Here is a 56892-nt window from a genome sequence, read left to right as displayed (position 1 = left end):
TACCCTCAACCAAATCGTTGCTCTTTCCCTCAACCTTCTTTTGAATCGTATGACCTCCCGCACTTCCCTCCTCTCTCTCCTGATGGCCTTCGTGCTGTTCATGAGCTCCTGCGCTACTTCCCAGCCGCGCAACCCCAATATTCCCGAAGCCGATACCAATGGCACGGGCCCCCGTAAAACGGGCATGAGCAAAACGGCCAAGGGCGGCGTTATCGGTGCCGGCGGTGGCGCTGTAGTAGGTGGCGTACTGGGCCGCGTAATCGGGGGTAAAAACGGCACGGCTGCCGGGGCCATTATCGGGGCCGCAGTAGGCGGTACCGGTGGCGCCCTGATTGGCCGCAAAATGGACAAGCAGGCCGAAGAACTGCAGCGCGACATGCAGAACGCCAAAGTGGAACGCGTGGGTGAAGGCATTAAAATCACCTTCGACTCCGGCATCCTGTTCGATACCAACAAGAGCGACCTGCGGGCTGCTTCCATGTCGGAAATCCAGAAAATGGCCGAGGTGCTGAAGAAGTACCCCGATACCAACGTGCTGGTAGAAGGCCACACCGATGCTTCCGGCTCGGATGCCATCAACAACCCGCTTTCGGAGCGCCGGGCCCAGGCCGTGGCCAACTACACCATCTCGCAGGGGGTTGATGCCGCCCGCGTAACCACCAAAGGCCTCGGCTCGTCGGACCCCATTGCCGACAACACCACCGAAGCTGGCAAGCAGGCCAACCGCCGTGTAGAAATTGCCATCTTCGCCAACGAGAAAATGAAGAAGGCCGCCGAAAACGGCACGCTGTAATACAGCCTTGCTTCTACCAAGAAAAGCTCCCTCCGCTGAGGGAGCTTTTTTTATGTTCTTTTGCCGTGTGTAGTGCGCAGGAAAAGTTGAGGCGGATGAAGCTGAAAAAGAACTTTTCTTAGCTCAGGCGCCGGTTCGGGGCGACGGAATGTGGCTTGTAATCATCATGTTGGCCTCATGATAACTCCCTGGTAACTCGTCTCAAATGTTGGTGAATTGTATAATAACAGGTCTTTTTCGTCCAAGTCGGGGTTTCTGGCAAGGAGGTTGCAAATTGTCGTTCCAACTCCGGGTTGTTGAGGACGAATTGTAGTCAGCCCTGCTACCAAAGCATACTTTCCTGCCATCTTTTTCTTCTGCTCCATGACAAATTCTCGTTCCTTCTTCGTTTTGCTGCTGGCTGTGCTGCTGTTGGGCGGCACCTTTGCCGAGGCGCAAACCACCACTACTACCAGGAAACCCTGGAGCAAAACGGCCAAGGGGGCTGTACTCGGCGGCCTGGGTGGCGCGGCCGGCGGTGCCGTACTGGGCCGCGTAGTCGGCGGCAAATCGGGCACCGCCAAAGGGGCCATCATCGGGGCCGCCGTGGGTGGTGCCGGGGGTGCCCTCATTGGCCGCCGCATGGACAAGCAGGCGGCCGAGCTCCGGCGTGAAATGGCCGGTGCTACCGTGGAGCGCGTGGGCGAAGGCATCAAAATCACCTTCGATTCGGGCCTGCTGTTTGCCAAAAATTCCTCGGCCCTGACGGCCGCCGCCCGCAACAACATTCAGGAGCTGGCCAAAACCCTCATCAAGTACGGCGATACCAACGTGATTGTGGAAGGCCACACCGATACCAGCGGCTCGGATGCCATCAACAACCCCCTCTCGCAGCGCCGGGCCCAAGCGGTGGCCAACTACACCCAGCAGCAGGGCGTAGACGCCTCGCGCTTCACGGTAACCGGCTACGGCTCGAAGCAGCCCATTGCGGATAACTCCACCGAGGCTGGCCGCGTGGCCAACCGCCGGGTGGAAGTGGCCATCTTCGCCAACGAAAAGCTCAAGAAGGCCGCCGAGAAAGGCACCATCTAGGTCTGAAACCCGCTTTGCGGGCGCAAACGGGGGCTCCTGGGCGGGAACCCCCGTTTTTTTGTGGCTCCGTCGGCGCAACCTGGCTCCGGGGACGGCGGTACAACCGGCTATGCCCATCTCCTACGACGCCCCGGCCGCCGCGAAAACGCAGCGCAACTACGAGCTTCTGCAGCAATTCTACCCGCCTCTTACTCTGGAAAAGCCCCGTCGCTCGCCCATGCGGGAGCTGATTTCCACCGTGCTGTCGCACCGCACCACCCACGCCGACGAGGAGCTCGCCTACGACCGGATGCTGGCAGCATTCGGCGACTGGGCCGGGGTACTGGCCGCGCCTACCGCCGCGCTGGCCCACGCCATCCGCACCACCCGCTGGCCCGATACCCAGGCCCCGCGCATTCAGGAAATTCTGCGCCGAATCCGGGCCGAGCGCGGGGCGTTTGAGCTGGATTTTCTGCACGACTGGCCCACGGAAAAGGGTATGGCCTGGCTAAACGACATGCCGGGTATCGGGCTGAAAACGGCGTCGCTGGTGCTGCTGTTCAACTTCCATAAGCCCGTTCTGCCCGTGGATACGCACGTGCACCGCATTGCGCAGCGCGTGGGCCTGATTGGTCCCAAGGCCTCCGCCGATAAGGCGCATCAGGTGCTGCTGGAACAGCTGCCCAAGGATGCCCTGACGCTGCTCAACTTCCACAAGCACAACTACTGGCACGGCCAGAAAATCTGCCTTTTTGCCAAGCCTGACTGTGCCCGGTGCCCGCTCAAAGGCTTCTGCAACTATTACCGGGAGCATTTCGGCCCGGCCACGCCGGAGGCCCTGGCCGCCACGCCCACGCACTGGGAAGCCGCCTGGGGTGCCCTGCCTCATTAACTCGGGCTGCTGGCGCTTGGCTATTAGCTGTTAGCTTTGGAGTAGAATTGTGTCGGCTGGGAGCAGCCGCTTATTTCGGTTGAAAGGCTATTAGCTAACAGCCAACAGCTAACGGCTACGAAAATGCGCCTTGTTCATCACCCGGTTCTGTGCAATTACTACGTCACCTACCGGTGTAACGCGAAATGCTCGTTCTGCGACATCTGGGAGAAACCCTCGCCCTACATTACGCTGGCCGATGTGGAGCAAAACCTGCGCGACCTGAAGCGGCTGGGCGTGTCGGTGGTGGACTTTACGGGCGGCGAGCCACTGCTGCACCGCCAGATTCATGAGTTTGTGGGTCTGGCCCACGACATGGGCTTTATCACCACGCTCACCACCAACTGCCTGCTGTACCCGAAGTACGCCGAACGGCTGCGCGGCAAGGTGGACATGCTGCACTTCTCGCTTGATTCCTCGGAGAAGGAAGTCCACGACAAGGGCCGGGGCGTGGCCTGCTTCGATTTCGTGCTGGAAAGCATTCGGGTGGCGCGGGAGCTGGGCGAGCGGCCCGACGTGCTGTTCACGGTATTCCGCGAAAACCTGGCCGATCTGGAGCGCGTGTACCAGCAAATCACCCGGCCCAACAAGCTGGTGCTCATCCTCAATCCGGCCTTTGAGTACAACGGCGTGGATGCCGGCGAACAGCTCACGCCCGCCGAGCTGGATTACCTCTCGGACTTTGGTAAGCGGCCCGGCGTGTACCTGAACGAAGCGTTTATTCAACTCCGCCGCGACGGAGGCAACCACGTGGCCGCGCCCGTGTGCCGGGCGGCCAGCACTACGCTGGTTATTTCGCCCAGCAACGAGCTGGTGCTGCCCTGTTACCACCTGGGCGAGCAGAAATTCCCCATCGACGGCCAGCTCTTCAACCTCTACAACTCCGCCGAAGTCAGGCGCCTGGCCGCCCTGGAGGGCCGCTTGCCCCAGTGCGAGGGCTGCACCATCAACTGCTACATGCAGCCCAGCTTCGCCGTGGAAACCAGCAAGTACTTCTGGCAGGCGTTGCCCAGCACCCTCAAATATAACTGGGAAAAAGGCACCTGGAAGCGGATGCTCACAAGATGACGTGGGGAGGTGCGGAAAGGGGAAATTTGAGGTTCTCCTTACCTTGCCTGCCTAACCGGTGCGCCCGGCCCGCCTGAACCCAAAACTCGTCACTTCACCATCTCATTGCTTCGCCGCATGCCGCTCATTCTGCCCGTTCAGGGCAAACACCCCCAGATTCCGGCCGACTGCTACCTGGCCGAGAATGCCACCATCGTCGGTGACGTGACGCTTGGTGCCCAGTGCACCGTGTGGTTTAATGCCGTCATCCGGGGCGACGTGAATGCCATCCGCATCGGCGACAAAACCAACGTGCAGGACGGGGCCGTGATTCACTGCACCTATCAGAAGGCGGCTACTACCATCGGGGCGCGGGTGAGCATCGGCCACAAAGCCATTGTGCACGGCTGCACCGTGGAAGACGATGTGCTCATCGGCATGGGCGCCATCGTGATGGACCACGCTGTGGTGGGGGCCGGCTGTATCGTGGCCGCCGGTGCCGTGGTACTCGAAAACACGCAGTGCGAGCCCGGCTACCTCTACGCCGGCGTGCCCGCCCGCCGCATTAAGCCCGTAACCGAGGAGCAGCGCGCCAACCTGCGCCGTACCGCTGACAACTATGTACTGTACGCCAGCTGGTTTCAGCAGTAGGCACGTAATTGTCTGTTCGGTAAGCGGAAAGGCACAAGCCAAGGGAATAGTAATAAAGAAAGGCTCCGACCGTGCAAACGGGCGGAGCCTTTCTGTTTTTCGCAAGCGGAATTTACTGGTTCCGGCCTGAAGTTATTTAGCGGGGGTTGCCGTCGGTTGGGGTTTGTAAATGGCACCAGTAGCGAAGTCGATAACCGTACCAATGGCGCCGGTCAGCAGCAAGTCGGCCACCAGGGCACCCACCCGCACCTCGCGTTGGGGCTCACCAGCCGCAGGCTTGGTTTTCTGGTATGTCGTAATCGGGCCACCGAAAACGGTTGCACAGCTGGAAAGAGTTGCACTGGCCAGCGCAACGAGGGCGAGGTGACGAAGTTTTTGCATGAGTAACTGAAATAAGAGAATACTGAGGCAAAGTAAAAGAAATAAAAGGAGATTAATAGCTGATGAAAACGACTTTTGTGCGGGAAAGCGTATCGTGCCAAGTGCTGTTCCGGCTGAACAAGAGGCTCAAAGGCTCTAGGGGAATAAAGCGGCAGAGCGTGCGCAACAGGATGGCGCCCAGCGTAGGACGTTCGTCGTGCTGGTTGACCACGAGGGTATGGGTAAGTACTTTTCCCAGGCTGCGCTGAAAATAAAACTCAGTCAACACGTAGTATCCGAATAGCAAGCTCATGGAGGTGAGCCGGAGTTGTAGCTGCGTTGCGTTGGCGCCGAGTGTTAGCCGTGTGAGCATCGCCAGCAAGGCCAGCACAAGTACGTTATCAATCAACCAATTGATGAGGCGACGCCATTTGGACGCTTCCATAGAGAAAAGAAGTCGGAATCAGGTAGGAAGAAGGAAGTGCGCTGGCGCTTAAGCCGGCAGCTCGCCGATTTCGGCGTCCTGCTCCTCACCGTCGGTAAGGCGGATCTGGACCAGCTCCACGGCGCGGCGGGAGCGTTTGAGCACCCGGAACTCGTAGTTGTCGAGCACGGCCACGTCGCCGACTTCCGGAATGTTGCCGTAGAGCACGTTGAGCAGGCCGCCCACGGTTTCGTAATCGTCGCCCTCGGGCAGGGGGTGGGGCAGGTGCTCGTTGGCGTCGGGGATGGGCGTGGCAGTATTGACGCGGTATTCGGTTTCCGATACCTTTTCCACCACCGGCACCTCGTTATCGTACTCGTCCTGGATTTCACCCACCAGCTCTTCCATGATGTCCTCGATGGTCACGATGCCCGACACGCCGCCGAACTCATCCGACACGATGGCCATGTGCATGTGCTTGCGCTGAAACTGGCGCAGCAGGCGGTTAATCTTCTTGGTTTCGGGCACGAAGTAAGCCGGCCGCATGATTTTGGCCAATTCCAGCGGTTCGTGCCGCCGGATAATCTGGAGCAGATCCTTCACGTAGAGCACGCCCACAATGTTGTCGATGTTGACCTCGTAGACCGGAATGCGCGAATAGCCCTCGTTGTAGACCATTTCCAGAATCACTTCCTCGGGCGTGTTCACTTCCAGGGCCACCAGCTTGGTGCGGGGCACCATGATCTGCTTCACCATCCGGTCGTTGAACTCGAACACGTTCTCCAGCAGCTCGTGCTCCGATTCCTGGATTTCGCCGCTTTGTTTGCTCTGATCGAGGAGCATGCGCAGTTCCTCACTGGTGTGTACTTCGGCTCCGTGCAGGGAAACCACCCCAAACAGGCGCAACACCACATTCGACATGCGGTCCAGCACCCAGATAAAGGGGAAGGTAATAAAGGCAAAAGCCCGCAGGGGCAGGGCAATGGCCAGGCTCATGGTTTCGGGTTTCTGGATGGCCAGCACCTTGGGCGCCTGCTCCCCCAGCACGATGTGCAGGATGGTAATAAGGGAGAAGGAGGTAGCCAGCGCAATCTGGTGCACGGCCGTAGGGGAAACTTCCAGGCCCAGCCGGTGAATTACGGCCAGCACCACCTCGGCCACTACACTTTCGCCGATCCAGCCCAGGGCCAGCGAAGCCAGCGTGATGCCGAGCTGACAGGCGGAGAGGTAGTGGTTCATGTCGTGGAGCATGCCCTGCAACAACTGCGCAATGCGGTTGCCACTCTGAGCTTTCAGCTCAATCTGCGACAGACGGACCTTGACGAAGGCAAACTCGGCGGCCACGAAGAATCCGTTGGCGGCTACCAGCAGAATAGTCAGTAATATTTTTAAGCCCATAGGTACGGAAGCCAGGCTCAACCGGCGCGGCCTTCCTTTATAGAGCAAAAGTACGACATTCGGCGCAAGGGGTTGGAATTAAAGCAGGGCCTGCCGCCCCCAAAGCCGGCCCCGGCCTGCCGGGGGAGGGGCCGGCCGCCAGCCCTAAACCAGTTTCGCCGTGCGGCTGTTGCGGTTTCTGCCGACCTTTGCGTCGTTGTCTGGGTTTTCGTTGTTTTTCACTTCCTACATGATTCGTCGTCTTTTTCTTGTGCCGGTGTTGCTGGCCCTGCTGATTTCCCTGGCTGGCACGGCCCAGGTGCTCACGCCCACCAAGCTGAGTGCCTCCCTCAGCCAGCCCTCCGCCCGCGTGGGCGAGGAGCTGGACCTGATTGTAACGGCGCGCATCGATGACAAGTGGCACCTCTACGCTACCAACTTCGACCCCGACCTCGGACCCACCGTGTTCACTTTCACCTTCGTGAAAAGCCCCGCCTATCAACTGGTGGGCGCGCCCAAGTCGATAGGAGCCCAGAAACATTACGACGACGTGTTCAAGGGTGACGTGACCTACTTCGAGAAAACCGGTCAGATTCGGCAACGCATCCGCGTGCTGCAGCCCGGCGCCCTTACCATTCAGGCCGAAGCAGAATTCCAGAGCTGCACCGATGTGGATGGTCGCTGCATTCCCGGTGAGGAAACCCTGCGCTTCGGTCCCCTGGAGGTAACAGGCCCGGCCCCGGCCCCGGCTGCAACTCCTGCCGCCCCGGCCACCGGGAGCACCACCACGCCCACCACGGCGGCCCCCGTTGCCGTTGGCCCCACTGCCGGCCCCACGGGGGCGCGCGATACCGTCGCGGCCCCGGCAGCCCTGCCCAGCGCGGCGCCCGCAGCCGGGGCTTCGGAGGGTGCGGCCGGTTCCGCGGCCGTAGTATCCGCTGCCGCTACTGCCCCCGCCGCTGCCGCCACGGCCGATTCGGGGCTGCTGTCCCTGGCTATTGTGGCGTTTTTGTCGGGGCTGAGCGGGCTGCTCACGCCCTGCGTCTTCCCGCTCATCCCCATGACGGTTTCTATTTTCACCAAAGGCTCGGCCAACCGCCGCCAGGGCATCCTGAAGGCCTTGTTCTACGGTTTCAGCATCATCTTTATCTACGTGGTGCTGGGCCTGCTGACCACCGTGCTGCTGGGGGCCGACGGCCTGAATCTGATCAGCACGCACTGGCTGCCCAACCTGATTTTCTTCGCCGTTTTCGTGGTGTTCGGCCTGTCCTTCCTGGGGTTGTTCGAAATCACGCTGCCTAACGGCATGGTCAATAAGATTGACGCGCAGGCCGACAAGGGCGGCTGGGCCGGGGTGTTTTTCATGGCTCTCACGCTAGTGGTGGTGTCGTTCAGCTGCACCGGCCCCATCGTGGGCACCATTCTGGCCATGGCCGCCCACGGGGGTGGCATCCAGCCGGTAGTGGGCATGTTCGGCTTCTCGCTGGCGTTTGCCCTGCCGTTTATGCTGTTTGCCCTGTTTCCGGCCTGGCTGAAAAGCTTGCCCAGCTCCGGCGGCTGGCTGAACACGGTGAAGGTGACGCTGGGCTTCGTGGAGCTGATGCTGGCCCTCAAGTTTCTGAGCATGGCCGACCTGGCCTACCACTGGAACCTGCTCCCGCGCGATATTTACCTAGTGCTCTGGATTGCCCTCTCGGGCCTGCTGGGTCTTTACCTGCTGGGTCGTTTCCGGCTCTCCCACGATTCGGAGCTGACCCACCTGAGCGTGGGTCGGCTGCTGATGGCCGTGCTCTCCTTCAGCTTCATGACCTACCTGGTGCCGGGCCTGTTTGGGGCGCCGCTGCCGCTGCTGGCCGGCTACCTGCCTCCCCAGAGCCGCGCCGACTTCTCGGTGGCCACCGCCACTGCCCCGGCCGTGGCTACGGCTACCGAGCCCAACGCCGCCTGCGAGACGCCCCGCTACGGCGACTTTCTGGAACTGCCCCACGGCCTGCCGGGCTTCTTTGACCTGGAGCAGGCCCAGCGCTGTGCCCGGGCCCAGAACAAGCCGCTGTTCATCGATTTTACCGGCCACGCCTGCGTGAACTGCCGCAAGATGGAAGCCAGCGTCTGGAGCGACCCGCAGGTGCTGCGCCGCCTCCGGGATGAGTTTGTGGTGGTGGCCCTCTACGTGGACGATAAAACCGACCTGCCCGCCAACGAGGTGTACGTATCTAAGTCCGACGGCAAGGAAAAAGCCACGCTGGGCAAGAAAAACGCTGACCTGCAGCTGACCGGCTTCAACGTGAACGCCCAGCCCTACTACGTGCTGCTCGACCCCAACGCCCCCGCCGACCTGGCCCACGTGCTGGCGCCGCCCCTGGGCTACGAGCCCAACGCGGCCGAGTTCGTCCGTTTCCTTGACGCCGGACTGGCCCGCTATCGCCAGCAGGTAGCTGCCCGCTAGCTCGCGGGGGGCCAACACCGGCTTCGCGGCTGTGCACTCAAAACGCCGGCCCTGGCTTCAAATCCGGGGCCGGCGTTTTATCTTTCTGGTCAGACCCACTCTTGCTCCACTCTCATCCTTTCTCCCGACCCCGTATGATCCAACCGCTCCGCCTGCTGCTGTGCGCGCTTTTGCTGGCTGGGCCCGCTCTCAGCCAGGCCCAATCAACTACCTCCTCGTCCGCTGCTGCCGCCTCGGCCGCTACTGCGCCCGATCCGTCGCGCATCACCCTCGTGATTCATGGCGGGGCCGGTACCATCACCCGGGCTCTGATGACGCCCGAAAAGGAAAAAGCCTACCAGGACGCGCTCAACCAGGCCCTGGATGCGGGCTACGCCGTGCTCAAGGGTGGGGGTACCTCCGTTGACGCGGTGGAGGCCGCCATCCGGGTGATGGAGGATTCGCCCCTGTTCAACGCGGGCAAGGGCGCCGTATTCACCCACGACGGCCGCAACGAGATGGATGCAGCCATCATGGATGGCCGCACGCTGGCGGCCGGCTCGGTGGCGGGCGTCACGGTGGTGCGCAACCCCGTTCGGGCGGCCCGGGCCGTGATGGAGCAGTCGGAGCACGTGCTGCTGACGGGGGCTGGCGCCGAGCAGTTCGCCCGCGAAAAGCAGCTCGACATAGTGTCCCCGAGCTATTTTTATACCGAAGCCCGCCACCAGCAGCTGGAAGCTGCCCTGGCCGGGGAGCGTAAGGCCGGCACGCCCGATCAGCTGAACGCCCCCTCCGCTACCCCCGGCAAGAGCAAAGGGAAGCGCAAGGGCGGTAAGGCCCAGGGCGGTAAGGCCCAGGGCGGTAAGGCGCAGGGCGCCGTGCTGCCCGAGGAGCAGATCTTTACCGAAGGCAAAAAATACGGCACCGTGGGGGCCGTGGCCCTCGACCAGTTCGGCAACCTGGCCGCCGCCACCAGCACCGGCGGCATGACCAACAAGCGCTACGGCCGCGTCGGCGACGCGCCTATCATCGGGGCTGGCACCTACGCCGATAACCAGTCGTGTGCCGTTTCGTGCACGGGTTGGGGCGAGTACTTCCTGCGGGCCACGGTGGCCCGCGATGTGGCCGCCCGCGTGGAATTCGCCAGCCAGCCCCTGCCCCAGGCCGCCCAGGCCACCATCGATAAGGTAGCCAAGCTGGGGGGCGACGGGGGCCTTATTGCGGTGGACCGCCAGGGCAATATCGCCATGCCCTTTAACTCGGAAGGTATGTACCGCGCTTACATTCGGGCTACCGGGGAGCGGAAAGTACAGATCTATAAGGCCGATTAAGCGCCGGCCAGTGCAGCCATGGCGGCACCACCGGCCAGGTGGCCAAGCGGCCATAAAAATAGCCCGACAAAATAAAGGCTCCGCGCAACCGCGCGGAGCCTTTATTTTGTCGGGCTGTCTGGTTTTTCCCGGGGGAAAACACGAACTTTGCGCCCGGATTGTGAAACCGGTGCCAGAGTTGCAAAAAAGCCGGTGAATGAGGGAGTTAATGGCAAAAAAATAGCGAAAAAAGAAAAGGCGGCACCCACCCAGATGCCGCCTCTCAATTCAGAACGTACCCACCCAGATACGTTCCGTTTTCCTCCTCACTTGTCCCACCCAAAGTCGTTTGTGCTGTAGAAGAAGGATTCGAACCTCCACGGAGTAGTTAGCCGGCCGCCGGACCAGTTTTTCCCGAATCTCCACCCCCGAGAGAGGAGGGCATGTCTGCCAGTTTCATCATTCTACAGTATCAAAAACAATCCCCTGCCGTTTGCGTTGGATTATGACAAATGTAGCAGGTTGATTGTTCTTATAAAATAAATTCAGACATTTGCACTGAAATTTACATACTTTTTAAAAAACGAACTGCTTCGTTAAAATATAGATAATCAACACCCCTCAAAATGGCTCGCAATTACGAACTTGACGACACCGACCGGAAGATTCTGGCCCTGTTGATTGAAGACGCCAAGATGCCTTACACCGAAATTGCCCGGAAGGTGCATGTTTCGGGTGGTACGGTGCATGTGCGCATGGCTCGCCTCGAGGAACTGGGTATCGTGCTGGGGGCTACGCTCAAGATTGATTACCAGAAACTGGGCTATGGCGTCCGGGCTTTTCTGGGAATTTATCTGCAGAAAAGCTCCGTGTATGAAGGGGTGGTGAAGCAGCTCTACGAGATTCCGGAAGTAGTCAGCATCGACTTCACGACTGGTACCTACGGGATCTTCGCCCGCCTCATTTGTCGAGACACCAATCATCTGCGCGAGGTGCTGCACGAGCAGATCCAGCTCATCGAGGGCATTGAGCGCACCGAAACCCTGATTTCGCTGGAGGAGGCGTTTAATCGCCCTATTCAGTTACAGGAAGTGCAGGAGCAGCCCAGCTAGGTTTTTCTTGGTGCCAACGCGCCCGTTGTGCCGCTTCCTTTCGTGAAAGGGAGCGGCCGTGGCCATTTAAGGCAGTATGAGCTTTCCCGCCAACTGTTGAGTGCTGAAAGAGTAGAAAAAATAGGCTCACAAATAGCTTAAGTAGCACTTTAGAATGGAACTTAGGGTCGGGCTTGGGCATTGAGCATCTGCTGGTTATATTTCGTTGAGGCCAGGGTCAGTGCTTTAATCAGGTTGCTTATGAGAATTCGGTACGTTGTTCTCGCACTCTTGCTGTTGATGGCCGGGGCTGGTTACGGCCAGAGTCTACCAGCCGTCTACCTCAACGACCAGGACCAGGCCACTGTACCCGACAGTGCCACGCACTACCGCCTGATTGACCGCAAAAATGAGCTGCTGGGTACGTACGCCATGCGGGAGTATGCGCTGTCGGGCACGCTGCTGCTGAAAGGCACTCTCTCTTCCATTGATCCGCCCGTCCGCAACGGCCTGCTCACCTGGTATCATCCTGATGGCAGCAAAGCCGCCCAGGTCCACTACCGTAACGATGAGGCCGACGGCCTCTACCTGGGTTGGTACGAAGATGGCCGGGTACACCAGCGGGGTGAGTATTCAAACGGGCAGCGCGTAGGCCGCTGGATTTCGGTGCACCGCAACGGGCAGAAACGCTCCGAGGGCCGCTACAACGCCGGCCGACCAGTGGGTGAGTGGCACTATTACTTTGATACCGGGGAGCTGAGCGCCATTGAAATGCCCGACCGCCAGGGCAAGCCCCTAGCTCTGGCTTTCTTCAACAAGGATGGCTCGCCCTACATGGGCCGGGTGCGGACCCGGGAACTGCCCCGTTTCCCCGGCGGCGACGCCGCTTTGCTGAATTTTGTGGCCCGTAACACAAATTATCCGCGTAACGTGCGCCGCAAGGGCATTACGGGAAGCGTAAATGTGAGCTACACCGTGGGGGAAGACGGGCGCGTGAGTCAGGTGCGGGTGGTGCAGGGCCTGGCCCCGGAGGCCGATCAGGAGGCCCGCCGCGTGGTGGCCAGTCTGCCGGCCTTCGAGCCCGGCCGCGAGTACAACCTGCCCACGGCCATGACGTTCACTATCCCCATTTACTTCGCTCCCAATTTTTCGCTGGCTTCCGGCCTCAAGCCCCCGCAGGTGCCGCCCTCCGAGGCCCGCGCCGCCGCCCCCGAGCCCAACGACTGATGACCGATAGTGCACTACCGAAAAGCGCCCCGTTTCTGCCTGAGCAGAAACGGGGCGCTTTTCGGTAGTGCAAAAAGCAACCGGAGTTTAGGCGGTTACCTGGGCATCGAGCTTCTGGGCCAGTACATGCTTGGGTACGGCACCCACTTGCTTGTCTACAATCTGGCCATTCTTGAACACCAGCAGCGTCGGGATGCTGCGGATACCAAACTTGGCCGAGGTCTGCGGATTGGCATCCACGTCCACTTTGCCAATGATGACTTTGCCTTCGTATTCGCCGGCCAGTTCCTCCACTACCGGACCTACCATGCGGCAGGGCCCGCACCACTCGGCCCAGAAGTCCACGAGTACAGGTTTATCGGAGTTGATGATCTGGTCGAAGTTAGCATCGGTGATTTCGATGGCTTTATGTCCCATAACAGTCGGGTTTGGTTGAAAGGTGATGTGCTCCTATACGGGTAAGCGGGCCGCAAGGTAGCAGATTGCGATTCAACAAGCAGCCGCCGGGAAAGTTCACTCGGTCAGACTAGCCATTCCACCGCCCAATATGCCCGGGACCCCGGCGACCATGCCCCGGGCGGGGTGCGGCTACCGGGGCCGGAATTCACCACAAAGAATAGCGCCTACTTATCGGGGCTCAGGAGTGGTAGGCCTTGGCGTACTGCTGAGCGCGGTTGCGTAGCTTATAGAACACATAGAGGTTAAAGAAGTGCATGCCGCCCAGAATCAGGATAATGGTGCCCACCTTCACGCTGAGCATTTCCACGCTTTCCTGGTAGCTGCTGATGGGGGCAGTGCTGCGGAGCGTGAGCATGGCGTACCCGATATTGATAAGGTAAAAGCCCGTGAGCAGGAGCTTATTCACCGAATCGGCCAGGGCCTCGTTGCCGTGAAAAATATCGACCAGAAAGGTGCGGCCATTGGTAAAAAGCGTCCGCGCCACCCAGATCGTGAGCACAACTGTAGCGGGCAGATACACTCCGTAAACCAGAAGGTGAAAGTTCATAACGTTGGGGGTTAAAAGATGAAGAAGTGAAGGGTGATGAAGTGACAAAGGAGGAGCTAGCAGGCCAGCCGGGGCAGTAAATCGGCCAAAGCCGCCTCGCAGGCCGGAAAACGAAATTGAAAACCGGCTTCCAGCAGCCGCTGCGGCACCACTTTGCGGCTTTTCAGGAGCAGCTCGGTTTCGGTGCGGAGCACGAAGGCCCCGATTTCGAGCAGCCAGCGGGGCTGTGGCAGGTGCCAGCGGGGGCGGTAGTGGCTGTCCAGCAGTTGCATCAGGGCGGCGTTGGGCAGGGGCTCGGGGGCGCACAGGTTGAAGGCCCCCGCCAGGGCCGGATGCACCACTAGAAACTCCACGGCCCGGCAGAAATCCTCGATGTGCAGCCAGCTGACCCACTGCTGCCCGTGGCCGTGCGGCGTGCTGAGGCCCCGACGCGCCAGCCGGGCCAGGGTGGGCAGTGCGCCGCCATCGGCCCCCAGCACAATGGCCGTGCGCAAAGCCACGCGGCGGGTACGGGGCAAAGCGCCCAGGTTGAACTCGGCTTCCCACTGCTGGGCCACCATTTCCGAAAACCCGCGCCCGATCCGGCCGGCGGCTTCCGTGTTGGCCGGCGCCGCGCCGGCTGTATCCTCATAAATGGTAGCCGTGGAAGAGCTCAGCCACAAAGCCGGCGGGTTGCGGCAGGCCGCTATGGCGTCGCCCAGCACCCGGGTGCTGTCGGTGCGGCTGCGCACGATGGCGTAGCGGTTGACGGCGTGGTAGCGGCAGTCGACGGAGCGGCCGGCCAGGTTGAGCACTACCGCGGCGCCTTCCAGGGCCGTGGCCCAGGGCCCGAGGGTGCGGCCGTCCCAGGCGAGGTCGTCGGGGTGGCGGGGGCGGCGGCTAAGCGTCCGGACCCGGTAGCCGGCCCGCGCGAAGTAACGCCGCAGGTGCTGGCCCAGAAAGCCCGTGCCGCCGGCCATTATTAAAAGTGGAGGTTCCATAAAACACGCTGAAAAGGGAAGAAGAGAGAAACTTCGCCGGCGAATAAGGAATCGTGCATATCAAACTTTCAATAATTATTGAAATATAGGAGGCAAAAAAAAGGCCAGCCGAGACGCTACGGCCCCGGCCGCATCAGCTTCATAAACGTGCTCAGAAACCAGTTCTCATCGGCTTTGATGAGGGTGGAGGCGGCGCGGTCGGCGAAGTTGGCGAAGCTCTGGATGCTGCCAATCATCTGGGTGAAGGCGGCGGTTTCCTCGGGCGTGGCCGTGGGGGAGGGCTCTACCTCGCTGATTTCGCCCAGCACGCGCATGATGGGCTGCAGCTCGCGCTTGCGGCGTTCCTGCAGAATGAGCGTGGCCACGCGGTGGATGTCTTTTTCGCCCGAGAAGAACTCGCGCCGCTCGCCGGGGCGCAGTTCCTTGCGCACGATGCCCCAGTCCATGAGGGCGCGCACGTTCAGACTCACGTTGCCCCGCGAAATCTGCAGCTGCTCCATAATGTCCTCGGTGCTCAGCGCGCCCGGCGACACCAGCAGCAGCGCGTGCACCTGCGCCATGGTGCGGCTCACGCCCCAGGCCGAGCCCAGGGTGCCCCAGCCTTCAATGAACCTGCGCTTGGCTTCGTCGAGTTGCATGGTTCAAATGTAGTGGAGTATTTCAAACTTTCAATAAAAATTGAAAGTTTATTTTCGGGGGTAATAACTAGACCTAAAAAAGAACGTCATGCTGAGCTTGCCGAAGCATCTCTACCGCAGTGCTAACTTCAGTGATTAGCGCCGGTAGAGCTGCTTCAGAAAGATTTTATTTCTGCTTCTTCAGTCTATTCTCCCGGAAACGAGCTAATTGTTTAGGAGTCGGTGCCTTGCGATAAGCTAGGTCTCCCAATAGCTTTTCAAGCTCATCTAAGTCCTTTCCTTCAGATAATTCCCTATTGTACTTGGTGAATAGCATGCTGCGCACCTGAGAAGCTTCTTTCCATAATTTGGGCGTAAACATATACAATAGTGCCCAAGCAGAGTCATCATCATTATTTGGGTAATGCCTTCCAATATCGGCTAAGCCCACAACGAGTTTCTCCATAAAGGCCACCGTTTGATGTGCTTCTTCTTCGGTTAGCTCTCTCATGAAAAATGAGTTCTAGGGAGTGTTAATGGCAGAATTCCAGCAAAGCGGTAGAGATGCTTCGGCAAGCTCAGCATGACGGTTACTTTGGCAACATAAGCACGCGAGATTCCTCGCTCTGCTCGGAATGACGCGCTGAAGACTTGGGCCAATTAAATCAGCTGGCAGGCGTCGATTTCCATTTCGCGCATTTTGCGGATGAACTCCTTGGGCTCGATGCGGTAGCGGCGGGAGTAAGTGTCGACGGCCAGGTGCTCGTGGGGCTCGGCGAACTTGATTTCGAGCTTTTTGGAGCCCGCGCAGCCTTCCACGGCTTCCATGAAGCGGTCCATGAAGGGCTCCGTGATGGTGCGTAGGTCCAGCTGCACGCGCACGCCGTTGGCGAGCTTCTCGGCCACGTTGAACAGCGGCTCCATGGTCATGATCTTGAACTCGAACTGGTCGGAGTCGCGGAAGCGCTGGGCGTATTTGCCCCGGATGAACATGGGCGGCACCTGCTCCTTGTCGTAGTTGCGCGGGTTGATGAGGGCCGAGAACTTGGAGTAGTCGTCGCGGAACAAGGCCAGGTTGAGGCTGCTTTCGTAGTCTTCCACGTTGAAGCTCACGAAGGGCTGGCCTGTTTTGGTGGTTTTGAACTGCACGTTGGAAATCAGCCCGGCCACCGTCACGTCGCGGTTTTTGTAGCTCTCAATCTTATCCAGGCCGCAGGTGCAGTAGGAGTCGATTTCGAGCTTGAAGTCATCGAGAGGGTGGCCGGAGAGGTAGAAGCCCACGATTTCCTTTTCGCGGCGCAGCTTCTCGGTGGGGCTCCAGGGCTCCAGATCCTGGATTTTAGGCATCGGGATGGCCATTTCGCCGCCGCCGCCGCCAAACAGACTCTGCTGGGCCGATTCCTTGGCGGCCTGGTGCTGCTGGCCCACCTTCATGGCCTTCTCGATGAGGTTCTGGTCGTTGCCGGGGGCCTCCAGGAACTGGCGGCGGTGGTAGCGCTCAAACGAGTCGAAGGCGCCGGCCTGGGCCATGCTCTCGAAGGTTTTCTTGTTCACGGCCCGCAGGTTTACGCGGCGCGCAAAGTCGAAAATGTCCTGGTAGGGACCGTTTTTGTCGCGCTCCTGCACAATGTCCTCCACGGCGGCCTCACCCGCGCCCTTCATGGCGGCCATGCCGAAGCGGATCTGGCCCTGGGCGTTTACGTTGAACTTCAGGATGGATTCGTTCACGTCGGGGCCGAGCACGGCCACGCCCTGCTTGCGGGCTTCCTCGATGAAGAACGTCACCTTCTTGATGTCGCCCATGTTGTTGGTGAGCACGGCGGCCATGTACTCGGCCGGGTAGTGGGCCTTGAGGTAGCCGGTCTGGTAGGCCACCACCGAGTAGGCGGCGGAGTGGGAGCGGTTGAAGCCGTAGGCCGCAAACTTCTCCATCACGTCGAACACCTCGTTGGCCTTTTTGGCCTTGATGCCGTGCAGCTTCTCGGCGCCCTCGCAGAACTTCTCCCGCTCCAGGGCCATCTTCTTCATGTCCTTTTTGCCCATGGCCCGGCGCAGCAAATCGGCGCCGCCGAGGGAGTAGCCGGCCAGAATCTGGGCCGTCTGCATGATCTGCTCCTGGTACACCATGATGCCCTGGGAGTAGTTCAGGATGGGTTCCAGCAGCTCGTGCGGGTAGTCCACCACTTCGCGGCCGTGCTTGCGGTTGATGAAGTTCGGGATGAACTGCATCGGGCCGGGCCGGTACAGGGCGTTCATGGCAATCAGGTCCTCGATGTTGGTGGGCTTGAGGTCCTTGAGGTACATGCGCATGCCCTCGGACTCGAACTGGAACGTGCCGATGGTGTCGCCGCGCTGGTAGAGCTCGTAGGTTTTGGGGTCGTCAATCGGGATTTCGTCGATGTCGATTTTGACGCCGTGGTTTTTTTCGATCAGGTTGATGGCATCGACAATGATGGTCAGGGTTTTGAGGCCCAGAAAGTCCATCTTCAGCATGCCGGCACTCTCAATCACCTTGCCGTCGAACTGCGTAATCAGCAGGTCCGAGTCCTTGGACGTGGAGACGGGAATGTACTTGGTGATGTCGTCGGGGGCGATGATGACGCCGGCGGCGTGGATGCCGGTGTTGCGCACCGAGCCCTCCAGCTTGTGGGCCAGGCGCAGAATCTGGCCGCGCAGGTTGTCGGGGGCGTCGTCGCGCAGGATGTAGTCCAGCTCGGGGTTTTCGGCGAAGGCCTTGGCCAGGGTGGTGCCCACCTGGTCGGGCACCATCTTCACCAGGTCGTTGGCCACCGGCAGCGGCAGCTCCATGGCCCGGGAAACGTCTTTGATGCTGGATTTGGCGGCCATCGTACCGAAGGTGATGATCTGGGCCACCTGGGTTTTGCCGTATTTATCCACCACGTAGTCAATCACGCGCTGGCGGTTCACGTCGTCGAAGTCGATGTCGATATCGGGCATCGACACGCGCTCCGGGTTCAGGAAACGCTCGAACAGCAGCGAGTACTTAATCGGGTCGATGTTGGTGATGCCGATGCAGTAGGCCACCGCCGAGCCCGCCGCCGAGCCCCGGCCCGGCCCGATGGCCACGCCATTGTTGCGGCCGTGGTTGATGAAGTCCTGGGTGATGAGGAAGTAACCCGCAAAGCCCATCGTCTCAATCACGCGCAGCTCGTAGTCGAGGCGCTCCTCGATTTCGGGGAGGCGCTCGGAGTAGCGGGCTTTCGGACCCTCGAAGGCGCCCTTGAAGGTGAGGTGGCGCAGGAAGGCGTCGGCCGTCGGATGCTCGGGGGGCAACGGGAAATTGGGGAGCAGAATGTCGCGCTGCAGCTTGGGCGGCGTGATTTTGTCCACGATTTCGTTGGTGTTGTCCACGCTTTCGGGCACGTCGGCAAACAGCGCGTTCATCTCGGCCTGGTTCTTAAAGTAGAACTGGTCGTTGGCGAAGCCGAAACGGGCCCGGGGCCGGGGACTCTGCGCCTCCTCATCGATGCGCTGGAGCTGGCGGCGGATGTGGGCATCCTGGCCGGCGAGGGGGCGCAGGTTGTCGAGGTGGTCGTAGTGAACCTTGTTGTCCTGGGAAATCAGGCGGAAATACTGGGTCTGGAAGTCGCCGACCGGAATGCTGTGCTCCTCGCCGGTGTTCACGCACAGCAGAATGTCGTGGGGCGCAAAGTCGGTCTGCTCCACGTAGTGCGAGTCGTTGGTGCAGATGACCTTCACGTTGTACTTCTTGGCCAAACCCAGCAGCACCTGGTTCACGTCTTCCTGGCTTTTGCCGGTGCCGTCGAAGTTCATCAGCCCGTGGCGCTGAATCTCGATGTAGTAGTCGTCCTCGAACACGTCAAGCCACCACTTGAGCAGCTCCTCGGCCTTGGCCTCGCTCTGGAACAGGATGGCCTGGGGAATCTCGGCCCCGATGCAGCAGCTGGTGGCAATCAGGCCCTTGTGGTACTTGAGCAGCAGCTCCTTGTCAATCCGCGGAAACTTGCTGTACACACCCTCGATGAAGCTCATGGAGCAGAGCTTGCTCAGGTTGTGGTAGCCGGCTTGGTCCTTGGCCAGCAGCAGCTGGTGGTAGCGCTTGTCCCGCTCGCCCTTTTCGCGGCTGAAAGTTTTCTTGTGGCGGTCCTCCACCATGTAGAACTCGCAGCCCACAATTGGCTTCACGTTGTACTTGTTGGCCTCGGCCACGAAGTTGAACGCCCCGAACATGTTGCCGTGGTCGGTGAGGGCCACGGCCGGCATGCCGTCGGCCTGGGCCTTCTTCATCAGGGCCGAAATGCTGGCCTGACCGTCGAGCAGGGAATATTGGGTGTGCGAGTGGAGGTGCGAGAAAACGGGCATTCTTCTTTGGATTAAGAATTAAGAATTAAGAATTATGAATGACCCGTCGGGAGGCTCACAACACTTAATCTAGCTTCAGCCAGAGTAAAGTTACCCACGAATCAGCGGCCGGGAAAGGTTGCGCGGCAACGGATTTTGGCAGGGCTGCGCAAATAAAAAAAGGACGGCCCCGTAGGACCGTCCTGCCTGCCGGGGAGCCGGGGCGCCGCTAGCGGGCGGCCTGCACCACCAGCACTTCCCCGATTTTCACGCCGTCGTCGGTTTTGTTGTTCCACTCCCGGAGTTGGCTGGCCGAAACGTGGTATTGGCGCGCAATGCCGTAGAGCGTGTCGCCCTTCTGCACGGTGTGGCGGCCCGCCGCCGGGGTGGCAGCCGGCTTGGGAGCCGGGCCGGAGCCGGCTGCTGGAGCTGCTGCCGTTGCGGTTGCAGCAGCGGCCGGGGTTGCCGTTGCGGCGGCGGCGAGCTTGGAAGCGGGGGCTTTGCCGCCCGCCGCGGGGCGGCCCGTGCCCACGAAGCCGGAAGCGTGCAGGCGGTCGGCGGCGGCCTTGAGCTCGGGGTTTTTGGCGGCCCGCAGGTCAAAGTTCTGGTACTGGGGGCTGCGCAGCAGGGTATTGAGTTCCACCTGCCAGGGTTGGCGGCGCAGGCGTTGGGCCAGAAGCTGCTGCTGCTCCCGCGAGAGACTGGCCGTGTAGTGGCTCAGGCGCTGGTTGCGTACCGGAATTTCGGCCAGGGCGGCCTCAATCAGGGCGGTGCTGCGGGCATCGGTCGGCTCGAAGTAGATGGCGCGCAGCTGCCGGACGCTGCTCTCCACCAGCCCCGACATCACCCGTACAGAATCTTCAGAAAGGCCGGATGGAGTTGTTTGCTGGGCCTGGGCGGCACCGGCCGTGAGCAGACTGCCCGCAGTCAGCAGCAGGGCCCGGAAAAAAGGACGCATCGGAAAGCGACGAAAAGGTAGGCGGAAATAGAAAGGCGGCAAACTAGTTGGCGGGCGTAATGAGCAGCACGTCGCCGGGCTTCACGGCGAAGTCAGTGCGGCCGTTCCACTCCAGGATCTGCTTGATAGTCACGCCGTACTTGCGCGAAATGGCGTACATCGTCTCGCCCGGCTGCACCGTGTGGCGCACGGCCGGCGCGGCCGTTTTCGGGGCGGAATCAGGGGCGGCGGGCCGGGCCGGGGCGGGCGGCGTAGCCGCCGACGGGTCCAGCGGAGCCGTCAGGCGCAGTACCTGCCCGATTTTAAGCGCCGGGTTGGCCGGCAGGTTGTTCCAGGCAATGATATCGGCGGGGCGCAGCCGGAAGCGGCGGGCTACCGAGTACAGGTTTTCCTTGGGCTGCACGGTGTGCAGACCGCTGGCCGGAACCGGCTCCACCAGGGTCGGCGGTCCGGCGGCCGGCGCGGGTGCTGGCACTGCCGGCGGGGCGGGGGCAGGCGGTACCGGAGCAGCCGCGGGGGGCGGGGCCGGCGCAGCAGAAACCGGGACGGCGGGTTTTACCGGAGCAGGCGAAGCGGTAGCGGGGGCCGGAGCCGACGCAGGGCGGGGAGCCGGGGCGGGAACGGCCGGTTCAGTATCCTGCGGCTCATCGCCTACGGGGCGGGAAGCCGGCATGGGTCGGGGTGGTGGCAGAGTAGAAACCGGGGCCGGAGCGGCCGGGCGCACAACCGGGGCCGGGGCCACAACGGCCGGGGCGGCGGCAGGGGCCGGGGGCAGGTCGTTGAGGTTTTCCACTGGCTCATCCACGGCCGCGTCAGCTTCCTCGACGCCGTCTTCCAGGATGCGGGTGGCGTTGGCCGTGCCGCCCCGGTAGGGCTCCGCGTCGTCGAACTTACGCTTCTCTTTCGGCTGAACCGGCGCCGGCGCCGGCTTGGTCGATACGGGCTGCTCGAAGGCGGCCAGGGCGGCTTTATTCTGGCTGTCGGCGTACTCCACGGCTACCGTTTTGGGACGGGTGTGCTGCAACCACAACACGCGGCCGGGGCGCAGCTCCTCGTTGCGGGCCATGCGGTTTTTCTGCCAGATGGCCTTGGCCCGGATGCCGTACTTCTGCGACACCGTCACGATGCTCTCGTTGGGCTGGGCCACGTGGTACTCCACGGCGGCTTTATCGCGCTTCTTTTGCAGAAAATACGGCTGACCAGGGATAATCTGGTCGAAGGCGAACAGGTCGTTGTACTGCAGGAAGCGCTTCATTTTGAGGTTGCCGCGCTTGGCCAGACTTTCCTTGGTGTCGCCGGGCAGCGCAATCAGGGCCCGCAGGCCGTTTACCCGCACAAAATCCGCGTTTTCAGGATCGGGGGCGGGTTGCTGAAGGAGCTGGCCGGCGGCGGCGTTTTTTTGCTGGGCGGCGAGCAGGGTCAGCTGGGCGGGGTCGGTGATGGGCACCAGCAGGGTGTACACCCGGTCGGCGGGCACGGTGGGGGCCAGCAGCCAGCGGTTGTGTTTGGCTAGCTCCTCGGGATTCTGGCGCAGACTCTGGGCCATGAAGGCCAGGCCCTGGCCGGCCGGGGCCGGAAACTCCTGGAACTGCAAGGGCGGGGCCGTGTTCAGGTTCAGGGCCGGCTCGAAGGCAACTTTATGGGCCAGGAAGGTCAGAATGTACGGGTTGGTGCGCTCCGTAATTTCCACCTCCGTCGCGTCCACGTCGGTGGGCAGGGTATAGGGCTTGGTGCCCGTAAGGCCCAGATTGTAGCTGAGCAGGGTGTTGGCCCAGTTGCGGAAGGTTTTGTTGTTGCGCAGCAGGTACCGGGCCGCCGCTTGGGAAGAGGCCACGATGTGCTTGCGCTCATCCACCGATTCGTTCATGAGCAGCCCAAAATCCTGGGCCGACTCGCGCTTGAACTGCCAGTAGCCCACGGCATCGTGAATACTCTGGGCGTCGCCCTGCAGGCCGCTTTCCTGGAGAGCCAGGAAGTGGAAATCCAGGGGCAGGCCTTCCTGCTGAAACACCCGGTCGATGAGGGGAAAGTAGGCGTCGGCCAGCACCACGCGGGCCTGGAAGGAGGCGGGGTGGCGGCGCAGCGCGTCCACTTTTTGTTGCAGAGCGGTGCGGCCGCCCGGAGTCAGGCGCAGGCGCAGGCCCGCCAGGGTCAGGTTGGCCGGCACCGGCACCGTCTGGGCCGCGCCCAGCAGCGGCAGCAGCAGCCAAACCAGCAGTAAAAGTCGTTTCATACAAAGCAGGCAAGTAAACGGAGCGGCCGCCCGGTTCGGCACGGACAAGCTCGTTAGCCCACAAAGTAGAGGAAAAATCGGGTGCGTTCCGTACTGCGGCCCGCAAATCCAAGAGAATGGCGGAATTCTACCGCGGTTCAGCCTTTGCTCGTGGTCAGCGCAATTGGACCTTCCTGCTGAGCGGAGCCAAGGAACCTTGCGGGCTTTTGTCCAGGATACTGTGGCAACCTCAGCCTGCAAGATTTCTCGGCAAGCTCGGAAGGACGTTCTGTTAACTAACAGCCAACCGCTAAAACCCGCCGCCGGGCCGACCACCGCCGGGGCGGGAGGAACCGGGGATGCTGCCGGGTTGGGCGTCATCCCCGCGGCCGGGGGCTCCGCCGAAGCTGCGCAGGTTGTAGGTGAACATGACCATAAAGTAGCGCTGCAAAATGTTGGTCTGGACGTCCTCGGTGTAGGCGGCCGCAATATTGCGCTGGATGCTGTTGTTCTGGCCCAGCAAATCGAAGGCGTAGAGCTGGATTTCGCCCTGCTGGTTGGCGAAAATCTTCTTGCCCAGGGAGGCGTTCCAGAGCACGAAGTTCTGGTTGAAACCCGCCGAGAGGCCCGAGTACAGCTGGTGGCTCACATCCGACTTCAGCGTAATGCCCCGGGTGATGATCCAGCTCAGGCGCAGGCTGGTGTTCTGGCGGAAAAACTGGCTGTTGAGCTGCTGGCGCAGCGTGTTGCGCACGTAGCTCTGGCTGGAGTTCGAGGAAATCGTGAAATCCACTTCCGGGCTGATGTTGCTGCTCAGACTCAGGCCCAGACTCGCCGAGGGCGTGCGGCTGTAGTTGAGTTCCCCGAACACCAGGCCCGGCGTCTGGGAGTAGTTGCCGCTGGCATTCACGCTCAGGTTCGATTTGATAAAGGCCAGCGGCCGGCTGTAGTTGACAAAAGAACGGAGCGAATACTGCTGGTCCAGGTTGACGGGGCGGGTGAGCTGGCCCCCGGCCGGAATCGTGATGCCATCGACGACGATGGGAGCGGTGCCGGCGTAAACGGTGTTGTTGGTGATGTAGTTGTTGGTGTAGTTGCCGCCGAGGAAAGCAAAGAACGAGGTCGATTTCTCGGGCACCGCCGAGGAGTAGCGCACGAACAGCCGCTGGCTGGTTTCCTGGCGCAGGTTGGGGTTGCCGGTGGTCAGCTGCAGCGGGTTGGCGTTGTTGACTACTTCCTGGAGCTGGCTGATATCGGGCGGGTTGGTGCCGGTGCGGTAGTTCAGGCGCAGGTTCTGCTGCTTGGAGAAGTTGTAGCGCAGCTGGGCGTTGGGCAGCACGTTCAGGAAGGTGCGGCGGGTGTTGCCGGGCCGCGGAAATTCCTGGTCGCTGCGCAGGCGCGCATCCTGTAGCTCCGCGCCCACGGCCCACTGCAGGGTCTGGTTCTGGTAGCGGTACGTTACCTCGCCCGAGTTGGTGAGGTAGCTGCTCTGGAAAACCGAGCTGAGCGTATCGTTCAAGCGGTTAAACTGCTGCTCGCCGGGCGAGAAATCGTAGGTTTTCTTGTCGGAGTCGTTGGGCGTGTAGGCCAGGTCGTACTCCAGTTGCAGGGCGCTGTGCTCGCCCAGGGGCTCGGTGTAGTCGAGGCTGCCGCGCCAGTTCCAGCCGGTCTGCAGCAGCTCCGAGAACTGGTTGAGCTGGCTGGTACGAGGCAAGTCGTCGCGGTAGAAAGTGGTGCTCGAGAGCAGGTTGTTGTCGCCGGTGCGGTCGTTGTAGGTCGTATTCAGGCCAGCCGAAAAGGTGCGGCCCCGGCGCGCGAACCGGTGCCGGTAAAGCAGCTGGTTGCCGGCCGTGATGCCGGTCAGGGCCGAGCGGTAGGAGCTGGTGTTGGCGCCCTGGTCGGCCGTGGTAGCGTCGGGGTTCAGTTGGAACGTATTGCCGTCGAGGGCGCTGTTGCCGGTGTTGCGCTGCACCGAGAAGCTGGGCCGCCACAGCAGCGAGTTCAGCGAGTCAAACTTGTGGTCGACGCGCAAATTGAAGCGGTTGTTGATGTTACGACTGGAGGCCAGGGAGTTTTCGCGGTAGCGCAAATCCTGGTTCTGGCCCTCGGGAGCCACGTACAGGCGCAGCAGGTTGGTGCGGCTGTCGTTGTCGCTCAGGTTGAAGAAGTAGCTGCCCTGCACGTCGGTTTTCTTGCCCCAGGTATCGGAGTAGTTCAGGCCCAGGGCGTGGGTTTTGCTGATGCCGCCCTGCTGGCTGACCAGAAAGTCGCCGGCGTTGTTGCCGCCACTGCCGCCGCCGCCCCGGTTGCCGCCGCGCCCCCCGCCGCGGCCACCCCGGCCGCCGCCGCCCTGGGCCGAAGCGCCCACCACGCCCAGCAAATCGTCGGTGCCGAAGTTCTGCTCGTTGATGTTGTTGCTCTGGGCCACCACCGAAATCCGTTGCTTGCCCTTGAACACGTTCACGTTGCCGCTCACCCGGTACCGGTCGTCCTGGGGCCCGTAGCCGGCCAGCACCCGCCCGAACGTGCCGTTGCGAAACTGGGGCTTGGTCACGATGTTGATGGTTTTCTGCTGGTTGCCGTCGTCGAACCCCGTGAACTGGGCCTGGTCGGAAGCCCGGTCGTACACCTGAATCTTGTCGATTACCTCGGCCGGCAGGTTCTTGAGCACCGCGTCGGGGTCGTTGCCGAAGAACTCCTTGCCGTCGACCAGCACCCGCTGCACCTGCTCGCCCTGGGCCTGCACCTTGCCGGTGCCGGGGTCGATGGTCACGCCGGGCATTTTGGTGATGAGGTCCTGGGCGTTGGCGTCGGGGTTGGTTTTGAACGAGCCGGCGTTGAACTGGGCCGTGTCGCCCTTCTGCACGGCGGCGGCGGCCTGGCCCACAATTTCCACGCCCTGGAGCGCGATGCCTCCGGTTTGCAGCGTGAGCGGCCCCAGATTCAGGGGTTGGGCGCCCACCTCCACGGTGCGCTGCAGGTTCTGGTAACCCAGAAACGAAACCGTGAGCACGTAGCGCCCCGCAGGCACGCCCGGCACCGCAAACGAGCCATCGGCCTCCACGGCCGCGCCCCGCTTCACCGAGTCGGGCAGCTGCACCAGCAGCACGTTGGCCCCAATCAGGGCCGACTGGTCGCGGGCATCGAGCACGCGGCCACGCACGGTGGTCTGGGCCTGCGCGGCGCTCAGCACAGCCAGGGATAAGAGCAGTAAAAACAGAAAACGTGGCATCATCGGTCGGGTCAGCAAGGTCACTAGCGCCCATAGACGCGAAAAAGTGGCCGACGTTTAACCGACAGGCTACACTCGGGTCACTTAATGCTGCATAAAGGCTGTTTGGTAGCCCTCAGCCCCGATAATTTATTTTCCAGGCTTCAGAAATGAGGCAGGTTTGGCGAATGGTGGGGGATGCAGCAGGAGTAAGCCTGCTGCTTCAGCGGTTGCCTGCGCAGGCAGCGTGCTTTTTCCTGGGCGGGTGATTCTGGAACCGGGATTAGTGGGCGCAACCTCAGCACGCGAGATTCCTCGGCTCCGGCTCCGCCTTCGCTCGGAATGACGTTCTTTGTATTAACCACCAACCACCACCTACAGCTTGCGGACCAGCAGAAGCCCGTCGCGCAGGGGCAGGAAGACGTTTTCCACCCGCGCATCGGCCTGCACTTTGGCGTTGAAGGCGCGTACGGCGTGGGTGTCCTTGTCGGCGGGCCTGGCGGGGTAGTCGGGCAGGACTTTGCCGTTCCAGAGCACGTTATCGATGAGCAGAAACCCGCCGGGGCGTACCCGGGGCAGCACCAGCTCGTAATAGGCGTCGTTGTTGATTTTGTCGGCGTCGATGAACACCAGGTCCCAGACTTCATCCAGCGTGGGCAGCAGCTGGCGGGCGTCGCCGAGGTGGAGCTCAATCCGGTCCTCGAAGCCCGCTTCGGCCACGTAGCGCCGGATGCGGTTTTCCAGCTCGGGGTTCTGCTCCACGGTGTGCAGCCGGCCCCCGGGCGCCAGCCCTTCCGCCAGGCACAGCGCCGAGTAGCCCGTGAACGTGCCCAGCTCCAGCACCCGCCGCGGCCGCACCATGTGGCTGAGCATGCTCAGCAGCCGCCCCTGCGCGTGCCCCGACAGCATGCGGGCGTGGAGCACCTGCACGTGGGTTTCGCGGTTGAGGCGAGCCAGCAGCGCACTTTCCGGGCTGGTGTGGTCGTCGGCGTAGCGTTGGGCGTCGTCGGGGGAATACATGGAGAAGTAGAGAAGTATAGGAGTTGAGCAGTTAGAAAGTGACTGGCTGTTTCGGCTGGTGGCAGAGGAATGGACAAAGTGCTTTTGTGCGTAGCGGGCCCTTCACGTTCTAACTGCCCAACTCCCAGAATCCCTAACTCACCGCGGGCACCAGCCGGAATTTCCAGACCAGAAAGCCCGCCTTGCCGGATTCGTATACTGCCTCGACAACCCGGTAGAGCCCTTCGTAGCGGTAGCCGCTGCCCGATTCAGTAGTAACCCGCCGGAACACCCGCACCGGCCGGCCGGTATCGAGGCTGCGGCGCAGGTAGAGGTTACGGCCCGTCATCTGCTGGTCCGTTACCTGGCGGCCGGTGCGTGGGTCGCGGCCGCCGCTGCCGGAATAGGTCAGGTCAGTTGCCCGAAAGTCGTCGTCCTCGTACTGGTCGGCCAGGATGATGGATTCCGCGCCTTCTGCCTGGGTGCCGCTCACGCCCGTGCGCGGCGGCCGGTGCAGCCCCGCCCGGCTCAGGGTCAGCCGGTTTTCCAGCACGTCGCCGGGCCGGTAGTAGCTGATGTGGCCGAAGTGGGGCATGCGGTGAACGAGTGAGTCAGTGAATGAGTGAATCGTTGAACGTCATCCTGAGCGGAGCGAAGTATAACGGGTTTTCTGGTCGCCAAACCATTTATTCACTCATTCACTGACTCACTCATTCACCGCTACTCCGGCACGTATTGCAGTACGCTCAGGTTGTCGTCGGTGAGGATGTCGTTGGCCAGCTCCAGCAGCTCGGCGGAGGTGATGCGGCGGACGCGCTCGAAGATTTCGTTGATGCTTTCCACCCGGCCCAGGTCGAGGGTGCTTTTGCTCAGCAGCTGCATCAGGCCGCTGTTGCTTTCCTCGGCCATGGCCAGCTGCCCCATGAGCTGCTCCTTGGAGGTGTGCAACTGAGAGGTACCCAGGGCCTGTTCGCGCAGCCGCTTAAGCTCCTTCTGTACCAGCGAAATGGTGCGGTTTACCTGCTTTTTCTCCGTCCCGAAATAGATGCCGAACAGGCCCGTGTCGGTGTAGGGCGAGTAGGTGGCGTCGATGGTGTATACGAGGCCGTACTTCTCGCGCACGGCCAGGTTGAGGCGGGAGTTCATGCCGGGGCCGCCCAGCAGGTTGCTGAGCAGAAAGAACGGAATCCGCCGCTCGTCGTGCAGGGCGTAGGCCGGCCCCCCAATCAGGCAGTGGGCTTGGGTAATGGGCTTGCGCTCCAGGCGTTCCAGGCGCTGGTATCCGCTGAAGGCCAGCCGGGGCCGGGGCCCGAGGCGGGCGGGCAGCGGGGCCAGGTACTTATCGGCCAGGCGCTGCACCTCCTTGAAAGGCAGGTTGCTCACCGACGTGAACACGACCCGGTCGGTGCGCACGTTGTCGGCCAGAAACTGGTGGAAATCGGCCTGCTGGAAGCCCGAGACACTTTCGCGGGTGCCCAGGATGTTGTGGCCCAGGGTGTGGCGGGCGAATACCACGTCGTCGAAGTCGTCGATGATGGCGTCTTCGGGGGCATCGTGGTACATGGCCATTTCCTCCAGAATCACGCCGCGCTCCTTCTCAATCTCCTTTTCGGGGAAGATGGAGTTGAACGTCAGGTCGGTCAGCAGCTCGAAGGCCCGCTCGAAGTGGGTGCTGAGCAACGAGGCGTAGAAGCAGATTTTCTCCTTGGTGGTGTAGGCATTCAGCTCGCCGCCCACGGTTTCGAGGCGGTTGAGAATGTGAAAGCTTTTGCGCTTCTCGGTGCCCTTGAAGGCCATGTGCTCCCAGAAGTGGGCCAGGCCCAGCTGGTGAGGCTTTTCGTCGCGGGACCCAATGTCGAGCAGGAAGCCGCAGTGGGCAATTTTGGTGTGCAGTACTTGCTTATGCAGAACCCGGATGCCGTTGGGCAACTCGTACAGGTTGTAGTCGGACATTCTTGGTAGGGTCTTGGGGTCTTGGGGACTCAGGGTCTTGGATTTATGCAACCCACTCCTTTACCCGGCCCAGTATAACCACGCAAGCGCGCGGCAGGTTGCAAAGATACTATTAGGTGAGGTGGTGAGATAGTGAAATGGTGAGTTGATGTTCTATCGGTCCAGTCGGCGTGGAATGCGCAGCCAGCCTTCCTACAGCAGCCGGCCTGTATTCGTCCGTTCTGCCTGCGCCGTCAAGGCTTTTGAACATCAACTCACCATTTCACTATCTCACCACCTCACATTCCGCCAGCACGGCCAGCAGCTGCTGGGTGCTGATGTCGTGGGCGCAGCGGAAGTGGCCCAGGGGGCAGGCTTTGTAGCCGTGCAGGCCACAGGGGCGGCAGTCCAGGTCTTCCTCCACCTCCACAATGCGCGAGAACGGGCTCAGCGGGCCGAAGCCGAAGTAGGGCACCGTGGAGCAGTACACGGCGCAGACCGGGGCGCCCACGGCCGAGCACAGGTGCATGGGGGCCGAATCGTTCACGTAATTGAGCACCGCCCCGCGCATGAGGGCCGCCGACGCCAGCAACGACAACCTGCCCGACAGATTCACGACCCCCGGCCGGGTGGTGCGCTCCACTAACTGCTGGCAGGCGGCCGTATCGGGCGGGCCCCCGAGCAGGAACACGGTGTAGTGGGGCGGCAGGGCGGCCAGCAGCTTCAGCCACTGCTCCTCGGGCAGCTGCTTGGTAAACCACACCGACGTGGGCGCAATACAGAGGTAGGGCCCACCCGCGGCGGGCGCGGCGGCCTGGGCGGCGGCGGCTTCGTCGGCGGCGGAGGGGTAGAGGCGGGGCGCTACCACCGGGCCCTCGTAAGCGGGGTTGAGCAGGTGCAGGTTGCGCGACACCTCGTGCACGCCCGCCCCAATCACGTGGGGCACCACCCGCGTAAAGCGGAAGGAAAACGGATTTTTATCGAAGCCGATACGCTCCGGCGCCCCCGAAAAGGCCGTCAGCAGGCCCGTGCTGGCAAAGCGCTGGAGCGTGACTACGCGCCCGTAATCGGCCCGCCGGATTTGGCCCAGCAGCTGCCGCAACCCCCGGTACTTGGCGTGCTGCTTATCCCAGACCAGCACCTGCCGCACGTGCGGGTGGCCCCGGAGTAGGCCCTCGTTGCCTTTGCGCACCAGAAAATCGACCGGCGTGGCGGGCTCGGTGCGGTGCAGAAACTCCAGCAGCGCCGTGGCCAGAATCACGTCGCCGATGAAGGCGGTCTGGATGAGCAGGAGGGCGGGCGGGGTAGCGGCGGCGGGCATAATCTGGCGGATAAGCGGGCAAAGATACCCGGTAAAATACCGGATTGGTAACCTACCCGTCTCCGCCGGGGGAGACGAAGCCGCCGCCGCCAGCCACCACGGGCCGGGCGCAAAGCCGGCCGGAACTGCCTAACTTGCCCCGGCCGCCCCAGCGGCCCCGTTTGTGCCACCTTTTAGCTTCCCTGTCCATGCGCTACGGCTCTATTTCGCCCGATCTGTTCAAAGAAAACCGCCGCCGCTTCCGCGAGCAGCTGCCCCCGGCCTCGCTGGCCATCTTCCACTCCAACGACGTGCTGCCGACCAATGCCGACGGCACCATGGCCTTTCGCCAGAACAACGACCTGTTCTACCTGAGCGGCGTGGACCAGGAGGAAAGCATCCTCGTCATCTTCCCCGACGCGGTGCTGCCCCAATACCGCGAAATCCTGTTTCTGAAGGAAACCAGTGAGCACATTCTGGTCTGGGAAGGCTACAAGCTCACCAAGGAGCAGGCCCGCGAGCAGTCGGGCGTGCCCACCATCATGTGGCTGGACGCCTTCGACTCGGTGCTGCCGGCCCTCATGAACGAGGCCGAAAACGTGTACCTGAACACCAACGAGCACATCCGGGCCGTGGTGGAAGTGGAAACCCGCGACGCCCGCTTCATTAAGCAGCTGCAGGCCCGTTACCCGCTGCACCAGTACCGCCGCGCCGCCCGCCTCATGCACCAACTGCGCGCCATCAAGAGCGCCGAGGAAATCCGTCTCCTGCAGAAGGCCGCCGACATCACCGGCGACGCCTTCCGCCGCCTGCTGAGCTTCGTGCGGCCCGGGGTGATGGAGTACGAGGTGGAAGCCGAAATCTTCCACGAATTCCTGCGCCAGGGTTCCCGCGGCCCCGCCTACGGCAGCATCATCGCCTCGGGCCCCAGCGCCTGCATCCTGCACTACGTCTCGAACGACCGGCAGTGCCAGGCCGGCGACGTGATGCTGCTCGACTTCGGGGCCGAGTACGCCAACTACGCCGCCGACCTCTCGCGCTCCATCCCCATCAGCGGCACGTTCAGCCCGCGCCAGCGCGACGTGTACGAGGCCGTGCTGCGGGTCATGAAGTTTGCCACCGCCCGCCTCGTGCCCGGCGGCAACATTGAGGAGTATCACGCCGCCGTGGGCCAGGCCATGGAAGTGGAGCTGGTGCGGCTGGACCTGCTCAACGTGCAGGACGTGCGCAACCAGGACCCCGCCGCTCCTTTATATAAGAAGTACTTTATGCACGGCACCAGCCACTACCTCGGCCTCGATGTGCACGACGTGGGCTTCAAGTACCGCACCTTCGAGCCGGGCATGGTCTACACCTGCGAGCCGGGCATCTACATCCGCGAGGAAGGCCTCGGCATCCGCCTCGAAAACGACATTCTCATCACCAAAACCGGCAACGACGACCTGATGAAGCACATCCCGCTCGAAGTGGCCGATATCGAGCGCCTCATGCAGCAGGGCCGGGCCTAGGGGCCGTTGGAGGTCATGTACCGGAAATGCTATTCCGGTCGGTTCGGCTCATGGGGAGCCGGGCTGGCCGGAATATTTTTTTCGGCCGAGGCCAGCGGCATCGGGGCTATATTTTATGGAATTAATATAGGATTGTTTGGGAGCATGCAGGATCCACTCATGCGGGCAATCGGCCTGAAAACGTGGTGGATAGCAAGGGGTTAAAAGGGCGCAGGGAGTAGGGCAGGCTATTGTTTCGGTAACCTATTCTCCGGACAGCCGGTATAGGCAGCAAGTTTCGCCTGCGGCCTGCTGCTTCCGTTTACGCGGCGGTACGATACCTTTGCCCCCTCAAAACTTCCTCTTCCTATGAAAAAAATCCTAACCACCATCGCCGCCAGCGGACTCGTGGCACTGGCGTTGGCCCCGGAGGCGCACGCGCAGACGGCAGATCGTAAGACGGCTATTGGCCTGAACGTGAGCGCCATGCAGTACAAGGGCAACTTCGGCTCCGACTACTGGGACTTCAGCGAGAACAAGTACGCGCCCGGCATCACCTTCAGCCGCTACCTTTCCAAAGGGCTGGATGTGCAGCTGAGCGGGAACTACGTGGAGTTCAAGAAGGACGCCCCCAACGGCGCCCCCTACTTCGGCAGCCGCTTCGCCACCAACGTGGTGAACGTGAATCTGGGCCTGAAATTCAAGCTCTTCAACGACGACTCGCCCATCCGGCCCTACCTGCTGGCGGCCCCCGGCCTCACTTACACCAGCCGCGAGGGCACCATCTTCCGCAACAATCAGACGATTAACACCGACGAGGACAAGAACCACTTCGACCTGTTCGGGGCCGCTGGTATCGACTTCCGCTTGGGTGATGCCGTGACCCTGTTCGTGCAGACCGGCCAGCACGTGCCGCTCAACGCCAACATCGACGGCGACCCGGCCCGCGACGACAACAAATTCGACGACCGGTTCCTGCAGCACACCGTGGGCCTGAACATTGCCCTGGGCAAAGCTAAGGACACGGATGGCGACGGCGTACCCGACCGGAAGGATAAATGCCCCGATACGCCCAGCGGCGTGGCCGTGGACGAAAACGGTTGCCCTCTCGATGGCGACAAGGACGGCGTTCCGGATTACCAGGATCAGTGCCCCACCGAGGCCGGCACGGCTGCTATGCAGGGCTGCCCCGACCGGGACAACGATGGCGTAGCCGATAAAGACGACGACTGCCCCGATGAGGCCGGCCTGCCCGCCCTGCGCGGCTGCCCCGACGCCGACGGTGACGGCGTGGCTGACAAAAACGATAAGTGCCCCGATACCCCCGCCGGTACTCAGGTAGACGGCAACGGCTGCCCGCTGGTAACCGACGCGGATGGCGACGGTATCCCCAACGACCAGGACCGGTGCCCCAACACGCCGGCCGGCACGAAAGTGGACGCTAACGGCTGCCCCGAGGTAGATGCCGAGGTGCGCAAGCTGGAGCAGCCCATCCGCTTCGAAACCAACAGCACCGTCATCAAGCGTAGCTCGTACGGCACGCTCGACAAAATGGTGCAGGCCCTCAAAGACCACCCCGAGTACAGCATCCGCGTAGTGGGTCACGCTGACTCCCGTGGTACTGACGAGTACAACCAGGGTCTGTCGGAGCGCCGCGCTGGTTCGGTGAAGCGGTACTTCACCGGCAAGCAGCTGGACCCCGCCCGCATCGTGACCGAAGGCAAAGGCGAGTCGGAGCCCGCTGCTCCGAATACCTCCGCCGCCGGTATGGCGCAGAACCGTCGGGTGGATTTCCGCTTCGAGTTCTTCATCCCGAACGCTCCCCAGCCCTAGTGCTGCGGAATAGCTAACGAAAAGGCGGCGTGCTTTCGGGTACGCCGCCTTTTTTGTGCCGTAGCTGGTCAGCCGGAACGGTTCCCGGGCGACTACGTACTGTCTCTAATCATTTCTCCTTTCCTCTTTCCTGCCATGAAATTACGTCTTGTTCCCACGCTGCTGGCCGTGGTATTGCTGCTGCTGGCCGGCTGCCGCGCCGCCGGCCCCGAAACTCCCGCCCGTACCGTAGCCCAGTTCTTCAACAAGTACGAAAACCGCCCCGGCTTTAAGGCCACCGACTGGAACGCCAGCCTGACCACCCGTTTCCTGCTGGGCCGTTTGGGCAAGCTCGGGGGTGGGGCCGACCTCACCGAAGCTCTGTCGGCTATTCGAAGCGCCAAAATCATCACCTTCACGCCTACCAGCAACAGCGCCCGCAATCTGGTGGTCGAGGGCCTGAACCAGGAGGTTGACGGGTTGCTGGCCAGCGAGCGGTACACGCCCCTGCCCATCGCCGACGCCAACGCCGACATCCCGAACCAGATGCGGTACTCGGTGCGCGAGCAGGGCGGCAAAGTATCGGAGTTCGTGGCCGTAGGCAAGCAGCAGACCACCGATTCCTTCGTGCTGGTAGCCGTAGCCGGCAGCTTCACGCGCGAGCAGGTCACCCAGCTCAGCAAGGTGTTACCCAACGTGGTGAAGGGCGAATTGTAAACTTTCCTGCGCATGAAACCAACCGCCCCCGGTCGCTCAATAAGAAGCAGCCGGGGGCGGTTGGTGTAGGGAGCCGGCAGAAGCCGGGCTAAAACTCCAGCACGTTTAAAAAGAACACGTCCCGGCCGGGGCCTTGTTCGGGGCGGATGTGCTGGTAGCCCACGGCCAGAAAACGCGTGCCGTACCAGGCCATGAGCTGTTCCTGCTGGGTACTGGTGGCTTTTTCCTCCCGGGGGCCAGCCTCGGTGGGGGAGGGGCGGAGCGTCACCTGCCAGTCGTTGGGGGCAGGTGCCGAGCGGTCCACGAGCTTGTAGTAGAAGTTGTCGTCTTTGAGGTAGGCTACGGCAAACTGCCCGTTGGGCAGGGGCCGGAAGCACACAGTTTCCTGCAGCTGCGCGTGGTCAACGTCCTTGAGCAGAAAGGAATTGTCCCAGAGCAGATTGCCCTGGCGGTCGAAGCCGCAGAGCAGGGCGTGCGTGGTGCGGTAGCCTTCGGAAGGGCGGCGGCCGGTGCTGAAGCCGTTGTAGCGGGAGGGGTAGCCAAAGCCATTGAGCCCCCCCAAATTACTGTAGCCGTAGCTGCCCAGGCCGCCGAAGTTACCGTAGGGATAGTTCGACGTGTTGTAGCGCGGGTAGTACACCTCTGACACCAGTACGTACCCCTCGGGGGTGGGCAGCATATCGTGCATGAGCAGCTGAAACCGATGCCGGAACTGCCGGTCGGAGGCGCGCCGCCGCTCGTGACGTTGCCGCATCCGCGCCAGTCGGGCCGGCTTCATGAAATCGAAAAAGTGCTTGAAGTTCAGGAAGTCGTAGAAGCGCAGGGAGCGGCGCTGGCCGGTTTCGGTAACGCCCGCCGTGAGGTCGGAGGCGAACAGGCCCTGGGAGTAGCGCGAGTCGCGCAGGGTGTAGGTGCCGGCCAGCAGGCGGGCGGCGCTGTCGCCGGGGCTGAGCTGAGCATCGAGCAGGCCCCGCTCGCTGCCGGCCTGCACGAACTCGGTGCGCAGCAGCTGGCCGTCGTCGTCGAGCTGCTTGAGCTGCAGGCGCGACTTGAAGCCATTGGTTTCGCTCAGAATCAGCTCGGCCCGTTTGGTCACGGAATCGGCCAGGAAGGTGAAGCGGGTGGGCAGCGTCTCGAATACCGACGGCAGAAACCGGAACGTGGCCTGATGCAGATCCAGCAGCAGCAGCGTCAGGTGCTGGTCGACCTCCACGGTCACGAACAGGTTGCCTTCGAGGGCCTTGAGGTCGTGAATCTGGCGGGTGCGCTTGGTTTTGAACTCGCCCTGGCCCAGCTCGCCGGTTTTGGTATCGTAAGCCGCCACCCACAGCGTGCCGTTATCCGGCCCCGAAAACAAGGCGTACACGTCGGTGCCCTCGGCGCAGATACGCTGAAAATCGTAGCCCCGGGGCACTGCCAGGGGCACGGCGCTGGCGGGGCGCAGGTGTTTATCGAATTTCTGAAAGTAGTGCTCCGGCTTGCCCATCAGGACGGGGTCGCGCTCTACCAGCAGCACCAGGCTGCTGTCCTCGACCAGGGGCTGCACCTGCACGTCGCTGTTGGAGGACTCGAGCAGCAGTTCGGTGCGCAGGGGCTGGCGGGGCTCCACGGCCGGCTTGGGCGGGGCAGACTTCTGGGCCAGTCCGGTTGAAATAACTCCCAGCAGGCAGCAAAGCAGGTAACAGTATTTCATGGCGAGGACCGCAAAATGCAAGGCACAAAGTGCTTACGTAAGATAAAACGAAAGCCGGGTATCACCTAACAAAGCCGGCCCGAATATGATGCCGCCATGGCGGCAAATGCACACGACCCGCCCGAATATATCGGGCGGGTCGTGGAAGAAGAGGGGAGGGCCCCGGAGCCGTCGGCCGGGCGCCGGTAGTGTTAGCTGCCCAGTTCCAGCAGCACGTCGAACTCCTCGGGTTTAAGCGGCATCACCGACAGGCGTGACTGGCGCAACAGGGCAATCTGGGTGAGGCGCTCATCCTGCTTGATGCGGGCCAGCGAAACGGGCGTGGCCAGGGCCTGGCGGGGGCGCAGGCGCACGGCCACCCAGTCGGAGCCGGTGGGGGCGGTGGCATCGGGGGCAGCCGGGGCCGTTACCTCGGCCACGCCCACCACCTGTTTCTCGGTTACGCTGTGGTAGTAGAGCACCAGGTCGCCGGGGTGCATGGCACGCAGAAAGTTGCGGGCCTGAAAGTTGCGCACGCCGGTCCAGTCGGTGCTGCCGTCGCGGGTAAAATCGGCCCAGGAATACGCCGCGGGTTCTGATTTGACAAGCCAGTAGTTCATGGCCCGAAGGTAAGACCGGCGGGTAGAAGATGAGCCGGCCCGACTCAGGGCCGGGCGTCGAATTTCACTTTCAGGGTGGAGGCGTCCACCAGTTCCAGCCGCAACTGCTGGGCGCCGAGCTCGGTGGAGGCGTCGAGCACGATGGGCGGGCAGCCCGACACGGTGTGCCAGGAGCCGCGAATGGTCAGCGGCTCATCGGCCGGTCCGAACGAGTGAATGGTGTACACGCTGTCGGCCCCGAGCTGGAAACCGGTAGTCATGCCCATCTCAAACGTGCCCGGCAGCTTGTACGTCTCGAAGCCATCCGCATCCTTCGGCGCCAGCGTATTGTACCAGTCTTTGTTCAGAACGGAACTTAGCTCCACCGGCTCGCAGCCGGTCAGGGCCCGTTCGCTCGGGGCCCGCTCGCTAACGGCGGTGCAGGCCCCCAGGGCCAGTAGCAGAAGCAGGGAACTGGTAAGTAGCGTAGCGTAGCGCATAAGCAGATGGTTGGGCTGGGAAACAGGTTTGGCTGCGGATGACCGGCAGCCTGGCGCAAGGCGCGGCCAAGCTGCCGGAACTACCCGCTAAAGTGGTTAAAAATGACTATAGTTAGTCCATCCGGGCCTCTAAATGTTCCGCCGAAGGGTTTTTGATGCGCAACTGGTAGCCCGGGCGGGTAGCGTCGCGGAACGTAATCCGGTAGGTCAGCTTACCCTCGGCCTGCCAGGTGCCGGGCCGCTCCTCTTGGCCATCGGCAGGGGCCGGAGCGTACTCGAGGTAGGTGCCGTCGGAATTGAGCCGAAAACCGGCGTAGCCCCGTCCTATTGGGGGGGTGGTGCTGTAAATGGTGTAGCCCGTCGCGCCGGGCTGTGAGGTGCTGAACCAGTCCTGGTCCTGAACAGGAGTAGGGTCTTCCGATTTGCGGCAGCTACTGAGCGCCATCATGCCGAGGGCTACAATAAGGAGGGAACGAAACATAACGAATGGGTTTGGATGATTCGGGCCTAAGTACCCATCGTCAGGATGGCCGCGGCAACCGCAGACGTTGCATGCCTACAACTCTTTGCGCCGCACTTTGAGCACGTTATTCTCCAACGAAACGATTTCGAGCAGGTAATCGGGCTCCTTCTTATCGTCGAGGCTGATGCGGATGGTGCGCTCGTCTTGGGCCTTCCACTGGCCCTTGCGGCCCTCAATGCCGTCGGTGGGGGCAATGTCGTACTGGGTGAACAGGCCGTTGTGGTCGAAGGCGAAGCCCGTGCGACCCCGTGAGGGGCCGAAAGCATAGGTGTTGGGCCGGTACACGCGCACGTCGCCCTGGTCTTCCTCGTGGGCGTGCAGCCAGGTGCCTTCCAGTTGTTTGAGCGTCATGGTCTGGGTTTCGGGGTTGCAGGTGGCGGCCAGCAGCAGCACGCTCAGGAAAGCAAAAACAGTGAATAAGCGCATAGCGGGGAAACGTTAGGGAGTGGGTAAGTTAGCAAGATATCAGTTGCCGGTTGCCCGGTGTCGGAGCCCCAGGGCTTCGTTCGCCTAAGCCCCGTTTGCCCGGCAACCGGCAACTCACCCCTGACGACTACCTTTGCCGGCATGGACAACCGCGCTCTTACCCGTGCTTTTCGCCTCGTGGCCCAGCTCATGGAGCTGCACGAGGAGAATCCGTTTAAAATCCGGGCCTATGAAGGCACCGCCAACGCCCTGGAGGCCCTGAGCTTCCCGGTGGCCGACGTGGAGCGCACCGGCCTGCCCGACCGCACGGGCCTGAGTAAAACGGCCGCCGCCAAAGTGGCCGAAATGCTCGATACCGGCTCGTTCGAAGACCTCACGCGCCTGCTGGCGGCCACCCCGCCCGGCGTGGTGGAGCTGCTCAACATTAAAGGCATCGGCCCCAAGAAAATCCGCAGCCTGTGGAAGGAACTGGGCGTGGAAAGCCCCGGGCAGCTGCGTGAAGCCGCCGAAACCAACCAGGTCAGCCAGCTCAAGGGCTTCGGCCAGAAAACCCAGCAGGCCATTCTCGAAGCCCTGGATTTCACCGACCAAAGCCGGGGCAAGCTGCTCTACCCCCAGGCCGAGGAGCTGGCCCACGACCTGCTGGCTCGTTTGGAATCCGTGCCCGGGGTGAAGCGCGCCGCCGTGAGCGGGGAAGTGCGCCGCCGCCTCGAAACCATCGAAACCGTGCTGCTGGTAGCCGCCACCGAGTCGCCCGCCGCCGTGCACGGGCTGCTGGGTAGTGTGGAGGGCCTCACGCCCGACCCGCGCCGCAGCGGCCCGTTTGCCTGGCGCGGCACGGCCACGGCCTCGGGCGTGAAAGTGGAGGTGCGCCTGGCGGCCCCGGCCGATTTTATCAACCAGCTGCTGCTCACCTCGGCCACCGACGCCCACCTGACCGGGGCCCTGACCGAAGAGCTGCTGCCCGGCCAGCCGGCCAGTCTGCGCCAGTGGCTCAAGCGCGAGCAGTTTGCCCAGGAGGCCGACCTTTACACCCGCGCCGGCCTGCAATACGTGGAGCCCGAGCTGCGCGAAGGCCTCTGGGAGTTGCCCCTGGCCCGCGCCAACCAGCTGCCCCGCCTGCTGGAAGACGCCGACCTGCGCGGCTCCCTGCACAACCACAGCACCTACTCCGACGGCAGCCACAGCCTGCGCGAAATGGCCACCTTCCTGCAGGGCCAGGGCTACGAATACCTCGGCATCTGCGACCATTCCCAGGCCGCCCACTACGCCAACGGCCTGCCCGTGGAGCGGGTGCGCCAGCAGCACCAGGAAATCGACCTGCTCAACCAGGAGCTGGCCCCGTTCCGCATCTTTAAGGGCATCGAGTCGGATATTCTCTCCGACGGCTCCCTCGACTACCCGCCCACGGTGCTCGAAACCTTTGATTTCATTGTGGCCTCGGTGCACTCCAACCTCCGGATGGACGAGCGCAAAGCCACGGCGCGGGTACTGCGGGCCATCGAAAACCCCTATACCACCATGCTGGGCCATCCCACCGGCCGCCTGCTGCTGCGCCGCGAAGGCTACCCCCTCGACCACAAAGCCGTCATTGATGCCTGCGCCAAGCACCAGGTCATCATCGAAATCAACGCCAACCCCTGGCGCCTCGACCTCGACTGGCGCTGGGTGCATTACGCCCTGGAACAGGGCGTGCAGCTGAGCATCAACCCCGACGCCCACCACACCAACGGCTACGCCGACATGCGCTACGGCGTATTCATGGGCCGGAAAGGTGGCCTGACCCGCGCCATGACCTTTAACACTAAAACCGCCGCGGAAGCCGCCGACTACTTCGCCCGTCGCAAAGCCAATATCAAGCCCCCGCTGGAGTTTAAGGATTCGTTGTTTGGGTAGGGTAGGCTGGGTGAGTGAAGAAGAACGTCATACCGAGCTTGCCGAGGAATCTCGCGGGCTGATGTTGCCAAAGTAATCTTGTCATCAGGTTACCAGTACAACGTCAGCCCGCGAGATTCCTCGGTAAGCTCGGTATGACATTCTTTTTGACTGGCAACTAACAACTGACAACGGGCAACCGATATGAAAATCCTTATTCTGCGCTTTTCTTCCATTGGCGACATTGTGCTGACTACGCCGGTTATCCGGGCCGTGAAGCAGCAGGTGGCCGGCGCGCGGGTGCACTTTGCCACCAAGCCGGCCTTCCGGGGCATCGTGGAAAACAATCCGTACGTAGACCGGGTGCACTGCCTGAGCGGGAGCCTGGGCGAGCTGGTGGCCGAGCTCAAGGCCGAGCAGTTCGATTTCGTCATCGACCTGCACCGCAACCTGCGCACCACCCTGCTGAAGCTGCGGCTGGGCGTGCAGTCGGCCAGCTTCGATAAGCTCAACCTGCGCAAGTGGCTGCTCGTGAACGGGAAGCTGAATTTCCTGCCCCGCGTGCATATTGTGGAGCGCTACCTGGCCGCCGCCGCCCCGCTGGGCGTGCACGACGACCAGCGGGGACTGGATTATTTCATTCCCGCTCCCGACGAGGTAGCGGTGGCCGCCGTGCTGCCGCCCGCCTTTCAGCACGGCTACGTGGCCTTCGCCATCGGGGCCCAGCACGCCACCAAGCGCCTGCCGGTGGAGCGTATTATTGAGCTGTGTGGACTGCTGCGCCAGCCGGTGGTGCTGCTCGGTGGTCCCCTCGACGAAAGCACCGGCCACGTGGTGGAAGCCGCCTTCGACGCCGGCGTGGCCGCCTCGCCGCCCGTCCCGGGCCGTATTCCTGATAGCCCCTCGTATTTTCCGCCCGTCCCGGCCACGCCGGGTCCCCAGACTATCATCTACAACGCCTGCGGGAAGTTCAACCTGAACCAGTCGGCCTCGCTGGTACGGCAGGCCCGGCTGGTAGTCAGCCACGATACCGGCCTGATGCACATTGCGGCCGCCTTCCAAAAGGAAATTCTGAGCGTGTGGGGCAACACCGTGCCCGAGTTCGGCATGTACCCCTACCGCACCGAGTTCCGGGTGCTGGAAGTGCCCGGCCTCGCGTGCCGGCCGTGCTCCAAAATCGGCTACGAGCAATGCCCCCAAGGCCACTTCCGCTGCATGCGCGATATCCGCTTTGACCTGGAAGGGTAGGCGCTACGGATTACGGTGAAAAAAGTTTGATAGGTCAGTACGTTTATTTGCTAAGTACAATAAGGCGGCCTTACATTTGAGGCAATCTGATCCGGCAGAATCCTTCGTTTTTCATTTTTTACTTTTTCGGTCTATGAAGCTTTTTACGCGTCGTTTTCTATCGTTTGCTTTACTGGGGCTCTGGCTCACGGCCTGCGGGCCGAGCATTTATATGGCGCAGGATTTCCGCTCCTACGCTCCCAAGCACAAGACGGTGGCCATTCTGCCCGCTGCCGTAACCATGCAGCTGCGGCCCAACTAGGCTCGCAATACGTCGGCCGAGCAGCTCACCAGACTGGAGCAGCAGAGCGGTGTGGATTTTCAGGAGCGCATTTATGCCTGGCTGCTGCGCCGCTCCACCGACCGCGGCTATACCGTGCGGTTTCAGGATGTAATGCAAACCAACTCCCGCCTGCGCGAAAGTGGAATTCCCTATTCGGAGCTGCGTAGTTACTCCCCCCAGGAACTGGCCAAGCTGCTGGGAGTAGATGCAGTGCTGACGACCAGCGTGCGCACGAGCAAGCCCATGAGCGACGGGGCTGCCGTAGCCGTGGGGCTGCTGGTGGGGGCCTGGGGCGCCACCAACCAGGCCAATATCACCGTCAACATCCACGAGTCGGATGAGGGTAAGCTGTTGTGGAAGTACGACTACGCCGCCGCGGGCTCGGTTGGAAGCTCCACCGAGGGCATGGTAAATGCGCTGATGCGTAACGCTTCCAAGAAATTCCCCTACACGCCCAAGTCCTGAGGCTGTTTTCTGCCTGATCAGCAGCCCGCCTTACCGGCGCTACCACAAACGACCGCCCCGCCAGTAGCCGGGGCGGTCGTTTGCCGTATAAAGGGCTGGTGCGGTACTGGAGGGCGAAATAATTCGGGATATATTTGTGTATTCCCGCTACTGTTCTCTGCCCGATACACCCGCCGGTGGTGGGTGCTTCGTTTCGTTGCTTATGTCATTTGCCGCTGCCCCCTTGCCCATTCTCACGCGTTTGCGGCAGGAAACCCGTCCGGCCCACGAGGCCCTGGAGCAGCAGGAGTTCAACCGGGCCTTGGGCGCGGGCACGCTCACCGCAGCCGTCACGCACCGCTTTCTGGCCAAGCTCTACGGCTTCGTGGTTCCTTATGAAGAGCAGCTGCGCCAACACGCCGCCGAGTTCGGGCCGGAGTGGGAGCTGGAGCGCCGCGCCCGCGCCCACTTGCTGCGCCAGGATCTGCCCCACGCCGATGAGCTCCCGCTGGCTTCCAACCTGCCGCCTCTGCGCACGCGCGCCCAGCTGCTGGGGGCCTTGTACGTCATGGAAGGCTCCACCCTGGGCGGCCAGGTAATTGCCCGCCAGCTGGCCAAAAACGGCATCCCGGCCCGGGCCTACTTCAGTGGCCACGCCGAGCAGACCGGCCCGCTCTGGAAATCGTTCACCAGCCTGCTGACCGAAGCGGCCACGTCCGAGCTGGCCGACGACATCGTGGCCTCCGCCACCCTTACTTTTCAACGCCTGCACCAATGGATCGAATCGGACAACGCCTGACGGATGAAAGCCTGCTGGGCCAGCCCGTTACGCTTACCAACTGCGACCGGGAGCCCATTCATATTCCCGGTTCCATCCAGCCCTACGGGTTTATGCTCTGCCTCGATCCGCGCACCCAACGGGTGGTGCAGGCCAGCGCCAATACCCGGGCCATGACCGGAGTGGCCGCCGAGGACCTGATCGGGCAGGAGCTGTCGGTTTTCTTTCCGGAAGAGCGCCTGCGGGAATTGGCGGCGCAGTGGGTGACGCTCACTGAGAGCCACCGCCTGCAGGGCGTGCGCCTGAGCCAGTTGCCCGGCCAGCCCTATTTTAAGCTCATTCAGCACCGCTTCGATGGGCTGCTGTGGCTGGAGTTCGAGCCGGTGGAGCCGGCCGCTTCGGGCCCCCTGGATCTGCCTTCCCTCAACGAAGCCCTGGGCCAGATGCTGGGCGCCGGCTCAGTGCAGGAGTTCTGCCAGCACGCCGTGGAGCAGATCAGCAGCATTACCGGCTTCGACCGGGTGATGCTGTACCGTTTCGCCGAGGATGAGAGCGGGGAAGTAGTGGCCGAGGTGCACGCGCCCGGCCTGGAGCCCTTCCTGGGCCTGCGCTACCCGGCCACCGATATTCCGCAGCAGGCCCGGGCCATGTACCTGCGCAGCTGGCTGCGCTTCATTGCCGACGTGAACTACGCGCCCGCCCCGCTGGTGCCGGTACGCACGCCCTCCACCGGCCGCCCGCCCGACATGACGTACGCCGTGCTGCGCAGCGTATCGCCGATTCACGTGCAGTACCTGCAGAACATGGGCGTGCAGGCTTCCATGAGCGTGTCGCTGATCCGGGACGGTAAGCTCTGGGGCCTGATTGTGTGCCATCACAACACGCCTCGCCTGGTGAGCTACGAGCTGCGCGACCTGTGCCAGTTCATCGGCAAAACGTTCTCCTCGCTGCTCAAAAGCAAGGAGCAGACTGAGGATTACCAGTACCAGCTGCGCCTGCGCGAAACCCAGGCCCGCCTGTTCGGGCTCCTGGCCGAAATGCCCGATTTCCGCCGGGCCCTCTACGAGCACGCGCCCACCGTAATGGATCTGTTCCGCTGCGGGGGCGTGGCCGTGTGTTTCGATAAGCAGATTGCCACGCTCGGGGCCACGCCTAGCCAGCCGGAACTGGTCCAGCTTCTGGCGTGGCTGCGCACGCACGCGGGCCCAGACGTGTTTCACACCAATTCCTACGCCCGCCTCAACCCGGCCGGGGCAAAGCTGCGGGCCACGGCCAGCGGCGTCATGGCTATCTGCCTCGATCAGCAGAACGGCGACTACCTCATCTGGTTTCGGCCCGAAGTAGTGCAGCAGGTTACCTGGGCGGGGCGGCAGCAGAAAGCCGAAACGTTGCGCGACGGGGAAATCTTCCTCTCGCCCCGGCAGTCGTTTGCTGCCTGGAGCGAATCAGTGGAGAATACGGCCGAGGCCTGGCGGCCCCTGGAGGTGGAAGCGGCCCGGGAGCTGCGCCTGCGCATTGCCGACATCCGCCTCAAGATGTTCAACGAGATGGAAACCCGGGCGGCCGCGCTGGGTCGCCTTAACCACGAGCTGGAACGCAGCAATGAGGAGCTGGACTCCTTTGCCTACGTGGCTTCCCACGACCTCAAGGAGCCCCTGCGCGGCATTCATAACTACTCCCTGTTCCTGCTGGAAGACTACGCCGACAAGCTGGATGCCGACGGCGTGGAAAAGCTCCAGACCCTGATTCGGCTCAGCAAGCGCATGGAAAACCTCATCGAGTCGCTGCTGCAGCTCTCACGGGTGGGCCGCCTGGAACTGGAGCCGCGCCCGGTGCCGGTGGGGAAGGTGCTGCACGAAGTGCGCGACACGCTGGAGGTAAGTCTGCGCGAAACCAACACGGCCCTGATAGTGGAAACCGACCTGCCCGTGGTGCTGGCCGACGAAGTACGCCTGCGGGAAGTGCTGCACAACCTGCTCACCAATGCCATGCGCTACAACGATAAGCCCCACCCCTACGTATGGGTGGGGGCCGCCCCCGCCCCGGTGCAGGGGCCGCGCGGACTGACGCCGGAGGGCTTCTGTACCCTCTACGTACGCGACAATGGCATCGGCATCGACCCCAAGCACCACGAGAATATCTTCCGCATTTTCAAGCGCCTCCACGGCCCGAACAAGTACGGAGGCGGCACCGGGGCCGGGCTGGCCATTGTGAAGAAGATGATTGAGAAGATGGGTGGCCAGATTTGGGTTGACTCCGCTGCAGGCCAGGGGGCCACGTTTTATTTCACCGTTCCAACGCCGCACTAACTTGAATACCACTGCCATCAAGCCCATTCTCATCGTAGAAGACAGCGCCGAAGACTTTACGGCGCTGGGCCGGGCCTTTCGCAAACACGCGCTGCAAAACCCGGTGCTCCGCTGCGAAGACGGCGAGCAGGCCCTTGAGTACCTCCGCGGCCACGGTCGCAAGGTGGGCTGGCCCCAGGTGTTGCCCGCTATTATTCTGCTGGACCTGAACATGCCCGGCCTCGACGGCCGCGACGTGCTGGCCGCCATCAAGCAGGATGAGCACCTGCAGGCCATTCCGGTAGTCATTTTCACGACCTCGGCCAACGCCAAGGATATTTCGTCCTGTTATCAGCTGGGGGCCAACAGCTACCTGACCAAGCCCATCGGCTATGCCGAACTGGAGGAAAAGGTGCGGCTGATTGTCCATTACTGGCTCGAAGCCTCCGAACTGCCGGCCTGATTGCCCACCCTACGCGCGCGCCTGTGAAAAAAATTTTGCTGGTTGATGATAACGAGGCCGACCGGATGTTGTACCGCCGCTTCCTGAAGCGGCAGCAGGGAGAGGAGAGGCTGGATTTTCGGGAGGCTTGCTCGGGAGAGGAAGCCTTCGCCCTGTTTCAGGAATACCAGCCCGATTGCGTGTTGCTGGATTACAACCTGCCCGATATGACGGGCATGGACATTCTGCATGGACTGCAGCAGCAGCGTCCCGTAACGGAACTGTGCGTTATCATGATTACTGGCGGGGGCAGCGAAACGGTAGCGGCCCGCGCCCTCAACGCGGGGGCCTGCGACTATCTGGTGAAGGGGGCCTTCGATCAGGAATTGCTCAGCAAAACGGTACACTACGCCATCGAAAAAAACGAGTGGCGCCAGTACCAGGCCCGTTACCACGCGGAATTAGAAGCCGTTAACCACCAACTGCGCGACTCACTCAACAGCCTGCAGCAGGTCAAGCGGGAGCTCGACGACAAGAACGAGGCGCTGGTACTGGCGCATGAGCAGCAAAAGCGGCAGAACGAGGCACTCGACAGCATTAACCAGCAACTGGCTTACACCAACGCCAACCTCGACAACTTCGTGTACGCCGCCTCGCACGACCTGCGCCAGCCCGTGCACAACCTGCGCGGCTTGTTTGAAGAGCTGCGGCGCACCACCCCGGCCGCTCCCGACCCCGATCAGGCCCAGCTATTCCACCTGATGGATACCTCCCTGCGGGCCCTGACTACCACCATCGACGACCTTTCCTCGGCCGTGCAGGAGCAGCGCCAGCCCGGCGAGGAGCCCACCCGGCAGGTAGCCCTGACGGACGTAATGGAAGAAGTTAGCCAGGCCCTGCAAACCCAGATGGTGGCCACTCAGGCCCGCATCCTGACCGATTTTGATCCTCAGCCCGCCGTGCTTTACGCCCGCACTAACCTGCGCACGATTCTGCTGAACCTGGTTGCCAACGCCATTAAGTACCGCCGCCCCGCCGTACCGCCCGAAGTAAGGGTGCGCAGCCTGCTCGTGGATGGAAACCCTGTGGTGGAAGTGGAGGATAACGGCCTGGGCATCGATTTGGACCGCCACGGCCCGGAGTTGTTCCAGCTGTTTCGCCGCTTCCATCCCGAGGTAGAAAACGGTACCGGCGTGGGCCTGTTCCTGGTCAACCGCTTGGTGCAAACTGCTGGCGGCCGCGTAGAAGTCGAGAGCCAGCCCGGTGCCGGCAGCACCTTCCGCGTGTACCTGAAGCGGTGAACGGCCGGACGGTTAGATGGCGGGACAGCCGGATTGATGCCACGCGACACCACGTGCCAGTTGCTCTTCCTGCCTGCAGCACAAGGCCCTGAACAAAGCAAATGCCCCTGACGTAGGCTCGTCAGGGGCATTTTTGATGGAACGACGTTCTTGTGGGAGAGGCAGTGCGGCCAGGTGGCAGCTGCTTAAAGTGGCCGGTAATTCAGCCATGCAACCATCCCGCAATTCAGCCATTTCCTGCCTTAGCCAATCTTATCGAAGCCGCAGTAGGAGTGGAGGGCGGCGGGCAGGCGGATGCCCTCGGCGGTCTGGTTGTTTTCGAGCAGAGCGGCCACGATGCGGGGCAGGGCCAGGGCCGAGCCGTTGAGCGTGTGCAGCAGCTGAGGTTTGCCGGTTTCGGGGCGGTAGCGCAGCTTGAGGCGGTTGGCCTGGTAGGTTTCGAAGTTCGAGGCCGAGCTTACTTCCAGCCACCGCTGCTGGGCGGCGCTCCACACTTCCAGGTCGTAGGTGAGGGCCGAGGTAAAGCCCATGTCGCCGCCGCAGAGGCGCAGCACCCGGTAGGGCAGCTCCAGCTTCTGCAGCAGCCCTTCAATGTGGGCCACCATGCCTTCGAGGGCTTCGTAGCTGTGCTCTGGCTGGGTGATTTGCACTATTTCTACCTTATCGAACTGGTGCAGGCGGTTGAGGCCGCGCACGTGCGCGCCCCAGGAGCCGGCCTCGCGGCGGAAGCAGGGCGTGTAGCCCGCGTTGCGGATGGGCAGCTGCGCGGGAGCAATGATGTCGTCGCGGTAGAGGTTGGTGATGGGCACCTCGGCCGTCGGAATCAGGTAAAGGTCGTCGGCAGTGGCGTGGTACATCTGGCCCTCCTTGTCGGGCAGCTGGCCGGTGCCGTAGCCCGAGGCCTCGTTGACCAGAATCGGGGGCTGAATTTCGGTGTAGCCGGCCGCGCGGGCTTCATCGAGGAAGAAATTGATGAGGGCCCGCTGCAACCGCGCGCCCTGGCCTTTGTACACCGGAAAACCGGCGCCCGTAATCTTGTTGCCCAGCGCGAAATCGATGATGTCGTACTGCTCAATCAGGTCCCAGTGGGGCTTGGCGCCGGCGGGCAGCTCGGGCTTTTGGCCTACTTCGCGCACTACCTCGTTGTCGTCGGCCGAGCGGCCGGCCGGCACGCTGTGGTGGGGCAGGTTGGGCAGCTTGTAGAGCACCTGCTGTAACTCTTTTTCCACCTCGGCCAGCTCCTCCGTATGCGCTTTGGTTTGCTGCTTAAGCTCGGCGGTGCGGGCCTTGAGCGTCTCGGCCCCGGCTTTGTCGCCGCTCTTCATCAGGCCCCCAATCTGGCGGGCCAGCTCGTTGGCTTCGGCCTGGGCCTGATCGTGGCCGGTTTGCAGATCCTTGCGGCGCTGATCCAAGGCGAGAATGGCCTGCACGTCGGCCTCGGCCGTGGCATAATGGCGTTTGGCGAGCCCGGCCAGGACGGCGGCGGTTTGTTCTTTGAGGACGGAAACTTGCAGCATAGGGGCAGAATACGCGAGATGGAATGCCCAAAAATAGCCGTTTGATTCGGGAGATACCGCAGCCCCGGGGCCGGTACGCGTAAAATCATGCGCCCAGGACCGGTGTAGCCCCGCAACGGTTCGGGTCCGAATGGGGTTTGATCCGAATATGACCGGGCTAACCGGCTGGCATCCCGTATCCTTCGGGCCGGTTGCTGCGTAAAGAAAGCCGGGCTGTAAAATCCGTTGTCTGATTTGGCAGTTCCCGCGTATTACGCTAACATTGCACATACAAGTCGGCTCTGGCCGGCGGGCCCGTTAGCATTTGAGTACCGCGCCCCGCCCGTAAGTTGCCCCGCGCTAGTCGGCTTCACCCTCGGTTTTACTTCTCGCCTCTCTCTGCGTCAGGCACCGCGTCGCGGCTGCCTTTTGTGCCCGGAATGGCCCCAGCCCCTTTCTACGTGGGTCTCGCGCGGCCCTGCCCCCCCCTTTTGCCCCACAGCTTATATGTACACTATTGACGAGTTGAAGGACCGTTTACTGTCCGAACTAAAGGAAATTGCCGAAACTCAGAAGGTGGGCAACTTCAAAAAGCTCAGCAAGCAGGATCTGATTTACAAGATTCTCGACCACCAGGCCATTGCCCCGGCGGCCGCTAAGCCCGCTCCCAAGTCCGCCCCGGAAGCATCCGCCCCGAGTGAGGCACCCGCGCCCGCCGCCAAAGCAGCGCCGGCGGCCAAAAAAACGGCTTCCCGCACCACGGCTTCCCGTGCCGCCAGTCCGCGCACGGCGGCGGCCCGAAGCAAAGCAGCCGTAGCCGAAGCGCCGGCCGAAGTTCCCGCCGCTCCGGTGGCGGCCGAAACGCCAGCAGCTCCGGTAGCGGCGGCGCCCGCTCCGGCCGTGGCCGCCCCGAACGCCCCGGCCGCCGAAACTACTGCCCCGCCCGCCGCCCCGGCCGAAACAGTGGCGCCCGCTCCGGACGCCGCCGCCGACTCGTCGGAGGTCGAAACGGACCGCCCCGTTAAGCTCTACCAGCGCCCCGAGCGCCGCACCCGCACCGACCGCGCCGGCCGGCCTATTGCCGCCACGCCTCTTGCTGATACCGACGTAGCGCCCGCCCCCGTGCCGGCCCCGGAAGTGGAAACGGCCCCCGAGCCGGCCCGTGACGCCGCCCTCGCGCCGCGCCGCGCCGACCAGCCCCGCGTGTTCCGTGAGGGCCGCGAGTACCGGGCCGAGCAGCCCCCCCGGGAAGGCCGCTCTGACCAGTCGCGCCCCGACAATAACGGCCGCAACGACCAGCTCCGCGCCGATCAGCCCCGGGAAATGCGCAACGACCAGCCCCGCAACGACCAGCCCCGCAACCTGCGCGACGGCAGCCGCCCCGACGGCCGCGAGATGCGTGAGCAGCGCCGTGAGGAGCGCTACGCCGCCCGCGAGCTGGCCCGCCAGCAACGCCTGGCCGAGCGCCAGAACAACGGCGGCGAAGTAGCCCGCGCCGACCGGCCCGACCGGAATGACCGCCAGGACCAGCAGCAGCAGCAACGGGCGCCCAAGCAGCCGGAAATGGATATCGTGATTCCCGGCGACGGTACGCTGGAAATGATGCCCGATGGCGGCTACGGCTTCCTGCGCAGCCCTTTCTACAACTACCTGGCCTCGCCCGACGACATCTACGTGGCCCCGCAGCAGGTGAAGCAATTCGCCCTCAAGGCCGGCGACACGGTGAAAGCCACCATCCGGCCGCCCCGCGACGGGGAGAAATACTTTGCCCTCGTGAGCGTGCAGGGCGTGAACGGCCGCTCGGTGGAAGAAGCCCGGGACCGAATTCCGTTCAACAACCTGACCCCACTCTTCGCCGAAGAACGCCTCAAGCTGACCACCAAATCGGCCCAGTACAGCACCCGGATTCTCGACCTTTTCGCGCCCATCGGCAAGGGCCAGCGGGGCCTGATTGTGGCTCAGCCCAAAACCGGTAAAACGGTGCTGCTCCAGGAAATTGCCAACGCCATTTCCGAAAACCATCCCGAGGTGTACCTGATGATTCTGCTCATCGACGAGCGGCCGGAAGAGGTGACCGACATGGCCCGCACCGTGAAGGCCGAAGTGCTCAGCTCCACCTTCGACGAAACGGCCGACCGCCACGTGAAAATTGCCACCATCGCCCTCGAAAAGGCCAAGCGCCTCGTGGAGTGCGGTCATGATGTGGTGATTCTGCTCGATTCGATTACCCGCCTCGCCCGCGCCTACAACACGGTACAGCCCGCCTCGGGCAAAATCCTCTCGGGCGGTGTGGATGCCAACGCCCTGCACAAGCCCAAGCGTTTCTTCGGGGCGGCCCGCAACGTGGAAGACGGCGGCTCGCTTACCATCATTGCCACGGCCCTCATCGAAACCGGCTCCAAAATGGACGAGGTTATCTTCGAGGAATTCAAAGGCACCGGCAACATGGAACTGCAGCTGGACCGCAAGCTGGCTAACAAGCGCATCTTCCCCGCCATCGACGTGCCGGCCTCCGGTACCCGCCGCGAAGACCTGCTCATGAGCAAGGACGAGCTCAACCGCATCTGGGTGCTGCGCAAGTTCATGTCGGACATGACGGCCTCCGAAGCCATGGAGTTCCTCAAAGACCGCATGAAAGGCACCAAGGACAACGAAGAATTCCTGCTGGCCATGAACGGCTAAGCAGCCGGATGCTCAATAAAAAAAAGAGGCCCGTTTCGCACTGCGCGAAACGGGCCTCTTTGTGCTCTGTCTCGATATTGAGCGGCTACTGCCGGACGAAGCGCTGCACGTTATGCTGGCCGTTGCTGGTGAATTTCAGGAAGCAGAGCCCGGCGGGAACCTGCGGAATATTGCGGAGGCAGCCGTGCCGGGGGGCGCGCCCGGTCTGCACCCGGCGCAGTGCCCACCGCAACCTTCGCCGTGGTACCTTTGCCCCATGCAGCCCCAACCCGACCGCCCCGAACTTCTCTATATCTCCGATCCGCTCTGCGCCTGGTGCTACGGCATGAGCCCCGTTATCGAGCGGGTGCAGCAGGAGTTTGCCGGCCGCCTCGACGTGTCGGTGCTGTGCGGGGGCATGTTTACCGGGCCGGAAGTGACTCCCATCGGGGCCGATTGGCCGCTCATGAGTGGGGCCCTGGCGCAGGTTACGCAGGTGACGGGGGCCACGTTCGGGGCGGCATTCCGGGCCCTGGGCGCGGCCGGCCGCTACGTGCAGGACTCCGAGCCGCCCTGCCGGGCCATTCACGCGTTCCGGCAGCTACGCCAGGAGTTGGCGGCCCGGTTTGCTCACCAGGTGCAGCAGGCCTACTTCCAGGACGGGGCCGACCTCAACGATGCGGCCACCTACGCCGCGCTGGTGGCGCCCTTCGGCATTGAGCCGGCCGAATTCCGCCAGCGGCTGGCCTCGCCCGAGGTGGTACGGGGCACCGAGCTGGAATTCGCCGCCGTGGCGAAAATCGGGATTCAGGGCTTTCCCACCAGCATTCTGCGCGTCGGCTCCCAGGGTTTCGTGCTGGCCCGCGGGTACCAGCCCTACGCCACCTTCGCCGATGGCCTGACGCAGGCGCTGGAACAAGCCGGGAGCTGAGCTTTCCAGCGCCGTATCCGAGCCATGAATGAGTAGCAGCAGTAGCAACGTGACCTCTGCGGTTCGCGCCCCCGCGCCGTTTCAACAATTCCGAACCGCACGGGGCGCGAACTACCAGGTTCGCGCTACCGTGCTACTGGGCGAATGGCGCCCGGCCGGACAGGCTAGCTGCCGAGGCCGGGCAGTTGCACCACTTGCCGGGTACCGGGCGCGTAGGCAATGCGGCGGCGGTCTTCTTTGCCCACCAGATACACAAAGCCCACCGCATCCGGGCGCTGCTGAAGCTCGGTCCAGGTGGGGCGGTCGGCGCCGCCTTCCTGATAAGCATCTTTGGGGGTGAGGGCCGGCTGGCGGAAGTTTTTGTCGGCGAAGAATTCATCCATGCGGCGGCGGATGTAGGCTTCGCGCTCGGCCGGCGTCACGGTTGGGGTCTGCATCTCATACGCCAGGCTGGCCTCCAGGTCGGCGGGCGTCAGCATCTCGCGGAAGATTACCTGGCCGCTGGCGTCGGTGATGGTGAACGTAAGCTGGCCGGTGAGCACGTCCCGGCCGCGTAGCGTCAGCTCGAACTCGTCGGGGGAGGCGGGGGCCGAAAACACGTGGCGGCGGCGTACCGTTTTGAGCGTGTCGGCCAGCGGATCAGCGAGGCTGGCGCGGGCCGTATCCAGGGGTTCGGGGCGGGCGGCCGCGGCCGCCGGGGCCGCCGCCGGATCGGCGGACTGGGGGGCATCGGGGGCGGAGCAGGCGGCCAGCAGACCGAGAGCGGGCAAAAACAGCGCAATTCGCATAGCGGAAAGTCGGAGGTAAATCAGGGCGGTCTACGCGGTGTGGGGGCCGGCTGTTGGGCGGGGGTTACCAGAGCAGCATCAGGATAAACGCCGCACTCATGCACACCGACGACACCTGGTTCATGCGCATGGTGTGCTCGAAGTCGGCGGCGGCGGGGTTCAGCCACACGGCCCGCGCCCAGCGGCCAAACAGCACCACCACCGGCCCGGTAGCGGCCAGAAACACCAGCAGATGGCGCGTTTCCTGACGCACCCACAGCGTGTAGGCCAGCACCGCCGCCCCCGCCAGCAGCCCGCCGGCCGCAAACACGAACGTGCCCCGGATACCCAGCCGCAGGCTAAGCGTCCGGTCGCCGCGGCGGGCGTCTTCCTGGTGCTGGTATACCTGCGTGAGCGGGTAGGAGCCGCACAGAAACAGGCTGCTCACCAGGGCCAGCAGCAGGTTGGTGGGCTCGGTGAGGCGGGCATAATCGGCGCCCACGCCCACCTGGGTCATCAGAAAGGTGTAGGCGCCCTGAAACACCACCACCACGGCCGTGCTCAGCAGCGGGTACTTTTTCAGCCGGATGCCCTCGTAGCTGTAGGCCTTGGACACCAGCAAATACACCAGCACCAGCACCCCAAACCACGGACTCAGCAGCCCGGCGCCCAGCACCGCCAGCGCATCGAAGGCATAGACCAAATGCAGCAGCTCCTCCGAAACTTTCGGCGGGCTTTTCAGGCCCCCGATGCTGCCTTCGTCGCGGTCGTAGTAGGAGTTGTAGCCGTTGGAGGCGGGGTAGGCCAGCAGGTGGAGCACCACGAACACGCCCACCGCCCGCCCCAGGCTCAGCGGCTCCCGCAGGGCGCTCAGCCCAAACCAGAACACCGGCATCAGGTACACCGAAAACGGAATCCGGAGCAGCGGCAGCGCTTTCTTGTACTTCGTAATCAGCAAGCAGTGAGGTGGAATTGGGGGTGAGAACCGGTGGTCGGCCAGGCCGGTGTTGAAGTCTGCTGCGCGGTGCTTGGCGCCAAAGAAGCCCCAAGTACTCATTCCTGCGCGTCAATTACTAATTGTCAGCCGGTACGCCAATCAGGTAGGTGACCTGCGGACCCCACCAGTGGCGCACTTTGCCGGCCTCCCAGCGGAAGGTCCCCTGGGGGTCGGCGCGGCGGGCGAGGGCGCGGAGCTGGTCTGGTGGGTACATGCGCAGGATGCTCACGCACCCGTCCCAGATGGTAAAAAGCGGAATCAGGGGCAGCGCGTACGTGAAGAGCAGCCGGCTGAACCGGAACGGCCGGATAAACGGCGTGATGAGCAGCTGGGCCACCGGTAGCACCGTTACGGCCAGCAGCAGCTCGGTCCAGTGCTTGCCGGCCCCCTCGAATACGCCAATGCCGGTGCGCTGGCGCACGGCATCGGCCAGCAGGGCCTCGGCGGCGGCGGGCGGAAAGTGATGAAAGGCGGAGAAGACCGTGCGAAAACCCGTCAGGCCGGCGGGGACGGCCGTGGCGTCAACCGGCAGGGGCTCGAATTCCAGGCCCGGGTTGGCGGCGCGCAGGGCCTGCCAGGCCGCGGGCTGGGGGTAGAGGTCGGTGAGGCAGACGCGGGCTGCCGGCTGCCCCGTGGCGCGCAGACGGCGCAGCACCCCCGCCGTGCCGCCGCCCGCGCCGGCGCAGAGTTCCAGGATGCGGGTTTGCCGGGTCTGGCTTAGTGCTTCGGCCAGCAGGGGAACCACGGGCTGGTAAGTACCCAGGGCCGAAATCATGAACCGCAGATACTCCATCATGCCCGCCCGAATCACGTTCGGAAACCAGGGCAAATCTTCGAACTCAAACAGCTGGCAGCGAAGCTTCATGTCCCGTCCTTACGCAACCAGTGCCGTAATGGCTGAGGTCCGATTCGGAGGAAGGCGGTTGGGGCAGTAGTTAGCGGGGGGCACCTACCTGCCGGGCCGGGCCATAAAGCCAGAGCACCGTAAGTACCGCCGCCAGCCAGTACGGTACCGACAGTGGCAACAACTCCGTCAGCGACTCGAGGGGTACGAAAGCCAGCAGCAACTGACTGGCCAGCAAAAAGAACAGCGTAACGCCCAGCAAAGCCATGGAGCGGCGCGACCAGCCCGTGCGCAGCACGTTCATGAGCGTGAAAAACGGCACGGCCAACGGCACAATGGCCAGCGAAGCCAGCGCCGCAGTGAGGCCAACCATCAGGGCAATGGAGTAATCTTCCAGCCGGTCGGAGGCAAAATCCAGCAGCAGCCACAGCGTGCCTCCCAGATTGCTCAGTAGCCACATAATCAGGGTGCGGGTAACGGTAGAATAGTTGGCCGAAGAGTAGGATATTTCCATGTAAATAAGGGCTTAAAGTGAAAAGTGTATCCCCGCCAGTCAGCGCAAGGGGAGAAGTGAACCGCCTTTCGCCAGGCAAAGCATGATTCAACCTACGGCGGGTTAGTTCCGGTCGGATTGTATTTATTCGATTCTTTAATGGGATGTAATAGTCTCAAAATGAGGAGGCTTTCCGGACCTGCTAATCCCGTGGGGCAGTCTGCTGCTACCGTTTCCAGTGCCCGTCAACTCCACGAAGTACCAGAATGGGAAGCCCGGTGCCGCCGGCTAAGGGCCGATCAGGAGGCGGAGAGCCGGAAAAAAAACAGATACCTATTTGGAAAGAGCCGCGAAGTTTGATTGCTTTGCATTACAAAGTTCTTTAGAGATATGGCCAAGCCCACGACTGATCCCCTCGCCCAGCTCACCGAGATTCGCGCCATCATGGAGCGGTCGTCGCGTTTTATTTCGCTTAGTGGCCTGAGCGGGGTAGGGGCGGGCGTGGTGGCGCTGGTGGGGGCCGGAGTGGGGCATTGGTACCTGAACCGGCAGTACCCAGATGCCGGGTACCTGCGCCTGCTCCAGAGCACGCCCGCCGAGCGGCGGCTGATTCTGCCGTTTCTGGTGCTGTTGGCCTGTGCCATCGTGGTAGCGGCCCTGGTGGTGGCCACGTACTTCACCCTGCGCCGCGCCCGCCGCGACGGGCAGCCGCTCTGGAGTGCCCTGGGCCGGCGCCTGGCCCTGAGTCTGGCCATTCCGCTGGTGGCGGGCGGCCTGTTCTGCCTGGCGCTGTTTGTGCAGGGGGCGGTGGGGCTGGTGGTGCCCGGGCTGCTGTTGTTCTACGGCCTGGCCCTGCTCAACGGCAGCAAGTACACCCTGGAAGAAATCCGCTGGCTGGGCCTGACCGAAATCGGGCTGGGGCTGGTGGCCGTGTTGCTACCCGGCTTCGGACTGGCGTTCTTTGCGCTCGGGTTCGGTCTGGGCCACATCGGCTACGGCCTGCTCATGTACAGCCGCCACGAAAGGTGAGGTGGTGAAATGGTGAGTTTGACGTTCAACGGTCATGCTTGCGTCATTTGCGCCACCTGCCTGATTCACGCCATCAGGCCCGCTGAACGCCAAACTCACCATCTCACCAATTCACCACCTCACCTTTGACCTCTTGAAGCACCTGATTCACACGCTCAATAAGGCTTTCGACAACCGGGTGCGGTTGGGCGTGATGGCTGTGCTCATGGCCAATGAGGTGGTCAGCTTCACGGAACTCAAGGAAGCCCTCGACCTGACCGACGGCAACCTGGCCAGCCACGTGGCGGCCCTGGAAAAAGCGGGTTACGTGAGCGTGAGCAAGCAGTTCGTGGGCAAGAAGCCGAACACGACCTACTCGGCTTCCCGGGAAGGCAAAACGGCTTTTCAGGAGCATCTGGCGACTTTGGAAAAACTGCTGCGGGGGTAAGCACTCTTTTTTTGTCTGTAAACTTTGAATTGCAAAGTTCTTTTAAACAATGATTGTATGACGATACTCACTGCTTCACTTCCCGCCGCGGCTGCGGCCGCCGTGCCGGTGCGCCGGCTCCTGGTACCGCTCACGACGCTCCAGAAACTGCTGATTCCGGCGGGCGCGGTGCTTTTCGACGGGTTGTTCTGGCACCGCGGGGCGGGTCTCAACCTGGCCCTGTACACGCTGTTTGTGCTGGGGGCCACCCTGGCGGGGCTGCCCCGGCACGCGGCGGTGTGGCACTCCGGCTACTTCCGGCTGCTGCTGGCGGGTACCCTACTGAGTGCGGGCGGCGTAGTCTGGTACGGGTCGGGGGCGGCCCAGCTGGCCTGCGTGGCTTCCCTGGTTATGCTGCTGGGCTTGGTGAACCAGCCCCACTTGCGGCTGCTGGCTTTTGCGTTGCTCACGGCGCTGGGCGGCGCGGCCCGGGCCCTGCCGGGGCTGTGGCCCTACCTGCGCCTGCCCCGGACCGGTACGGGCCGCTGGGCGCGCACCCGCTTTTACCTGCGCCTGCTGGTGCTGCCCCTCCTGATTCTGGGCGTGTTTC

At 62.7% G+C, this 56892-nt stretch carries 51 protein-coding genes (1 of these 51 running past the window's edge); 25 read left to right on the top strand and 26 right to left on the bottom strand.

All coding sequences use genetic code 11. The features are described 5' to 3' along the window. Nucleotides 1–49 precede the first annotated feature (49 nt). From KLP40_RS01230 to KLP40_RS01210, 5 genes are all read left to right on the top strand, one after another. Nucleotides 50–793 carry an OmpA family protein gene (locus KLP40_RS01230; RefSeq protein WP_246558571.1) on the top strand — a complete coding sequence of 248 codons (744 nt, stop codon included), beginning with the start codon at nucleotides 50–52 and terminating at the stop codon, nucleotides 791–793. A gap of 363 nt (nucleotides 794–1156) precedes the next feature. Continuing rightward, nucleotides 1157–1864 carry an OmpA family protein gene (locus KLP40_RS01225; RefSeq protein WP_215591694.1) on the top strand — a complete coding sequence of 236 codons (708 nt, stop codon included), beginning with the start codon at nucleotides 1157–1159 and terminating at the stop codon, nucleotides 1862–1864. A gap of 109 nt (nucleotides 1865–1973) precedes the next feature. Beyond that, the gene (locus KLP40_RS01220) at nucleotides 1974–2735 is read left to right on the top strand and encodes an endonuclease III domain-containing protein (protein ID WP_215591693.1); all 762 of its coding nucleotides are present in this window, start codon (nucleotides 1974–1976) and stop codon (nucleotides 2733–2735) included. 123 nt (nucleotides 2736–2858) lie between these two features. Next, a complete protein-coding gene (locus tag KLP40_RS01215) occupies nucleotides 2859–3842 on the top strand; it encodes a radical SAM protein (RefSeq protein WP_215591692.1) in 984 nt (327 codons plus the stop codon). 117 nt (nucleotides 3843–3959) lie between these two features. Further along, nucleotides 3960–4472: a gamma carbonic anhydrase family protein gene (locus KLP40_RS01210; protein WP_215591691.1), complete on the top strand. Its 513-nt coding sequence runs from the start codon at nucleotides 3960–3962 to the stop codon at nucleotides 4470–4472. Between the two features lie 132 nt (nucleotides 4473–4604). Here KLP40_RS01210 and KLP40_RS01205 read toward each other — a convergent pair whose 3' ends face one another. The 3 genes from KLP40_RS01205 to KLP40_RS01195 are packed head-to-tail and all read right to left on the bottom strand — an operon-like array spanning nucleotide 4605 to nucleotide 6654. After that, the gene (locus KLP40_RS01205; RefSeq protein ID WP_215591690.1) at nucleotides 4605–4853 is read right to left on the bottom strand and encodes a hypothetical protein; all 249 of its coding nucleotides are present in this window, start codon (nucleotides 4851–4853) and stop codon (nucleotides 4605–4607) included. A gap of 52 nt (nucleotides 4854–4905) precedes the next feature. Next, nucleotides 4906–5277, bottom strand: coding sequence for an RDD family protein (locus KLP40_RS01200; RefSeq protein ID WP_215591689.1), 372 nt, complete (start codon nucleotides 5275–5277; stop codon nucleotides 4906–4908). Nucleotides 5278–5325: 48 nt separating this feature from the next. Then, on the bottom strand, nucleotides 5326–6654 hold the full coding sequence (locus KLP40_RS01195; protein ID WP_215591688.1) for a hemolysin family protein: 1329 nt from the start codon (nucleotides 6652–6654) through the stop codon (nucleotides 5326–5328). Nucleotides 6655–6883: 229 nt separating this feature from the next. Between KLP40_RS01195 and KLP40_RS01190 the strand changes: the two genes are divergently transcribed. The 4 genes from KLP40_RS01190 (at nucleotide 6884) to KLP40_RS01175 (ending at nucleotide 12686) form a co-directional block, all read left to right on the top strand. Continuing rightward, nucleotides 6884–9079: a protein-disulfide reductase DsbD family protein gene (locus KLP40_RS01190; RefSeq protein ID WP_215591687.1), complete on the top strand. Its 2196-nt coding sequence runs from the start codon at nucleotides 6884–6886 to the stop codon at nucleotides 9077–9079. A 134-nt stretch (nucleotides 9080–9213) separates the two neighbouring features. After that, nucleotides 9214–10389, top strand: a complete 1176-nt coding sequence (locus KLP40_RS01185; RefSeq protein ID WP_215591685.1) for an isoaspartyl peptidase/L-asparaginase family protein — start codon at nucleotides 9214–9216, stop codon at nucleotides 10387–10389. A gap of 605 nt (nucleotides 10390–10994) precedes the next feature. Beyond that, nucleotides 10995–11480, top strand: coding sequence for an AsnC family transcriptional regulator (locus tag KLP40_RS01180; protein ID WP_215591684.1), 486 nt, complete (start codon nucleotides 10995–10997; stop codon nucleotides 11478–11480). Between the two features lie 240 nt (nucleotides 11481–11720). After that, nucleotides 11721–12686: an energy transducer TonB gene (locus KLP40_RS01175; RefSeq protein ID WP_215591683.1), complete on the top strand. Its 966-nt coding sequence runs from the start codon at nucleotides 11721–11723 to the stop codon at nucleotides 12684–12686. A gap of 87 nt (nucleotides 12687–12773) precedes the next feature. Here the strand turns inward: KLP40_RS01175 and trxA are convergent, their stop codons facing one another. The 13 genes from trxA to KLP40_RS01110 form a co-directional block, all read right to left on the bottom strand. Next, complete coding sequence (gene trxA, locus KLP40_RS01170; protein ID WP_215591682.1) at nucleotides 12774–13103, bottom strand: thioredoxin; 330 nt, start codon at nucleotides 13101–13103, stop codon at nucleotides 12774–12776. 220 nt (nucleotides 13104–13323) lie between these two features. After that, nucleotides 13324–13692: a hypothetical protein gene (locus KLP40_RS01165; RefSeq protein ID WP_215591681.1), complete on the bottom strand. Its 369-nt coding sequence runs from the start codon at nucleotides 13690–13692 to the stop codon at nucleotides 13324–13326. 56 nt (nucleotides 13693–13748) lie between these two features. Further along, on the bottom strand, nucleotides 13749–14672 hold the full coding sequence (locus KLP40_RS01160; protein WP_215591680.1) for a TIGR01777 family oxidoreductase: 924 nt from the start codon (nucleotides 14670–14672) through the stop codon (nucleotides 13749–13751). A gap of 116 nt (nucleotides 14673–14788) precedes the next feature. Beyond that, nucleotides 14789–15310, bottom strand: coding sequence for a GbsR/MarR family transcriptional regulator (locus KLP40_RS01155; RefSeq protein ID WP_215591678.1), 522 nt, complete (start codon nucleotides 15308–15310; stop codon nucleotides 14789–14791). Nucleotides 15311–15476: 166 nt separating this feature from the next. Continuing rightward, entirely contained in the window at nucleotides 15477–15800 is a 324-nt protein-coding gene (locus KLP40_RS01150; protein WP_215591677.1) for a hypothetical protein, read from the bottom strand. 149 nt (nucleotides 15801–15949) lie between these two features. Beyond that, nucleotides 15950–19633: a DNA polymerase III subunit alpha gene (gene dnaE, locus KLP40_RS01145; protein ID WP_215591676.1), complete on the bottom strand. Its 3684-nt coding sequence runs from the start codon at nucleotides 19631–19633 to the stop codon at nucleotides 15950–15952. 208 nt (nucleotides 19634–19841) lie between these two features. Further along, on the bottom strand, nucleotides 19842–20570 hold the full coding sequence (locus KLP40_RS01140; protein WP_215591675.1) for a LysM peptidoglycan-binding domain-containing protein: 729 nt from the start codon (nucleotides 20568–20570) through the stop codon (nucleotides 19842–19844). Nucleotides 20571–20613: 43 nt separating this feature from the next. Next, the gene (locus tag KLP40_RS01135; protein WP_215591674.1) at nucleotides 20614–22803 is read right to left on the bottom strand and encodes a LysM peptidoglycan-binding domain-containing protein; all 2190 of its coding nucleotides are present in this window, start codon (nucleotides 22801–22803) and stop codon (nucleotides 20614–20616) included. Between the two features lie 289 nt (nucleotides 22804–23092). After that, nucleotides 23093–26017 (bottom strand): TonB-dependent receptor, encoded by a 2925-nt coding sequence (locus KLP40_RS01130; protein ID WP_215591673.1) that lies wholly within the window; start codon nucleotides 26015–26017, stop codon nucleotides 23093–23095. Nucleotides 26018–26368: 351 nt separating this feature from the next. Next, the gene (locus tag KLP40_RS01125) at nucleotides 26369–27013 is read right to left on the bottom strand and encodes an O-methyltransferase (RefSeq protein WP_215591671.1); all 645 of its coding nucleotides are present in this window, start codon (nucleotides 27011–27013) and stop codon (nucleotides 26369–26371) included. Nucleotides 27014–27146: 133 nt separating this feature from the next. After that, nucleotides 27147–27587: a YDG/SRA domain-containing protein gene (locus KLP40_RS01120; RefSeq protein ID WP_215591669.1), complete on the bottom strand. Its 441-nt coding sequence runs from the start codon at nucleotides 27585–27587 to the stop codon at nucleotides 27147–27149. 125 nt (nucleotides 27588–27712) lie between these two features. Next, complete coding sequence (locus KLP40_RS01115; protein WP_215591667.1) at nucleotides 27713–28945, bottom strand: M16 family metallopeptidase; 1233 nt, start codon at nucleotides 28943–28945, stop codon at nucleotides 27713–27715. Between the two features lie 265 nt (nucleotides 28946–29210). Next, a complete protein-coding gene (locus KLP40_RS01110) occupies nucleotides 29211–30245 on the bottom strand; it encodes a glycosyltransferase family 9 protein (protein WP_215591666.1) in 1035 nt (344 codons plus the stop codon). Nucleotides 30246–30433: 188 nt separating this feature from the next. On the opposite strand from KLP40_RS01110, the gene KLP40_RS01105 reads away from it, so the two are divergent. From KLP40_RS01105 to KLP40_RS01095, 3 genes are all read left to right on the top strand, one after another. Next, nucleotides 30434–31732, top strand: a complete 1299-nt coding sequence (locus KLP40_RS01105; RefSeq protein ID WP_215591665.1) for an aminopeptidase P N-terminal domain-containing protein — start codon at nucleotides 30434–30436, stop codon at nucleotides 31730–31732. 348 nt (nucleotides 31733–32080) lie between these two features. Then, nucleotides 32081–33544, top strand: a complete 1464-nt coding sequence (locus KLP40_RS21500; RefSeq protein WP_215591664.1) for an OmpA family protein — start codon at nucleotides 32081–32083, stop codon at nucleotides 33542–33544. Between the two features lie 135 nt (nucleotides 33545–33679). Then, nucleotides 33680–34240 carry a DUF4252 domain-containing protein gene (locus KLP40_RS01095; RefSeq protein ID WP_215591663.1) on the top strand — a complete coding sequence of 187 codons (561 nt, stop codon included), beginning with the start codon at nucleotides 33680–33682 and terminating at the stop codon, nucleotides 34238–34240. Between the two features lie 88 nt (nucleotides 34241–34328). On the opposite strand, the gene KLP40_RS01090 is transcribed toward KLP40_RS01095, so the two are convergent. The 5 genes from KLP40_RS01090 to KLP40_RS01070 form a co-directional block, all read right to left on the bottom strand. Then, nucleotides 34329–35933, bottom strand: a complete 1605-nt coding sequence (locus KLP40_RS01090; RefSeq protein WP_215591662.1) for a hypothetical protein — start codon at nucleotides 35931–35933, stop codon at nucleotides 34329–34331. 191 nt (nucleotides 35934–36124) lie between these two features. Continuing rightward, a complete protein-coding gene (locus tag KLP40_RS01085) occupies nucleotides 36125–36532 on the bottom strand; it encodes an EVE domain-containing protein (RefSeq protein WP_215591661.1) in 408 nt (135 codons plus the stop codon). Between the two features lie 44 nt (nucleotides 36533–36576). After that, entirely contained in the window at nucleotides 36577–37011 is a 435-nt protein-coding gene (locus KLP40_RS01080) for a hypothetical protein (RefSeq protein ID WP_215591660.1), read from the bottom strand. Nucleotides 37012–37123: 112 nt separating this feature from the next. Beyond that, nucleotides 37124–37492, bottom strand: a complete 369-nt coding sequence (locus tag KLP40_RS01075) for a hypothetical protein (RefSeq protein WP_215591658.1) — start codon at nucleotides 37490–37492, stop codon at nucleotides 37124–37126. A gap of 75 nt (nucleotides 37493–37567) precedes the next feature. Beyond that, the gene (locus KLP40_RS01070; protein ID WP_215591657.1) at nucleotides 37568–37960 is read right to left on the bottom strand and encodes a hypothetical protein; all 393 of its coding nucleotides are present in this window, start codon (nucleotides 37958–37960) and stop codon (nucleotides 37568–37570) included. A gap of 141 nt (nucleotides 37961–38101) precedes the next feature. Between KLP40_RS01070 and KLP40_RS01065 the strand changes: the two genes are divergently transcribed. The 8 genes from KLP40_RS01065 (at nucleotide 38102) to KLP40_RS01030 (ending at nucleotide 46658) form a co-directional block, all read left to right on the top strand. Continuing rightward, nucleotides 38102–39856: a helix-hairpin-helix domain-containing protein gene (locus tag KLP40_RS01065; protein ID WP_215591656.1), complete on the top strand. Its 1755-nt coding sequence runs from the start codon at nucleotides 38102–38104 to the stop codon at nucleotides 39854–39856. A 183-nt stretch (nucleotides 39857–40039) separates the two neighbouring features. Then, the gene (locus KLP40_RS01060; RefSeq protein WP_215591654.1) at nucleotides 40040–41083 is read left to right on the top strand and encodes a glycosyltransferase family 9 protein; all 1044 of its coding nucleotides are present in this window, start codon (nucleotides 40040–40042) and stop codon (nucleotides 41081–41083) included. 133 nt (nucleotides 41084–41216) lie between these two features. Next, nucleotides 41217–41384: a hypothetical protein gene (locus KLP40_RS01055; protein WP_215591653.1), complete on the top strand. Its 168-nt coding sequence runs from the start codon at nucleotides 41217–41219 to the stop codon at nucleotides 41382–41384. A 51-nt stretch (nucleotides 41385–41435) separates the two neighbouring features. After that, nucleotides 41436–41870 carry a hypothetical protein gene (locus KLP40_RS01050; RefSeq protein ID WP_215591652.1) on the top strand — a complete coding sequence of 145 codons (435 nt, stop codon included), beginning with the start codon at nucleotides 41436–41438 and terminating at the stop codon, nucleotides 41868–41870. A gap of 202 nt (nucleotides 41871–42072) precedes the next feature. After that, the gene (locus KLP40_RS01045) at nucleotides 42073–42648 is read left to right on the top strand and encodes a biliverdin-producing heme oxygenase (RefSeq protein ID WP_215591651.1); all 576 of its coding nucleotides are present in this window, start codon (nucleotides 42073–42075) and stop codon (nucleotides 42646–42648) included. Further along, nucleotides 42624–44936 (top strand): ATP-binding protein, encoded by a 2313-nt coding sequence (locus tag KLP40_RS01040; RefSeq protein ID WP_215591650.1) that lies wholly within the window; start codon nucleotides 42624–42626, stop codon nucleotides 44934–44936. The genes KLP40_RS01045 and KLP40_RS01040 overlap by 25 nt, the downstream gene beginning before the upstream one ends. 1 nt (nucleotide 44937) lies before the next feature. After that, entirely contained in the window at nucleotides 44938–45378 is a 441-nt protein-coding gene (locus tag KLP40_RS01035; RefSeq protein ID WP_215591649.1) for a response regulator, read from the top strand. A gap of 23 nt (nucleotides 45379–45401) precedes the next feature. Further along, nucleotides 45402–46658: an ATP-binding response regulator gene (locus tag KLP40_RS01030; RefSeq protein WP_215591648.1), complete on the top strand. Its 1257-nt coding sequence runs from the start codon at nucleotides 45402–45404 to the stop codon at nucleotides 46656–46658. Between the two features lie 242 nt (nucleotides 46659–46900). Here the strand turns inward: KLP40_RS01030 and serS are convergent, their stop codons facing one another. Beyond that, entirely contained in the window at nucleotides 46901–48175 is a 1275-nt protein-coding gene (gene serS / locus KLP40_RS01025; RefSeq protein ID WP_215591647.1) for a serine--tRNA ligase, read from the bottom strand. A 486-nt stretch (nucleotides 48176–48661) separates the two neighbouring features. On the opposite strand from serS, the gene rho reads away from it, so the two are divergent. Beyond that, nucleotides 48662–50836, top strand: coding sequence for a transcription termination factor Rho (gene rho / locus KLP40_RS01020; RefSeq protein WP_215591645.1), 2175 nt, complete (start codon nucleotides 48662–48664; stop codon nucleotides 50834–50836). A 256-nt stretch (nucleotides 50837–51092) separates the two neighbouring features. Then, complete coding sequence (locus tag KLP40_RS01015; protein ID WP_215591644.1) at nucleotides 51093–51746, top strand: DsbA family protein; 654 nt, start codon at nucleotides 51093–51095, stop codon at nucleotides 51744–51746. 164 nt (nucleotides 51747–51910) lie between these two features. On the opposite strand, the gene KLP40_RS01010 is transcribed toward KLP40_RS01015, so the two are convergent. From KLP40_RS01010 to KLP40_RS00995, 4 genes are all read right to left on the bottom strand, one after another. Then, on the bottom strand, nucleotides 51911–52534 hold the full coding sequence (locus KLP40_RS01010) for a hypothetical protein (protein WP_215591643.1): 624 nt from the start codon (nucleotides 52532–52534) through the stop codon (nucleotides 51911–51913). A 64-nt stretch (nucleotides 52535–52598) separates the two neighbouring features. After that, nucleotides 52599–53471, bottom strand: a complete 873-nt coding sequence (locus KLP40_RS01005) for a UbiA family prenyltransferase (RefSeq protein ID WP_215591642.1) — start codon at nucleotides 53469–53471, stop codon at nucleotides 52599–52601. A 115-nt stretch (nucleotides 53472–53586) separates the two neighbouring features. After that, the gene (locus KLP40_RS01000; protein ID WP_215591641.1) at nucleotides 53587–54375 is read right to left on the bottom strand and encodes a class I SAM-dependent methyltransferase; all 789 of its coding nucleotides are present in this window, start codon (nucleotides 54373–54375) and stop codon (nucleotides 53587–53589) included. Between the two features lie 70 nt (nucleotides 54376–54445). Then, nucleotides 54446–54868, bottom strand: coding sequence for a hypothetical protein (locus KLP40_RS00995; RefSeq protein ID WP_215591640.1), 423 nt, complete (start codon nucleotides 54866–54868; stop codon nucleotides 54446–54448). A gap of 369 nt (nucleotides 54869–55237) precedes the next feature. On the opposite strand from KLP40_RS00995, the gene KLP40_RS00990 reads away from it, so the two are divergent. From KLP40_RS00990 to KLP40_RS00980, 3 genes are all read left to right on the top strand, one after another. Continuing rightward, nucleotides 55238–55876: a hypothetical protein gene (locus KLP40_RS00990; protein ID WP_215591639.1), complete on the top strand. Its 639-nt coding sequence runs from the start codon at nucleotides 55238–55240 to the stop codon at nucleotides 55874–55876. A 133-nt stretch (nucleotides 55877–56009) separates the two neighbouring features. Then, a complete protein-coding gene (locus KLP40_RS00985; RefSeq protein WP_215591637.1) occupies nucleotides 56010–56303 on the top strand; it encodes a winged helix-turn-helix domain-containing protein in 294 nt (97 codons plus the stop codon). Nucleotides 56304–56360: 57 nt separating this feature from the next. Next, nucleotides 56361–56892, top strand: partial view of a DUF4153 domain-containing protein gene (locus KLP40_RS00980; protein ID WP_215591636.1) — the beginning only. The gene runs 1097 nt beyond the window's last position; the window shows 532 of its 1629 coding nt (coding positions 1–532); it begins with the start codon at nucleotides 56361–56363; its stop codon lies off the right edge, out of view.

It is taken from the genome of Hymenobacter piscis (assembly GCF_018760735.1).
GTDB classification, from domain to species: Bacteria; Bacteroidota; Bacteroidia; order Cytophagales; family Hymenobacteraceae; genus Hymenobacter; species Hymenobacter piscis.
Note: the sequence above shows the minus strand (reverse complement) of the source record. Positions and strands in the feature narration are given on the sequence as shown.

Coding starts and splice junctions, on each gene's coding strand:
- KLP40_RS01230 (WP_246558571.1), top strand. CDS start 50: ATGACCTCCCGCACTTCCCTCCTCTCTCTCCTGATGGCCTTCGTGCTG.
- KLP40_RS01225 (WP_215591694.1), top strand. CDS start 1,157: ATGACAAATTCTCGTTCCTTCTTCGTTTTGCTGCTGGCTGTGCTGCTG.
- KLP40_RS01220 (WP_215591693.1), top strand. CDS start 1,974: ATGCCCATCTCCTACGACGCCCCGGCCGCCGCGAAAACGCAGCGCAAC.
- KLP40_RS01215 (WP_215591692.1), top strand. CDS start 2,859: ATGCGCCTTGTTCATCACCCGGTTCTGTGCAATTACTACGTCACCTAC.
- KLP40_RS01210 (WP_215591691.1), top strand. CDS start 3,960: ATGCCGCTCATTCTGCCCGTTCAGGGCAAACACCCCCAGATTCCGGCC.
- KLP40_RS01205 (WP_215591690.1), bottom strand. CDS start 4,853: ATGCAAAAACTTCGTCACCTCGCCCTCGTTGCGCTGGCCAGTGCAACT.
- KLP40_RS01200 (WP_215591689.1), bottom strand. CDS start 5,277: ATGGAAGCGTCCAAATGGCGTCGCCTCATCAATTGGTTGATTGATAAC.
- KLP40_RS01195 (WP_215591688.1), bottom strand. CDS start 6,654: ATGGGCTTAAAAATATTACTGACTATTCTGCTGGTAGCCGCCAACGGA.
- KLP40_RS01190 (WP_215591687.1), top strand. CDS start 6,884: ATGATTCGTCGTCTTTTTCTTGTGCCGGTGTTGCTGGCCCTGCTGATT.
- KLP40_RS01185 (WP_215591685.1), top strand. CDS start 9,214: ATGATCCAACCGCTCCGCCTGCTGCTGTGCGCGCTTTTGCTGGCTGGG.
- KLP40_RS01180 (WP_215591684.1), top strand. CDS start 10,995: ATGGCTCGCAATTACGAACTTGACGACACCGACCGGAAGATTCTGGCC.
- KLP40_RS01175 (WP_215591683.1), top strand. CDS start 11,721: ATGAGAATTCGGTACGTTGTTCTCGCACTCTTGCTGTTGATGGCCGGG.
- trxA (WP_215591682.1), bottom strand. CDS start 13,103: ATGGGACATAAAGCCATCGAAATCACCGATGCTAACTTCGACCAGATC.
- KLP40_RS01165 (WP_215591681.1), bottom strand. CDS start 13,692: ATGAACTTTCACCTTCTGGTTTACGGAGTGTATCTGCCCGCTACAGTT.
- KLP40_RS01160 (WP_215591680.1), bottom strand. CDS start 14,672: ATGGAACCTCCACTTTTAATAATGGCCGGCGGCACGGGCTTTCTGGGC.
- KLP40_RS01155 (WP_215591678.1), bottom strand. CDS start 15,310: ATGCAACTCGACGAAGCCAAGCGCAGGTTCATTGAAGGCTGGGGCACC.
- KLP40_RS01150 (WP_215591677.1), bottom strand. CDS start 15,800: ATGAGAGAGCTAACCGAAGAAGAAGCACATCAAACGGTGGCCTTTATG.
- dnaE (WP_215591676.1), bottom strand. CDS start 19,633: ATGCCCGTTTTCTCGCACCTCCACTCGCACACCCAATATTCCCTGCTC.
- KLP40_RS01140 (WP_215591675.1), bottom strand. CDS start 20,570: ATGCGTCCTTTTTTCCGGGCCCTGCTGCTGACTGCGGGCAGTCTGCTC.
- KLP40_RS01135 (WP_215591674.1), bottom strand. CDS start 22,803: ATGAAACGACTTTTACTGCTGGTTTGGCTGCTGCTGCCGCTGCTGGGC.
- KLP40_RS01130 (WP_215591673.1), bottom strand. CDS start 26,017: ATGATGCCACGTTTTCTGTTTTTACTGCTCTTATCCCTGGCTGTGCTG.
- KLP40_RS01125 (WP_215591671.1), bottom strand. CDS start 27,013: ATGTATTCCCCCGACGACGCCCAACGCTACGCCGACGACCACACCAGC.
- KLP40_RS01120 (WP_215591669.1), bottom strand. CDS start 27,587: ATGCCCCACTTCGGCCACATCAGCTACTACCGGCCCGGCGACGTGCTG.
- KLP40_RS01115 (WP_215591667.1), bottom strand. CDS start 28,945: ATGTCCGACTACAACCTGTACGAGTTGCCCAACGGCATCCGGGTTCTG.
- KLP40_RS01110 (WP_215591666.1), bottom strand. CDS start 30,245: ATGCCCGCCGCCGCTACCCCGCCCGCCCTCCTGCTCATCCAGACCGCC.
- KLP40_RS01105 (WP_215591665.1), top strand. CDS start 30,434: ATGCGCTACGGCTCTATTTCGCCCGATCTGTTCAAAGAAAACCGCCGC.
- KLP40_RS21500 (WP_215591664.1), top strand. CDS start 32,081: ATGAAAAAAATCCTAACCACCATCGCCGCCAGCGGACTCGTGGCACTG.
- KLP40_RS01095 (WP_215591663.1), top strand. CDS start 33,680: ATGAAATTACGTCTTGTTCCCACGCTGCTGGCCGTGGTATTGCTGCTG.
- KLP40_RS01090 (WP_215591662.1), bottom strand. CDS start 35,933: ATGAAATACTGTTACCTGCTTTGCTGCCTGCTGGGAGTTATTTCAACC.
- KLP40_RS01085 (WP_215591661.1), bottom strand. CDS start 36,532: ATGAACTACTGGCTTGTCAAATCAGAACCCGCGGCGTATTCCTGGGCC.
- KLP40_RS01080 (WP_215591660.1), bottom strand. CDS start 37,011: ATGCGCTACGCTACGCTACTTACCAGTTCCCTGCTTCTGCTACTGGCC.
- KLP40_RS01075 (WP_215591658.1), bottom strand. CDS start 37,492: ATGTTTCGTTCCCTCCTTATTGTAGCCCTCGGCATGATGGCGCTCAGT.
- KLP40_RS01070 (WP_215591657.1), bottom strand. CDS start 37,960: ATGCGCTTATTCACTGTTTTTGCTTTCCTGAGCGTGCTGCTGCTGGCC.
- KLP40_RS01065 (WP_215591656.1), top strand. CDS start 38,102: ATGGACAACCGCGCTCTTACCCGTGCTTTTCGCCTCGTGGCCCAGCTC.
- KLP40_RS01060 (WP_215591654.1), top strand. CDS start 40,040: ATGAAAATCCTTATTCTGCGCTTTTCTTCCATTGGCGACATTGTGCTG.
- KLP40_RS01055 (WP_215591653.1), top strand. CDS start 41,217: ATGAAGCTTTTTACGCGTCGTTTTCTATCGTTTGCTTTACTGGGGCTC.
- KLP40_RS01045 (WP_215591651.1), top strand. CDS start 42,073: ATGTCATTTGCCGCTGCCCCCTTGCCCATTCTCACGCGTTTGCGGCAG.
- KLP40_RS01040 (WP_215591650.1), top strand. CDS start 42,624: ATGGATCGAATCGGACAACGCCTGACGGATGAAAGCCTGCTGGGCCAG.
- serS (WP_215591647.1), bottom strand. CDS start 48,175: ATGCTGCAAGTTTCCGTCCTCAAAGAACAAACCGCCGCCGTCCTGGCC.
- rho (WP_215591645.1), top strand. CDS start 48,662: ATGTACACTATTGACGAGTTGAAGGACCGTTTACTGTCCGAACTAAAG.
- KLP40_RS01015 (WP_215591644.1), top strand. CDS start 51,093: ATGCAGCCCCAACCCGACCGCCCCGAACTTCTCTATATCTCCGATCCG.
- KLP40_RS01010 (WP_215591643.1), bottom strand. CDS start 52,534: ATGCGAATTGCGCTGTTTTTGCCCGCTCTCGGTCTGCTGGCCGCCTGC.
- KLP40_RS01000 (WP_215591641.1), bottom strand. CDS start 54,375: ATGAAGCTTCGCTGCCAGCTGTTTGAGTTCGAAGATTTGCCCTGGTTT.
- KLP40_RS00995 (WP_215591640.1), bottom strand. CDS start 54,868: ATGGAAATATCCTACTCTTCGGCCAACTATTCTACCGTTACCCGCACC.
- KLP40_RS00990 (WP_215591639.1), top strand. CDS start 55,238: ATGGCCAAGCCCACGACTGATCCCCTCGCCCAGCTCACCGAGATTCGC.